This window comes from Streptomyces anulatus, assembly GCF_000721175.1.
Classification (GTDB): domain Bacteria; phylum Actinomycetota; class Actinomycetes; order Streptomycetales; family Streptomycetaceae; genus Streptomyces; species Streptomyces anulatus_C.
On the sequence record NZ_JOEZ01000018.1, the window covers coordinates 1 to 56,657 of the forward strand.

General features: G+C 71.7%; 52 protein-coding genes, 1 pseudogene and 1 riboswitch (1 of these 54 running past the window's edge). Of the genes and pseudogenes, 35 read left to right on the forward strand and 18 right to left on the reverse strand.

Annotated features, from left to right (window positions below; genetic code table 11):
• Positions 1–94: 94 nt before the first annotated feature.
• The 3 genes from IG90_RS0122040 to IG90_RS46030 are packed head-to-tail and all read right to left on the reverse strand — an operon-like array spanning position 95 to position 1,464.
• Complete coding sequence (locus IG90_RS0122040) at positions 95–961, reverse strand: alpha/beta fold hydrolase (protein ID WP_030587103.1); 867 nt, start codon at positions 959–961, stop codon at positions 95–97.
• A 55-nt stretch (positions 962–1,016) separates the two neighbouring features.
• On the reverse strand, positions 1,017–1,313 hold the full coding sequence (locus IG90_RS0122045) for a YciI family protein (RefSeq protein ID WP_030587105.1): 297 nt from the start codon (positions 1,311–1,313) through the stop codon (positions 1,017–1,019).
• Positions 1,314–1,323: 10 nt separating this feature from the next.
• Positions 1,324–1,464: a hypothetical protein gene (locus IG90_RS46030; RefSeq protein ID WP_233436079.1), complete on the reverse strand. Its 141-nt coding sequence runs from the start codon at positions 1,462–1,464 to the stop codon at positions 1,324–1,326.
• Positions 1,465–1,669: 205 nt separating this feature from the next.
• Between IG90_RS46030 and IG90_RS0122055 the strand changes: the two genes are divergently transcribed.
• Positions 1,670–2,362, forward strand: coding sequence for an endonuclease V (locus tag IG90_RS0122055; RefSeq protein WP_030587108.1), 693 nt, complete (start codon positions 1,670–1,672; stop codon positions 2,360–2,362).
• 212 nt (positions 2,363–2,574) lie between these two features.
• Positions 2,575–2,718, forward strand: a complete 144-nt coding sequence (gene mmpA / locus IG90_RS44895) for a morphogenic membrane protein MmpA (RefSeq protein ID WP_164493930.1) — start codon at positions 2,575–2,577, stop codon at positions 2,716–2,718.
• 16 nt (positions 2,719–2,734) lie between these two features.
• On the opposite strand, the gene IG90_RS0122065 is transcribed toward mmpA, so the two are convergent.
• Positions 2,735–3,925: a saccharopine dehydrogenase family protein gene (locus tag IG90_RS0122065; RefSeq protein ID WP_030587109.1), complete on the reverse strand. Its 1,191-nt coding sequence runs from the start codon at positions 3,923–3,925 to the stop codon at positions 2,735–2,737.
• Positions 3,926–4,133: 208 nt separating this feature from the next.
• On the opposite strand from IG90_RS0122065, the gene IG90_RS0122070 reads away from it, so the two are divergent.
• The 4 genes from IG90_RS0122070 to IG90_RS0122085 all read left to right on the forward strand — a co-directional run bounded on the left by IG90_RS0122070 (position 4,134) and on the right by IG90_RS0122085 (position 9,975).
• The gene (locus tag IG90_RS0122070) at positions 4,134–5,282 is read left to right on the forward strand and encodes a CaiB/BaiF CoA transferase family protein (RefSeq protein WP_033894548.1); all 1,149 of its coding nucleotides are present in this window, start codon (positions 4,134–4,136) and stop codon (positions 5,280–5,282) included.
• Between the two features lie 8 nt (positions 5,283–5,290).
• On the forward strand, positions 5,291–6,433 hold the full coding sequence (locus tag IG90_RS0122075; RefSeq protein WP_030587115.1) for an acyl-CoA dehydrogenase family protein: 1,143 nt from the start codon (positions 5,291–5,293) through the stop codon (positions 6,431–6,433).
• 79 nt (positions 6,434–6,512) lie between these two features.
• Complete coding sequence (locus IG90_RS0122080) at positions 6,513–7,727, forward strand: acetyl-CoA C-acetyltransferase (RefSeq protein ID WP_030587117.1); 1,215 nt, start codon at positions 6,513–6,515, stop codon at positions 7,725–7,727.
• A gap of 40 nt (positions 7,728–7,767) precedes the next feature.
• Positions 7,768–9,975, forward strand: a complete 2,208-nt coding sequence (locus IG90_RS0122085; RefSeq protein WP_030587120.1) for a 3-hydroxyacyl-CoA dehydrogenase NAD-binding domain-containing protein — start codon at positions 7,768–7,770, stop codon at positions 9,973–9,975.
• Positions 9,976–10,011: 36 nt separating this feature from the next.
• Here IG90_RS0122085 and IG90_RS0122090 read toward each other — a convergent pair whose 3' ends face one another.
• Positions 10,012–10,743 carry a MerR family transcriptional regulator gene (locus IG90_RS0122090; protein WP_030587122.1) on the reverse strand — a complete coding sequence of 244 codons (732 nt, stop codon included), beginning with the start codon at positions 10,741–10,743 and terminating at the stop codon, positions 10,012–10,014.
• A 323-nt stretch (positions 10,744–11,066) separates the two neighbouring features.
• Here IG90_RS0122090 and IG90_RS0122095 point away from each other — a divergent pair, with 323 nt between their 5' ends.
• Entirely contained in the window at positions 11,067–11,975 is a 909-nt protein-coding gene (locus IG90_RS0122095) for an aminoglycoside phosphotransferase family protein (protein WP_030587125.1), read from the forward strand.
• Positions 11,976–12,055: 80 nt separating this feature from the next.
• Here IG90_RS0122095 and IG90_RS0122100 read toward each other — a convergent pair whose 3' ends face one another.
• From IG90_RS0122100 to IG90_RS46035, 3 genes and pseudogenes are all read right to left on the reverse strand, one after another.
• Positions 12,056–12,685 (reverse strand): class I SAM-dependent methyltransferase, encoded by a 630-nt coding sequence (locus IG90_RS0122100; RefSeq protein WP_030587128.1) that lies wholly within the window; start codon positions 12,683–12,685, stop codon positions 12,056–12,058.
• Between the two features lie 379 nt (positions 12,686–13,064).
• Complete coding sequence (locus IG90_RS0122105) at positions 13,065–14,027, reverse strand: oxygenase MpaB family protein (protein ID WP_078585399.1); 963 nt, start codon at positions 14,025–14,027, stop codon at positions 13,065–13,067.
• Positions 14,028–14,139: 112 nt separating this feature from the next.
• Positions 14,140–14,331 (reverse strand): annotated as a pseudogene (locus IG90_RS46035) (Appr-1-p processing protein); the annotation flags it as partial.
• A 200-nt stretch (positions 14,332–14,531) separates the two neighbouring features.
• Between IG90_RS46035 and IG90_RS0122115 the strand changes: the two are divergent.
• Complete coding sequence (locus IG90_RS0122115; RefSeq protein ID WP_030587138.1) at positions 14,532–15,917, forward strand: M14 family metallopeptidase; 1,386 nt, start codon at positions 14,532–14,534, stop codon at positions 15,915–15,917.
• Between the two features lie 73 nt (positions 15,918–15,990).
• Entirely contained in the window at positions 15,991–17,757 is a 1,767-nt protein-coding gene (locus IG90_RS0122120; protein WP_030587141.1) for a BCCT family transporter, read from the forward strand.
• Positions 17,758–17,882: 125 nt separating this feature from the next.
• On the opposite strand, the gene IG90_RS0122125 is transcribed toward IG90_RS0122120, so the two are convergent.
• Both IG90_RS0122125 and IG90_RS0122130 read right to left on the reverse strand, forming a co-directional pair.
• Positions 17,883–18,806 carry an FAD-dependent oxidoreductase gene (locus tag IG90_RS0122125; RefSeq protein WP_030587144.1) on the reverse strand — a complete coding sequence of 308 codons (924 nt, stop codon included), beginning with the start codon at positions 18,804–18,806 and terminating at the stop codon, positions 17,883–17,885.
• Positions 18,807–18,925: 119 nt separating this feature from the next.
• Positions 18,926–19,510 carry a TetR/AcrR family transcriptional regulator gene (locus IG90_RS0122130; protein WP_030587147.1) on the reverse strand — a complete coding sequence of 195 codons (585 nt, stop codon included), beginning with the start codon at positions 19,508–19,510 and terminating at the stop codon, positions 18,926–18,928.
• An 88-nt stretch (positions 19,511–19,598) separates the two neighbouring features.
• Here IG90_RS0122130 and IG90_RS0122135 point away from each other — a divergent pair, with 88 nt between their 5' ends.
• From IG90_RS0122135 to IG90_RS0122145, 3 genes are read left to right on the forward strand one after another with little or no spacing between them, the layout of a single operon-like run.
• Complete coding sequence (locus IG90_RS0122135) at positions 19,599–20,825, forward strand: FAD-dependent monooxygenase (RefSeq protein WP_030587150.1); 1,227 nt, start codon at positions 19,599–19,601, stop codon at positions 20,823–20,825.
• On the forward strand, positions 20,822–21,325 hold the full coding sequence (locus IG90_RS0122140; protein WP_051860253.1) for an LIC_13387 family protein: 504 nt from the start codon (positions 20,822–20,824) through the stop codon (positions 21,323–21,325). The genes IG90_RS0122135 and IG90_RS0122140 overlap by 4 nt, the downstream gene beginning before the upstream one ends.
• A gap of 13 nt (positions 21,326–21,338) precedes the next feature.
• Positions 21,339–22,976, forward strand: coding sequence for an ABC-F family ATP-binding cassette domain-containing protein (locus tag IG90_RS0122145; RefSeq protein WP_030587157.1), 1,638 nt, complete (start codon positions 21,339–21,341; stop codon positions 22,974–22,976).
• Positions 22,977–23,032: 56 nt separating this feature from the next.
• Here IG90_RS0122145 and IG90_RS0122150 read toward each other — a convergent pair whose 3' ends face one another.
• A complete protein-coding gene (locus IG90_RS0122150) occupies positions 23,033–25,468 on the reverse strand; it encodes a Tex family protein (protein ID WP_030587159.1) in 2,436 nt (811 codons plus the stop codon).
• 191 nt (positions 25,469–25,659) lie between these two features.
• Positions 25,660–26,529, reverse strand: a complete 870-nt coding sequence (locus IG90_RS0122155) for an SCO6745 family protein (RefSeq protein WP_030587161.1) — start codon at positions 26,527–26,529, stop codon at positions 25,660–25,662.
• A gap of 213 nt (positions 26,530–26,742) precedes the next feature.
• Between IG90_RS0122155 and IG90_RS0122160 the strand changes: the two genes are divergently transcribed.
• Positions 26,743–27,726, forward strand: a complete 984-nt coding sequence (locus IG90_RS0122160) for a GlxA family transcriptional regulator (RefSeq protein WP_411572647.1) — start codon at positions 26,743–26,745, stop codon at positions 27,724–27,726.
• Positions 27,727–27,951: 225 nt separating this feature from the next.
• Complete coding sequence (locus tag IG90_RS0122165) at positions 27,952–28,587, forward strand: DJ-1/PfpI family protein (protein WP_030587165.1); 636 nt, start codon at positions 27,952–27,954, stop codon at positions 28,585–28,587.
• Here the strand turns inward: IG90_RS0122165 and IG90_RS0122170 are convergent.
• Positions 28,577–29,374, reverse strand: a complete 798-nt coding sequence (locus IG90_RS0122170) for an enoyl-CoA hydratase/isomerase family protein (protein ID WP_030587167.1) — start codon at positions 29,372–29,374, stop codon at positions 28,577–28,579. The two genes, IG90_RS0122165 and IG90_RS0122170, sit on opposite strands and share 11 nt — an antisense overlap.
• An 80-nt stretch (positions 29,375–29,454) precedes the next feature.
• Here IG90_RS0122170 and IG90_RS0122175 point away from each other — a divergent pair, with 80 nt between their 5' ends.
• Positions 29,455–30,078 (forward strand): HdeD family acid-resistance protein, encoded by a 624-nt coding sequence (locus IG90_RS0122175; RefSeq protein WP_030587169.1) that lies wholly within the window; start codon positions 29,455–29,457, stop codon positions 30,076–30,078.
• Positions 30,079–30,224: 146 nt separating this feature from the next.
• Positions 30,225–30,680, forward strand: coding sequence for an ATP-binding protein (locus tag IG90_RS0122180; RefSeq protein ID WP_030587183.1), 456 nt, complete (start codon positions 30,225–30,227; stop codon positions 30,678–30,680).
• Between the two features lie 27 nt (positions 30,681–30,707).
• Here IG90_RS0122180 and idi read toward each other — a convergent pair whose 3' ends face one another.
• From idi to galE, 4 genes are all read right to left on the reverse strand, one after another.
• Positions 30,708–31,310, reverse strand: a complete 603-nt coding sequence (idi, locus tag IG90_RS0122185; RefSeq protein ID WP_030587186.1) for an isopentenyl-diphosphate Delta-isomerase — start codon at positions 31,308–31,310, stop codon at positions 30,708–30,710.
• 147 nt (positions 31,311–31,457) lie between these two features.
• Positions 31,458–32,726 carry a bifunctional class I SAM-dependent methyltransferase/N-acetyltransferase gene (locus IG90_RS0122190; protein ID WP_030587189.1) on the reverse strand — a complete coding sequence of 423 codons (1,269 nt, stop codon included), beginning with the start codon at positions 32,724–32,726 and terminating at the stop codon, positions 31,458–31,460.
• Positions 32,727–32,964: 238 nt separating this feature from the next.
• Positions 32,965–33,906, reverse strand: coding sequence for a cation diffusion facilitator family transporter (locus tag IG90_RS0122195; protein ID WP_030587192.1), 942 nt, complete (start codon positions 33,904–33,906; stop codon positions 32,965–32,967).
• A 180-nt stretch (positions 33,907–34,086) separates the two neighbouring features.
• The gene (galE, locus tag IG90_RS0122200) at positions 34,087–35,064 is read right to left on the reverse strand and encodes a UDP-glucose 4-epimerase GalE (RefSeq protein WP_030587202.1); all 978 of its coding nucleotides are present in this window, start codon (positions 35,062–35,064) and stop codon (positions 34,087–34,089) included.
• Between the two features lie 317 nt (positions 35,065–35,381).
• Here galE and IG90_RS0122205 point away from each other — a divergent pair, with 317 nt between their 5' ends.
• The 17 genes from IG90_RS0122205 (at position 35,382) to IG90_RS44900 (ending at position 53,475) form a co-directional block, all read left to right on the forward strand.
• On the forward strand, positions 35,382–37,142 hold the full coding sequence (locus tag IG90_RS0122205) for a DUF5941 domain-containing protein (protein ID WP_030587205.1): 1,761 nt from the start codon (positions 35,382–35,384) through the stop codon (positions 37,140–37,142).
• The gene (locus IG90_RS0122210) at positions 37,139–37,876 is read left to right on the forward strand and encodes a phosphocholine cytidylyltransferase family protein (RefSeq protein ID WP_030587208.1); all 738 of its coding nucleotides are present in this window, start codon (positions 37,139–37,141) and stop codon (positions 37,874–37,876) included. Before IG90_RS0122205 ends, IG90_RS0122210 begins: the two co-directional genes overlap by 4 nt.
• Positions 37,864–38,925 carry an iron-containing alcohol dehydrogenase family protein gene (locus tag IG90_RS0122215; RefSeq protein ID WP_030587211.1) on the forward strand — a complete coding sequence of 354 codons (1,062 nt, stop codon included), beginning with the start codon at positions 37,864–37,866 and terminating at the stop codon, positions 38,923–38,925. Before IG90_RS0122210 ends, IG90_RS0122215 begins: the two co-directional genes overlap by 13 nt.
• A complete protein-coding gene (locus IG90_RS0122220; RefSeq protein WP_078585402.1) occupies positions 38,903–39,682 on the forward strand; it encodes a CDP-alcohol phosphatidyltransferase family protein in 780 nt (259 codons plus the stop codon). Before IG90_RS0122215 ends, IG90_RS0122220 begins: the two co-directional genes overlap by 23 nt.
• An 8-nt stretch (positions 39,683–39,690) precedes the next feature.
• Positions 39,691–40,563 carry a glycosyltransferase family 2 protein gene (locus IG90_RS0122225; protein ID WP_030587217.1) on the forward strand — a complete coding sequence of 291 codons (873 nt, stop codon included), beginning with the start codon at positions 39,691–39,693 and terminating at the stop codon, positions 40,561–40,563.
• Positions 40,564–40,664: 101 nt separating this feature from the next.
• Positions 40,665–41,594, forward strand: coding sequence for an ABC transporter permease (locus IG90_RS0122230; protein WP_030587220.1), 930 nt, complete (start codon positions 40,665–40,667; stop codon positions 41,592–41,594).
• Positions 41,587–42,372, forward strand: a complete 786-nt coding sequence (locus tag IG90_RS0122235) for an ABC transporter ATP-binding protein (RefSeq protein WP_030587223.1) — start codon at positions 41,587–41,589, stop codon at positions 42,370–42,372. The genes IG90_RS0122230 and IG90_RS0122235 overlap by 8 nt, the downstream gene beginning before the upstream one ends.
• A gap of 414 nt (positions 42,373–42,786) precedes the next feature.
• Positions 42,787–43,698, forward strand: coding sequence for a squalene synthase HpnC (gene hpnC, locus IG90_RS0122240; protein ID WP_030587237.1), 912 nt, complete (start codon positions 42,787–42,789; stop codon positions 43,696–43,698).
• A 29-nt stretch (positions 43,699–43,727) separates the two neighbouring features.
• The gene (gene hpnD, locus IG90_RS0122245; RefSeq protein ID WP_206433967.1) at positions 43,728–44,648 is read left to right on the forward strand and encodes a presqualene diphosphate synthase HpnD; all 921 of its coding nucleotides are present in this window, start codon (positions 43,728–43,730) and stop codon (positions 44,646–44,648) included.
• A 118-nt stretch (positions 44,649–44,766) separates the two neighbouring features.
• Complete coding sequence (gene hpnE, locus IG90_RS0122250) at positions 44,767–46,152, forward strand: hydroxysqualene dehydroxylase HpnE (RefSeq protein ID WP_030587243.1); 1,386 nt, start codon at positions 44,767–44,769, stop codon at positions 46,150–46,152.
• On the forward strand, positions 46,149–47,252 hold the full coding sequence (locus tag IG90_RS0122255; protein ID WP_030587246.1) for a polyprenyl synthetase family protein: 1,104 nt from the start codon (positions 46,149–46,151) through the stop codon (positions 47,250–47,252). Before hpnE ends, IG90_RS0122255 begins: the two co-directional genes overlap by 4 nt.
• A 107-nt stretch (positions 47,253–47,359) precedes the next feature.
• The gene (gene shc, locus IG90_RS0122260; RefSeq protein ID WP_030587249.1) at positions 47,360–49,357 is read left to right on the forward strand and encodes a squalene--hopene cyclase; all 1,998 of its coding nucleotides are present in this window, start codon (positions 47,360–47,362) and stop codon (positions 49,355–49,357) included.
• Positions 49,357–50,004 carry a phosphorylase family protein gene (locus IG90_RS0122265; protein WP_030587251.1) on the forward strand — a complete coding sequence of 216 codons (648 nt, stop codon included), beginning with the start codon at positions 49,357–49,359 and terminating at the stop codon, positions 50,002–50,004. Before shc ends, IG90_RS0122265 begins: the two co-directional genes overlap by 1 nt.
• A gap of 5 nt (positions 50,005–50,009) precedes the next feature.
• Positions 50,010–51,029: an adenosyl-hopene transferase HpnH gene (gene hpnH, locus IG90_RS0122270; protein WP_030587254.1), complete on the forward strand. Its 1,020-nt coding sequence runs from the start codon at positions 50,010–50,012 to the stop codon at positions 51,027–51,029.
• 120 nt (positions 51,030–51,149) lie between these two features.
• On the forward strand, positions 51,150–52,547 hold the full coding sequence (locus tag IG90_RS0122275; protein WP_030587256.1) for an aspartate aminotransferase family protein: 1,398 nt from the start codon (positions 51,150–51,152) through the stop codon (positions 52,545–52,547).
• Between the two features lie 80 nt (positions 52,548–52,627).
• The gene (locus tag IG90_RS0122280; RefSeq protein WP_030587259.1) at positions 52,628–53,236 is read left to right on the forward strand and encodes a helix-turn-helix domain-containing protein; all 609 of its coding nucleotides are present in this window, start codon (positions 52,628–52,630) and stop codon (positions 53,234–53,236) included.
• 65 nt (positions 53,237–53,301) lie between these two features.
• Positions 53,302–53,475: a DUF6126 family protein gene (locus IG90_RS44900; protein WP_164493931.1), complete on the forward strand. Its 174-nt coding sequence runs from the start codon at positions 53,302–53,304 to the stop codon at positions 53,473–53,475.
• A gap of 33 nt (positions 53,476–53,508) precedes the next feature.
• On the opposite strand, the gene IG90_RS0122290 is transcribed toward IG90_RS44900, so the two are convergent.
• Complete coding sequence (locus IG90_RS0122290; protein WP_030587262.1) at positions 53,509–54,321, reverse strand: tyrosine-protein phosphatase; 813 nt, start codon at positions 54,319–54,321, stop codon at positions 53,509–53,511.
• A gap of 443 nt (positions 54,322–54,764) precedes the next feature.
• A riboswitch (cyclic di-AMP (ydaO/yuaA leader) is annotated at positions 54,765–54,925 on the forward strand.
• A 3-nt stretch (positions 54,926–54,928) separates the two neighbouring features.
• On the opposite strand from IG90_RS0122290, the gene IG90_RS0122295 reads away from it, so the two are divergent.
• Positions 54,929–55,933, forward strand: a complete 1,005-nt coding sequence (locus IG90_RS0122295; protein WP_030587264.1) for a M23 family metallopeptidase — start codon at positions 54,929–54,931, stop codon at positions 55,931–55,933.
• A gap of 160 nt (positions 55,934–56,093) precedes the next feature.
• A protein-coding gene (locus tag IG90_RS0122300) for an SGNH/GDSL hydrolase family protein (RefSeq protein ID WP_030587268.1) crosses the window boundary here: on the forward strand, positions 56,094–56,657 show its 5' portion. Its footprint extends 264 nt past the window's final position; only the first 564 of its 828 coding nucleotides appear in the window; its start codon is at positions 56,094–56,096; its stop codon lies off the right edge, out of view.

A 56,657-nucleotide genomic window follows, 5' to 3' on the forward strand; every position in this document is an offset into this window, starting at 1 on the left:
GATGGCTCCACACCTACAATCACCACCGCGGACACACCGCGCTCAAGGGCCAACCACCCGCCAGCCGCGTCCCCAACCTCACAGGGCAATACACCTAGGGCCTGCCGAGCACCTCCCGCAGCCGGCGCCCGAACTCGTCCGGCTTCCCCGGATAGCCGAACTCCCCGTCGAGGAAGCCGCCGTGATGGCTCGGGAAGACGGTCACCCGCTGCCCGAGCAGCTCGGCGGTCGCTACGGACGTACGCCCGGTCTGCACGCTCCGGGACTCCTCGCCCACGGCGATCACCACCCGGGTGCCGGCCGCGGTGATGGCATCGACGTCCGGCCGGTGGTCGCTGATCGCCCACGACCGGTCGGACAGCAGTGGGTCGTCCCGCGAACCGTCGTCCTCGGTGGGCATGCCGAACGCGGCGGGATCGGGCTCCGGCCGGGCGAAGTACGCGTCGGTGAACTCGCCCTCCCACGAGGTCATGGCCACGAACGCGGCCATCCCGGCGCCCCACCCCCGCTTCTCGTACGCGTCCCGGACCGCGGCCCGCGCCCGGACGGCCGCCGGGCCGTCCGGGGTGAGCGTGATGAGCGGCGGCTCGTGCGCGACGAGGGTGCTCACGTCACCGGGGTGGCGCGCCACGAGGGCGAGCGCGGTGACCGCCCCGCCACTGCTGGCGAACATCTCGACGGGGCCGGCTCCGAGCGCCTTGATGACGGCGTGCACGTCGTCGGCCTGGGTCTCCGGTGTGTGGTCGGTCCGCCCGTCCTTACGGGTGCTGCGGCCGAGCCCCCGCGGGTCGTAGGTGACGACGGTCCGCTCGGGGAAGCGGGCCGCGAGCGCGACGAACCCGGTGGCGTCCATCGGCTGCCCGATCATGAACAACGGCGGTCGGCCGTCGACGGTCGGCAGGGGCCCGCGAACGTCGTGGACGAGGTCGGCGCCGGCTGTGTTGAGTGTGTACGTCTCCATACCCGTTCAGACCGGCCCCGCCGCGGAAACTCATCGGCCGCCGGACACTCGCCTGCTACGGCAACCGCTGCCGGTACGGAGCGAGTCCGGGCGCCGTCTTGGAGGCGATGAACTCGGTGATCCGGTACGCGCACACACCGTGCACGGCGAAGGGGTCGGCCGCCGCGATCTTCTCGACCGCCGCCCGGTCGTCCCCTACGGCCAGGATCACTCCGCCGTCCCGGGGGTTCTTGCGGCCCGAGGCGATGAAGACGCCCGCCGCGTACTGCTCGTCGAGCCAGGCGACGTGCTCCTGCATCAGCGCGTCGACGCGCTCGACCGGAGCCGTGTAGGTCAATTCGAGTACGAACATGATCGTCAGGCTACGGGATCCCGGCCGCCGCGAGGATGTCCTCCCTGGCCGTGAGCGGCAGGGCCGGCCCCTCCGCCGCGGCCCCCAGGCTCTCCGGCTCGTCGAGGAGTCCGAGCAACCGGCCCACCGGCAGCCGGGCGTCCCGGGCCATGACACAGCGGACGCGGGCCGACAGGCTCTCAGGCGCTCGACCAGCTCCGCCGGAGCGTCCGGATCCCGTGCCACCGGCAGCCGGGCGCCGGAATCCTCGCGCCATTAGGAGGAGCCGCGCCCGCTACCGGTACGCCCGGCCTGACCGGGAGCTTCGAAGCGCACCGCGTAACGGGCACGGGTCCGGCACGCATAAGCTTCCTGACATGACGACCTCCCCCACCCCCGCCCATGAGACCCCTGCTGACGAAGCCGAGGGCCGGGCGATCCAGGACCGGCTGCGCGGTCGGGTGATCCTGGACGAGGCGGGGCCGGAGCCCGGAACCGGGCTGGTCACCGGGGTGGACGTGGCCTACGACGACGTGAAGGACGTCGTCGTCGCGGCGGCCGTGGTGATGGACGCCGTGACCCTGGAGACGGTCGACGAGGCCACCGCCGTGGGCCGGATCACCTTCCCGTACGTCCCCGGGCTGCTGGCCTTCCGGGAGATCCCGGCGGCGCTGGAGGCCCTGGAGGGGCTGAGCGTCGATCCGGGCCTCGTCATCTGCGACGGCTACGGTCTGGCGCACCCGCGCCGCTTCGGACTCGCCAGCCATCTGGGCGTGCTCACCGGGCTGCCGGTGATCGGCGTCGGCAAGAACCCGTTCACGTTCACGTACGAGGCCCCCGGGCCCCGGCGCGGCGACTTCTCCCCGCTGCTGGACGGCGAAGAGGTGGTCGGCCGGGCGCTGCGCACCCAGGAGAACACCAACCCGGTGTTCGTCTCGGTGGGTCACCGCATCAGCCTCGACAACGCCTGCGCCCACACCCTCCGCCTCGCCGGCCGCTACCGCCAGCCGGAGAGCACCCGCCGGGCGGACGCCCTGTGCCGGCAGACCCTGCGCGAAGCGACCGCCTGACGCGGGCGGCACGGTTCCGGGCCGCACGGTCGGGGGCCGTACCGCCCCGGGCGGGCCCGCCTCGATGAGCGGGGCCGCACACCAACCCGGACCCCGCGTGGGTACGCGAACAGCTCCCGCCTGCCGCCTGACGGTCCCGGGCGTGGAACAGTCCTGCGACTGAGTACCCCTACGGATGGCGTATATCTGTCTGGCTGGGCAGGCTGAGACGTATGAACGCATCTCGCACAGACGTCCGCACCGCGTCCTTCGACCCTGCTCAGCGCCGCATGGCCCTCGGCATGCTCCTCGGGAGCGCGATCGGGCTCGTCTGGCTGGGCGCGATGCTCTACACGCTGGCCGACTGGATCCTCTAGGCTCCGGGACCGTCCGTCATCGCACCGCCGCCACCCGGAACCGCAGCCCCGCCGCCGTCAGCCGGTCCAGGAGCGCGTCGCCCATGGCCACCGCCGTGGTGACCTGCCCGGAGGTCTCCGGCAGCTCGTCCACGGCCAGGCACACCGCCGACTCGGCGAGGATCTTCGCCGTCTCGCCGTACCCCGGGTCGCCGCCGGACACCTCGGTGAAGACGCGCCGGCCGCCGCCCTCGCCGACGAAGCGGATGGTGAACCGGCTCCGCCCACGGCGCTCCTCGTCCGGCCCCTGCCCGGGCTCGTAACGCCCCATCAGCCACTCCCGTACGCCCTCCACCTGCGCGGCGGCCACCAGCGCACCGATCGCCACCGGGGCGCCGAGGGCCATCGGCAGCGTCCTGACCGAGGCGAAGTGCCGGTAGCGGAAGTCGGGCCCGTACCGCTCCAGGGCCCGTGCGGAGCGGCCCACGATCGTCGGGTCCACCGTCGGCAGCGGCAGCGCCCAGGTGCCGACGGGCCCGCTGAAGTGCGGGGAGCCCGCCGGGGTGCGGACGCGGCGGCCCACCAGGCGCGGCTCGTGCAGCCGGCGCTCGCGGGCGGCGGCCAGCATCTGCGGGCCCCGGCCCATCGCGGTCAGCGCCGAGGCGAACGTCCCGCCGGAGAACACCGCCTCGGTCCGGACGAAGCCGTCGACCGTCAGGGGCACGCCCTCGGGCAGCTGCTTGACGGTGAAGTAGGCCCCCAGGTCGTGCGGGACGGAGTCGAAGCCGCAGGCGTGCACGATACGCGCCCCCGTCTCGCGGGCCCGCGCGTCGTGCTCCAGATACGTCCGGTCGATGAACTCCGCCTCGCCCGTCAGGTCCGCGTAGTCCGTCCCGGCCTCCGCACAGGCGGCGACGAGCTTGTCGCCGTACCGGATGTACGGCCCCACCGTCGTGGCCACCACCCGGGTGGAGGCGGCCAGTTCGGCCAGTGCCTCCGCGTCGTCCGCGTCCGTCTGCAGCAGTGGCAGTTCCGCGCAGCCCGGTGTGATCGCGGTCAGCCGTTCGCGCAGCCGCTCCAGCTTGGTCCGGCTGCGTCCGGCCAGCGCCCAGCGGAGGCCGACGGGGGCGTGGGCCGCCAGGTATTCGGCCGTGAGCGTCCCCACGAAGCCGGTGGCACCGAAGAGGACGACGTCCAAAGGGCGTGTCGCGTCGTTCTGCCTGTTCACGAGTACCTCCGCTGCGAGCCGGATGCCGACGTGGCAGGCAGAGGGTAGCGGAGAGCGACGTGGCGGCGTGCGGCCGGGCGGGCCGGATGCGAGAGGATCGATGCGAAGAACTAAGCGCTTGCTCGGCGCAAGGGGTTGTGCGGAGCCGGGCACCTTCTTAGCATCGTTGATGTTACATCGGTTGTGTCACACCCCTGGGGGCTCACAGATGGCGAAAGGTCCAAGGCCCGGACACGGTCCGCTGACCGGTGTCCGGGTCGTCGAGCTGGCGGGCATCGGCCCCGGCCCGTTCGCCGCGATGCTGCTGGCGGACCTCGGGGCCGACGTCGTACGCGTCGACCGGCCCGGCGGCGCGGGGCTCGGCATCGATCCCGCGTCCGACCTCACCAACCGCAACAAGCGCTCCGTCCTCCTGGACCTCAAGAGCGACGAGGGGCCGGCCCGCGTCCTGGACCTCGTCGAACGCGCCGACATCCTGGTCGAGGGCTACCGCCCCGGCGTCGCCGAACGCCTGGGCGTCGGCCCCGACGCCTGCCTCGCCCGCAACCCGGCCCTCGTCTACGGCCGGATGACCGGCTGGGGCCAGGACGGGCCGCTCGCCGAGCGGGCCGGGCACGACATCGCCTACCTCGCGCTCACCGGCACCTTGTCCATGATCGGCAAGCCGGACGAACCGCCCACCGTCCCCGCCAACCTGGTCGGCGACTACGCGGGCGGCTCGCTCTACCTCGTCGTCGGCGTCCTCGCCGCCCTCCAGCACGCCCGCACCCACGGTGAGGGGCAGGTCGTCGACGCCGCCATCGTGGACGGCGCCGCCCACCTCGCCACGATGATCCACGGCATGCTGGCCGCCGGAAGCTGGCAGGACCGGCGCGGCACGAACCTGCTGGACGGCGGCTGCCCGTTCTACGGCACCTACGCCACGTCCGACGGCGGCCACATGGCGGTCGGCCCGCTGGAGGGGCGGTTCTACGCGGAGTTCATCGGCCTCCTCGACCTCGCGGACGCCTTCCCCGACCGGTGGGACCTCACCCGCTGGGACGAGCTGCGCACCGCCGTCACCGAGCGGTTCCTGACCCGTACGCGCGCCGAGTGGACCGAGGTCTTCGACGGCACCGACGCCTGCGTCGCCCCCGTGCTCTCGCTCACCGAAGCGCCGCACCACCCGCATCTCACCGCCCGCGCCACCTTCGTCGAGCACAGCGGCCTCACCCAGCCCGCCCCCGCCCCGCGCTTCTCGGCCACCCCCGTCTCCGTACGCGGCGGACCCGCGCGGCCCGGCGCCGACACGGCCGCCGTCGCCGCCGACTGGGACGTCCCCGCCCTGCGGCCCGCCGACTCACCCGACACCATCTAGGAGACCCCGTGCAGCGGCAGATCTTCACCGAGGAGCACGACGCGTTCCGCGAGACCGTCCGGGCCTTCCTGGCCAAGGAGGTCCTCCCGCACTACGAGCAGTGGGAGCAGGACGGCATCGTCTCGCGCGAGGCGTGGCTCGCCGCCGGGCGCGCGGGACTGCTGGGCCTCGCCGTCCCGGAGGAGTACGGGGGCGGCGGCAGCGACGACTTCCGCTACAGCGCCGTCCTCGCCGAGGAGTTCACCCGGGCCGGGGCCCCCGGGCTCGCGATCGGCCTGCACAACGACATCATCGGCCCCTACCTCACCGGCCTGGCCACCGACGAGCAGAAGCGGCGCTGGCTCCCCGGCTTCTGCTCCGGCGAGACCATCACCGCGATCGCGATGACCGAGCCGGGCGCGGGCTCCGACCTCCAGGGCATCCGCACCACCGCCGAGGACAAGGGCGACCACTGGCTGCTCAACGGCTCCAAGACCTTCATCTCCAACGGGATCCTCGCCGACCTGGTCGTCGTCGTCGCGAAGACCACCCCGGAGGGCGGGGCCAAGGGCCTCTCGCTGATCGTCGTCGAACGCGGCGCGGAGGGCTTCGAACGCGGCCGCAACCTCGACAAGATCGGTCAGAAGTCCCAGGACACCGCCGAGTTGTTCTTCGACGACGTCCGCGTCCCCAAGGAGAACCTCCTCGGCGAGCTCGACGGCGCGTTCATCCACCTGATGACCAACCTGGCCCAGGAGCGCATGGGCATAGCGGTCGCCGGGATCGCCGCCGCCGAACACCTGCTGGAGATCACCACCCGGTACGTCAAGGAGCGCGAGGCCTTCGGACGCCCGCTCTCCAAGCTCCAGCACATCCGCTTCGAGATCGCCGAGATGGCCACCGAGTGCGCCGTCACCCGGGCCTTCCTCGACCGGTGCATCGTCGACCACTCCGACGGCGTCCTGGACGCCGTCCACGCCTCCATGGCCAAGTGGTGGGCCACCGAACTGCAGAAGCGCGTCGCCGACCGCTGCCTCCAACTCCACGGAGGCTACGGCTACATGAGTGAGTACAAGGTCGCCAAGGCTTTCACCGACGGCCGCATCCAGACCATCTACGGCGGCACGACCGAGATCATGAAGGAGATCATCGGCCGCTCGCTGCTCGCCTGAGCCGCCCCTCTCCGGGCCGATCCCCTCTCCGGGCCGAGCCCCTCACCGGGCCGACAACCACCCTCGAAAGGCAGCTGTCTTGAGTACCGAAGCATTCGTCTACGACGCGATCCGCACACCGCGCGGCCGCGGCAAGGCCAACGGCGCCCTGCACGGGACCAAGCCGATCGACCTCGTCGTCGGCCTCATCCACGAGATCCGGGGCCGCTTCCCGGACCTCGACCCTGCGGCCATCGACGACATCGTCCTCGGTGTCGTCAGCCCACTCGGCGACCAGGGCTCCGACATCGCCCGCATCGCCGCCATCGCGGCGGGCCTGCCCGACTCCGTCGCCGGGGTCCAGGAGAACCGCTTCTGCGCCTCGGGCCTGGAAGCGGTCAACCTGGCCGCCGCCAAGGTCCGCTCGGGCTGGGAGGACCTCGTCCTGGCCGGCGGCGTCGAGTCGATGTCCCGGGTGCCGATGGGCTCCGACGGCGGGGCCTGGGCGATGGACCCGATGACCAGCTTCGAGACCGGCTTCGCCCCGCAGGGCATCGGCGCCGACCTCATCGCCACCATCGAGGGCTTCAGCCGCCGCGACGTCGACGAGTACGCCGCACTCTCCCAGGAACGCGCCGCAGCCGCCTGGAAGGACGGCCGTTTCGCCCGCTCCGTCGTCCCGGTCAAGGACCGCAACGGCCTCGTCGTCCTCGACCACGACGAGCACCTGCGCCCCGGCACCACCGCCGACTCCCTCGCCGGGCTCAAGCCGTCCTTCGCGGGCATCGGCGAAATGGGCGGCTTCGACGCGGTGGCGCTGCAGAAGTACCACTGGGTCGAGAAGATCGACCACGTCCACCACGCGGGCAACTCCTCCGGCATCGTGGACGGCGCGGCCCTCGTCGCCATCGGCTCGAAGGAGGTCGGCGAGCGCTACGGACTGACCCCCCGCGCCCGGATCGTCTCCGCCGCCGTCTCCGGATCCGAGCCCACCATCATGCTCACCGGCCCCGCCCCCGCCACCCGCAAGGCGCTCGCCAAGGCCGGGCTGACCATCGACGACATCGACCTCGTCGAGATCAACGAGGCCTTCGCCGGGGTCGTCCTGCGCTTCGTCAAGGACATGGGCCTCTCCCTGGACAAGGTCAACGTCAACGGCGGCGCCATCGCGCTCGGCCACCCCCTCGGCGCGACGGGCGCGATGATCCTCGGCACCGTCATCGACGAACTGGAGCGCCGCGACCAGCGGTTCGGCCTGGTCACCCTCTGCGTCGGCGGCGGCATGGGTGTCGCCACCGTCGTCGAACGCATCTGACCTGTCCCCGGCCCCACCTGCTTACGGAGAAGACACCGACATGACCGAGAGCACGACCATCCGCTGGGAACAGGACGAGACCGGCGTCGTCACCCTCGTCCTCGACGACCCCGACCAGTCGGCCAACACGATGAACCAGGCCTTCAAGGACTCCATCGCGGCCGTCGCGGAGCGCGCCGAGGCCGAGAAGGACTCCATCCGCGGCATCATCTACACCTCCGCCAAGAAGACCTTCTTCGCCGGCGGCGACCTCAAGGACATGATCAAGGTCGGCCCGGAGAACGCCCAGGCCGCCTTCGACGCCGGCACCGCGATCAAGAACTCGCTCCGCCGCATCGAGACCCTCGGCAAGCCCGTCGTCGCCGCCATCAACGGGGCGGCCCTCGGCGGCGGTTACGAGATCGCGCTCGCCTCCCACCACCGCGTCGCCCTCGACGCGCCCGGCTCCCGCATCGGCTTGCCCGAGGTCACCCTCGGTCTGCTCCCGGCCGGTGGCGGCGTCACCCGGACCGTACGCCTCATGGGCATCGCCGACGCGCTCCTCAAGGTGCTCCTCCAGGGCACCCAGTACACCCCGCGGCGCGCCCTGGAGAACGGCCTCGTCCACGAAGTCGCCGCCACCCGCGAGGAGATGATCGAGAAGGCCCGCGCCTTCATCGACGCCAACCCCGAGTCCCGGCAGCCCTGGGACGTCAAGGGCTACAAGATCCCCGGCGGCACTCCGTCCAACCCGCGCTTCGCCGCCAACCTGCCCGCCTTCCCCGCCAACCTGAAGAAGCAGCTCGCGGGCGCGCCCATGCCCGCGCCGCGCAACATCCTGGCGGCGGCCGTCGAGGGCTCGCAGGTCGACTTCGAGACCGCCCTGACCATCGAGGCCCGGTACTTCACCGAGCTGGTCACCGGCCAGGTCGCCAAGAACATGATCCAGGCGTTCTTCTTCGACCTCCAGGCCGTCAACTCCGGCGCCAACCGCCCCAGGAACATCCCCGAGCGCCCCGTCCGCAAGGTCGCCGTGCTCGGCGCCGGGATGATGGGCGCGGGCATCGCCTACTCCTGTGCCAAGGCCGGGATCGACGTCGTCCTCAAGGACGTCTCCACCGAGGCGGCCGCCAAGGGCAAGGCGTACAGCGAGAAGCTGCTCGCCAAGGCACTCTCCCGGGGCCGTACGACCGAGGCCGAGCGCGACGAACTGCTGGCCCGGATCACCCCCACCGGCGACGTGGCCGGCCTCGCGGGCTGCGACGCGGTGATCGAGGCCGTCTTCGAGGACACCGCCCTCAAGCACAAGGTGTTCCAGGAGATCCAGGACGTCATCGAGCCCGACGCACTGCTCTGTTCCAACACCTCCACCCTCCCGATCACGGTTCTCGCCGAAGGCGTCTCGCGCCCGGTCGACTTCATCGGGCTGCACTTCTTCTCACCGGTCGACAAGATGCCCCTCGTCGAGATCATCAAGGGCGAACGGACCGGCGACGAAGCGCTCGCCCGCGCCTTCGACCTCGTACGACGCATCAAGAAGACACCGATCGTCGTCAACGACTCGCGCGGCTTCTTCACCTCGCGCGTCATCGGCCAGTTCATCAACGAGGGCGTCGCCATGGTGGGCGAGGGCGTCGAGCCCGCGTCGGTCGAGCAGGCCGCCGCCCAGTCCGGCTACCCGGCCAAGGTCCTCTCGCTGATGGACGAGCTGACCCTGACCCTGCCGCGCAAGATCCGCAACGAGACCAAGCGCGCGGTGGAGGAGGCGGGCGGCACCTGGCCCGGACACCCCTCGGACGCGGTCATCGACCGCATGGTCGACGAGTTCGGCCGCCCGGGACGCAGCGGCGGCGCGGGCTTCTACGACTACGACGAGAACGGCAAGCGCGTCGGCCTCTGGCCCGGACTGCGCGAGCACTTCGGGGGTTCGGGGGGTCGTCCCCCGGGCAAGCACGGCACCAAGCCCGACGCGGACGTGCCCTTCGAGGACATGAAGGAGCGGATGCTCTTCTCCGAGGCCCTGGACAGCGTCCGCTGCCTGGAGGAGAACGTCCTGATCTCCGTCGCCGACGCCAACATCGGCTCCATCATGGGCATCGGCTTCCCGCCGTGGACCGGCGGCGTGCTCCAGTACATCAACGGGTACGAGGGCGGCCTGCCCGGCTTCGTGGCCCGCGCCCGGGAACTCGCCGAGCGCTACGGCGACCGGTTCCTGCCGCCCGCTCTGCTGGTGGAGAAGGCGGAGAAGGGCGAGACCTTCCACGACTGATCCGTCAACAGGGCCTGCTGTGGGCCGCGTTCACCGTCACTCGGCCGTGAACGCGGCCCGCAGCTCCTCCTTCAGTGACCGCTGGAACGCCGTCACCAGCGCCTGCAGCACGATGGGTTGCATATCGGCGGACAGCGACTTCATCGCCGCCACATGCTCCGGGTCGCCCTCGCGCTCCCGGTAGGGGTTCCACACCTCGTCCCGGAACAGCCGGGTCATCTCCCGGGCGGCCGAGCGGGTGTGCTCCAGCAGCACCGTCCGCGCCGCCAGGATCGTCTCGTGCGCGATCGGCACGTCCAGCAGCTCCACCCCGAGGCGCAGCAGCCCCAGATCCACCCGGTACGCCTCGCCCTCCTCCTGCGGCCGGACCAGCACCCCCATCGCCGCCAGCCGCTCCACATCCGCCTCCGACAGCGCCCGCCCGGCCCGCCGGTCCAGCTCGGCCCGGGAGAAGTCCTCGGTCCTGTCCGGCGCCCAGGACGCGACGAGCGCCCGGTGGATCGCCAGATCGTGGGCGCTCAGACCGGGCGGCAACTGCTCCAGATACCGTTCGATCGCGGCCAGCGTCATGCCCTGCTGCTGGAGCTCCTCGATCAGCGCGAGCCGCGAGAGATGGTCCGGCCCGTAGTGCCCGACCCTGCGGGGCCCGATGGCCGGGGGCGGCAGCAGGCCCCGGGTGCTGTAGAACCGCACGGTGCGCACGGTGACGCCGGCGCGCGCCGCCAGCTCGTCCACCGTGAGCGTCGGCTCGTCGGTCCCCGTCGCCATCTCTGCTCCCCGCAGTCGAACCCTCGTGTGTCGGACAGTGCTGGTGTCTCACCACTGCTGTGAAAGTGTCCGCCACCGGGGCCGTGCCGTCCACCCCGGCTGTTGTGACCGTTCGCGATAGTTGGCGGATGTTCGCAATAGTTGGCGAGCCGACGTCAGAGAGCGATCAACCTACGCAGAGTTACTGTCCGGTCGAGCTGAAGCTGGCAGAGTCTCACTCGGTCTCACCTGGCCTGGCAGATCCTCAAGGGATCGAGGTACGTACAGCGGTCGCCTCGGGAAAATGACTGGCGGCGGCGAAGCCCGGGCAGAAGGCTCTCACCGTGACACTTCATGAGAACGAGATCCGTGTGAATGAGACGGTCGTCCGGTCACTGCTGCGGGAACAGCGACCGGAGTGGGCCGACCTCCCCATCTCGCCGGCCGGTGCGGGCACGGACAACACGATGTACCGGCTCGGCGACCAACTGCTCCTGCGGCTACCGCGCACCCCGGACAACGCGAAGGCCGTACGGAAAGAGCAGACCTGGCTGCCACGGCTGGCGCCAGATCTTCCCTGTCGCATCCCGGAGCCGGTGCACAACGGCACGCCGAGTTCCGCATTCCCGCTCGCCTGGTCGGTGTACCGCTGGATCGATGGCGAGGAAGCCGGTCCGGGATCGGTCAGAGACTGGGCCGCCTTCGGAGGTGACCTGGCGACGATCGTGCAGAGCCTGCATTCCATCCCCCTCATGGGAGCCACTCGCCAGGGCGGGCTCAGCTGGTACCGCGGAGGTGGCCTGCACGCTTGTGACCGGTGGATCAGCGGGTGCTTCGACAACTGCCGAACGATCCAGGGCCTCGACCTCGACATCGCGCATCTGCAACACCTGTGGCAGAGCGCGCTCACCCTGCCCGAGCCTTCTGCCCGCCATGTGTGGCTCCACGGAGACCTCAAACCCACCAACCTTCTGGTCCAGCAGGGGAAGCTGCACGCCGTCATCGACTTCGGAGGCCTCTCAGTCGGCTTTCCCGACGCCGAGCACTCGCCTCTGTGGGATTTTCCACCCGGGGCCCGACAGGCGTACTGGGACGCCACAAGCCTCGACGACGTGACATGGCTGCGTGCCCGGGCGTGGGCCATCGCTGTCGGAGTCAGCGGGGTGTCGTACTACTGGGGCACCTATCCCCTTTTCGTCAGCGAATGCTTGTCGCGTCTCCGCGCGATCCTGGAGGCTATCGGCGAGCAGTGAACCAGTCCCGCACGTGGCGCTTCAGACGAACTTCATCCACGCGGATCTACACCACTCCGTCCCAGGCCACGGGGCACGCTCTAGGGGCGGCGGGCCAACAAATGGGCGTCGAGGAAGCCCCGCTCGGAGGCCGGGTCGTGGAGCAACCGAGCAACCGTGACGAGCCCGGCCCCGGCCAGCAACTCGGCAAACCGCTCGGCCGGCCAGCTATAGGCGGGCGTCACTTTGTGATCGAAGCGGACCGGCTCCGGTCCTTCGGTCCCGAAGAACGACACCAGGAGCAGGCCCCCTGGTGCCAGGACACGCACCTGCTCGGCGAGCAGTGCGGGCAGTTCCCCAGGCGGGGTATGGATCATCGAGTAGTGAGCCAGCACTCCGCCGAGCGCGCCGTCCTCGACCGGCAGGGCCTCCATTCGCGCTTCGTCGAACCGCAGCGCCGGATGGGCCCGCCGGGCGTGGTCGACCATGGCCGGGGAGAGGTCGAGCCCGAAGGCGTCCAGCCCCAAGTCGTGCAGCATGGCCGTCAGATGTCCGGGCCCGCACCCGACGTCGGCTGTCCGCAGGTTCCCCGTCCCACGCACGAGCTCGGCGAAGGTGCCGATCATGTTCCGCGCGAACGGCTGCGTCTCCAACCGATTAGCGAACATCGACGCATACAGCTCGACAACCCCGTCGTAGGCCGTCCTGGTCTCGCCCTGGTGTTCCAACACGGGAAGGAAACTAACACCCGTGCCGTTCGCAGCCGTTGCCCGGCCCCATACCTACCCTTCCCCTCGGGACTGATCGTTCCGTCACCTGATCACGAGACACCCTCGATTCTCGTCGCTGTGTGCTCGGGGCAGCGGCTGGAGGCTGTGGGCCACACTTCACAGCTGTCGTACCGGCCAGGACCTCCGGGGACGTCCTGGCCGGGTTCGAAGGAGAGGCGGGCGGTGGCAGGTGGCGGAGCAGCCGCCGGCCGCGGTGCAGGAGGAGACGAGGGCATTGGCCGAGCGGCTCGGCGGCCACTTCCTCGACCACTTCACCGACGCGGGGCGGGCGACTGCGGCCGGCCGTGGTGGATCCGGAGAGCTCCGCCTGTTCGGGTGTTCAGCCGTTCCGACGCGCCTCGGCGTCGCGTCCCGCCGTACGCGACGCGGCGCGGGCCGCCCGTGCCCGGGGCAGATAGCGCAGCCGCTCCGGAAGGACCGGGACGACGATCCGCAGGACCGCGCACATCCGGCGCAGCCGCCTCTCCTGGTCGGCGCTCCACGGCAGCCCGACGGCCGCGCGGGCGTCGGGCGGCATGAGGCCGATGGTGACGAACCGCCGGAAGCGGGCCAGCGGCGGCAGCAGCACCGGCCACAGCGCCCGCAGCAGCAGCCGGAGCGGCCATGGCCCCCGGTCCGGTGGCGGTACGGGCTGATCGACGTCGATCAGTTCACGCACCACGGTGGTCGCCTCGATCTCCTCGGCGAGCATCTTTTCCCAGTACGGCCAGAACTCCTCGACGGTCTGGGGCATGTCCCGGTCGTGGATGCCGAGGATCCGGCCGACCTGTAGCCACTCCGCGTACAGGGCACGCTCCTGGGCGGGGCTCATGGGCCGGATGAGACGGCGGGCCGCGTGCTGGTAGACGGGGAAGCCGGTGGCGTGCACCCAGGCGTAGTTGGCGGGCGTCAGGGCGTGGTAGCGGCGGCCCCGGGTGTCGGTGCCCTGGATGGTGCGGTGGAGCCTGCGCAGCCTGCGGCCCTCCTCGGCGGCCTCCGCGCCGCCGTAGACCCAGAGCTGGAGCGAGCGCAGCGAGCGTTCGCCGCGCCCCCACGGGTCCGTGCGGAAGACGGAGTGCTCGTCGACTCCGGCGCCGACGGCCGGGTGGGCGACCTGGAGGGTGAGGGCGGCGGGCAGCATCAACAGGGAGCGGATGTCGCCGGACAGGCTCCAGAGCACCCCGCCGGGCGGGGGCGGCTCAACGTCGCGACGCCGGTCCGGTGCCGGCTCACCGGCACCGTCCGGCGCGGGCTGCCGTGCACCGCCCGCAGGGCGCGCTTCCGTGCCGTCCACGCTGCTCATCCGGTGCTCCCGCGGTCCCGGCGGGCCTGCCGTGCGCTGCCCGTCCCCTCCATGATCCCTCGTGTGCGGGAGAACCGTGGGGCGGGGTCCGGGACCGGCGGCGCCCCGGTCTGTCGTGGTCGTACACCGGCACCGGTATGCCGGCGGACATCAGGCGCAGCTCGGTCAGCGGCTCGATCCCGGACCACTTGCCGCCCGCGAGCCCGCAGCCGATCCGGGACATACGGACCGACGCCCCGAGCTCGCCCGCCCGGACGGCCACCGCGCCGAGCGCGGCGTCGACGGCCTCGTACCGCACGGCCACAGGGGTCGCCGATACCCCGGGCGCCCACCCGTGTCGCACGACCGCCGTTCCGCCGTCGCGGACGGCAGCGCGGACGGCAGTACGAGCGGAAGTGATCGCCCCCTGTTGCACAGGAGTTGACCGGGGTAACGTCCGCACATCGCCGACAGGTCGACGGACATCACGGTGTCCGCCCCACAGGCCCCGGGAGGCAGCCGCTGATGACCCCTCGCGTCGCTCGCGCACTCCGCATGCTCAGCCCGCACCCGTGGCTCGCACCGGTCGCCGGCCCGGCCCGGCCGGCGACCGCGCCCCCGCGCCGGGGTACGAGGGCGATGCGCCGGACGGCCGTGGCGGCGACGCTCGCCTCGCTGGCCCTCCCGTTCGCCATCGCTCCCGCCGAGGCCGCGCACCGCCCGCCGCGCACCGGGTTCGAGACGAGCGAGGGGGTCCGTTGGACCGGCGAGGCGGAGGAGCGGTCCTTCCTCGCCGCGGTGGACCGGGGGAGCGACCGGGTCTCCGTGGACCGCGTCGGCGCGACCGGGCAGGGCCGCCCCCTCCGGCTCGTACGCGTCGGCCAGGAGCGCACCGGGAACACCACGGTGCTGCTGATCTGCAGCCAGCACGGGGACGAGCCCGCCGGGCGCGAGGCCTGTCTGACCACGATCCGCGACCTGGCGTTCGCCCAGGACCGTGCGACCCGCGCCTTCCTGTCCCGTACGACGCTGCTGGTGATGCCCACGGCCAACCCCGACGGACGCGCCGCCGACACCCGCGGCAACGCCGACGGGGTCGACGTCAACCGTGACCACATCGCCCTGGAGACCGCCGAGGCACGGGCGATCGCCGCCGTCGTACGCGACGAACGGCCGCAGGTGATCTACGACTTGCACGAGTACGGTGCGACCCCGCCGTACTACGACAAGGACCTGTTCGCGCTGTGGCCGCGGAACCTCAACGTCGACGACCGGGTGCACGACGTCTCGCGGACCCTCTCCGAGCGCTATGTCCGTCCCGCCGCGACGGCGGGCGGCTACAGCAGCGGCCACTACGGCATCTGGACCGACCCGGCCACCGGGGAGCCCGTCAAGCAGGTCGCCGGCGACGGCCAGGAACGCATCCTGCGCAACACCTCCGGACTCAAGCACGCCGTCGGCCTGCTCATCGAGTCCCGGGTCGACGCGCTGAGCGACGCGGAGAAGGCGGATCCGGCGCTCAACCACCGGCGCAGGGTCCACTCCCAGCGGACCGCGCTCGGCGGCCTCTTCGACTTCACCGACGAGCAGCGCGCCCGGCTCATGACGGCCACCGCCCTCGCGCGCCTGACCGGCCTCGCCGACCGGGGGCCCGTGTACATCGGCGGCGCCGACAACGACCCGGCCGAGCCCGCGGAGATCATCGCCGATCCACCGTGCGGCTACCGGCTGGACCCGGCCCGGTACGCGGCGGTGAAGGACCGGCTGGCCCTGCACGGCATCCGGTCCCGGCCGGACGGGGATGGCGCATATGTGCCCTTGCGTCAGCCCGCTCGGAACCTGATCCCCCTCCTTCTCGATCAACGAGCGGCATTTCCCGTCACAAGCGGTCAAGCTGATACGGCTTGTTGATCCTTCGAGATCCTGGGCAGGTGTGGTACTGCCTACAGAGAGCGTTCTTCAGACTCGGTGAAAGGTGCCATTCGTGTCCCAGGGCGACCAGACGACGGACGGGCGGGAGGGGCTGTCGGTCACGGCAGACCTTCCCCCCGAGCCGGTCAGTACCAGGACTCCGACCACCGACCGGGTGGTGTTCGGCGTCACGGCGGTCCTCACCCTCGCCTTCGTCGTCTGGGGTGCGACGGCCACCGACTCCCTGGAGAGCGTGTCCGGCAAGCTGCTCACGGGGCTGATCCACAACGGTGGCTGGGCCTTCATACTGGCCGCTTCGGCCTTCGTCATCTTCGCCCTGTGGCTGGCCGTCAGCCGGTACGGCAAGATCTGCCTCGGCCAGGAGGGGGAGGAGCCGGAGTTCCGGACCATCTCCTGGATCGCGATGATGTTCAGCGCCGGCATGGGTATCGGGCTGATGTTCTGGGGCGTGGCCGAACCCCTCGCCCATTTCCGTACCCCGCCGCCGGGCACCGATCCCGCCGACTCGGCCGGGGCCATGCAGACGGCGATGGCCACCACGCTCTTCCACTGGACGCTGCACCCCTGGGCCATCTACGCGGTGGTCGGGCTCGCCATCGCCTACAGCGCCTACCGGATGCGCAGGCGGCAGACGATCAGCGCGGTCTTCGAGCCGCTGATCGGCAAGCGGCGCGCGGACGGCGGCGTCGGCCGCGTCATCGACATCCTGGCCATCTTCGCCACCCTGTTCGGCTCGGCTGCCTCCCTGGGCCTCGGCGCGCTCCAGATCGGCAGCGGCATCCAGGAACTGGACTGGATGGAGAAGGCCGGCACCGGACTTCTGGTCGCCGTCATCGCCGTGCTGACCGTGGGCTTCGTGGCCTCGGCGGTCTCCGGGGTCGAGAAGGGCATCCAGTGGCTGTCCAACATCAACATGGTGCTGGCCCTGTTGCTCATCCTGTTCGTCTTCGTCGCCGGTCCCACGATCTTCGTGCTCGACCTGGTGCCCACGTCGCTCGGCGCGTACATCACCGACCTGGGGCAGCTCGCCGGACGCACCGAGGCGACCGGGGGCGGTGACGTGGCGGACTGGCTCGGCAGCTGGACGGTCTTCTACTGGGCCTGGTGGATCTCCTGGACGCCCTTCGTCGGCATGTTCATCGCCAGGATCAGCCGCGGCCGGACGATCCGTCAGTTCGTCGGCGGCGTCATCCTGGTGCCCAGCACGGTCAGCCTGATCTGGTTCGCCGTCTTCGGCGGCTCGGCCATGAAGCTGGACGAGGCCGGGAAGCTCACCGGTGCCGACACCCCGGAGGCGCAGCTGTTCGGCGTCCTCCATGAGTTCCCGATCGCCACCCTGACGAGCCTCCTGGTGATGATCCTGGTCGGCATCTTCTTCGTCTCCGGCGCGGACGCCGCCTCGATCGTCATGGCCACCCTCTCGCAGAAGGGCGTACTCGAACCGAACAAGTGGGTCGTCATCTTCTGGGGTGTCGTGACCGGGGCCGTGGCCGCGATCATGCTGCTCATCGGCGACGGCAAGGAGAACGCGCTCGAAGGGCTCCAGAACCTCACCATTCTGGTCGCCGCCCCGTTCACCATCGTCATGATCGGCATGTGCGTGGCCCTGATGAGGGACCTGCGCAAGGACCCGCAGATCGTCCGGCAGGAGTTCGGTGTGGAGGCGGTCGAGTCCGCGGTGATCGAGGGGCACGCCAAGTACGACGGCGACTTCGAGATCCGCATCGGCCCCGGGACCACGACGATCACGGACGAACGCCACAGGCCCGAAGCCACCGGATCGGGCTCCTCGGCCACGGAGAAGCGCCCCTCCGGCTGAGCGTGGAACCGTAGTACCGCGCAACCCCTCCCGGAGCCCGTGACCGTCGACCGGTCGCGGGCTCCGGTGCCGCGGGCCCGGGCTCCGGTGCCGCGGGCCGCTGTGTGCCGCCGGCCGGCCCCGGGTCAGCCCACCAGCGCCGCCGCCGCCCGAGCACACCCCCAGGCCACGGTGACGCCCGCGCCGCCGTGCCCGTAGTTGTGCACCAGCAGCCCGCCGCCCGGCAGCGGCGCCGTCCCGATCCGCACCCCGGCCTCCCGCGCGGGCCGCAGCCCCACCCGGTGCCCGAGCACCCGGGCGCCCGCGATCTCCGGCCGGATCCGCGCGCACCGCGCCACGATCTCCCGCGCCGTCCTCGGATCGGGGGCCCGGCGCTCGTCGTCCGCCTCGGCCGTACCGCCCAGCACCAGACCATCCGGCTGCGGGAAGAAGTACGTCGTCGTGGCGGAGGCCGGATCCGCCCGGGCGAACCACTCCTCGATCCCCGGGTTCTCCACGACGACCAGCTGCCCCCGGACCGGCCGCATCCCCGCGTCGGGCACCAGCTCGCGGGCCGCCAGCCCCGTGCAGTTCACCACCACCGGGCTCTGCGCGGCCGCCTCCTCGAACCCGGCCGCCGCCCGCAGCTCCACCGCACCCCCGGCCGCCACCAGCCGCCGCTCCAGCCACGCCAGGTGGACCGGCATGTCCAGCAGCGGCAGTGTCACCCGCAGCCCCTCGGCCACCTCCACCGCACCCTTCAGCTCCGCCGCCCAGGCCCCCAGCGCCGCGAACCGCCCGCCGCCGTGCACCCCCGCCACCAGCCGTACGCCGGTCGCCCCGGGCCCGGCAGCCAGCTGCTCGTACACCGCCAGCGTCTCCAGCGACCAGGCGCCGACCCGCTCGGCCGGTTCGATCCGGTACGGCCACCACAATGCCCCCGCCACCGCCGAGGTCGTCGCCCCGACGGGGTCGCGGGACCAGACCCGCACCCGCAGCCCGCGCTCCGCCAGCGTCACAGCGGTGGTGAGGCCGATGACTCCGCCGCCCACCACGATCGCATCCGTCATCACGGTCACTCCTGTCACCTCGGTACGCGCCCGCCGCCGTACGGACACCAGCCAGTCTCCCCGGCACCCCGGGGAAACCCCGGTGTGGCAGGAGACCGGTGAACAGGAGCGGGCGCCGGTCAGGTGGACAGTACGGCGGTGAGCATCCGGCGGACGACCGGGGTCAGTTCGCTCACGTCGGGCACCGGGCGGGTCGCGGCCGTCGCGCCGGCGAGCCTGTCGTACAACAGGCCGTCGGTCCAGGCGACGAGCAGGTCCGCGGCCGATTCCGGACGGGGCGCGCCGAGCGCCGCCAGCAGGGCGGCGGCCCTGGACCGTGCGGCGAGGCCGGCGGCCGCCAGGTCGGCACGCAGCTCCGGGCGACGGGTCGCCTCAAGGCTGAGTTCGAAGCGGGCGAGCTGGCGGTCCCGCTCCGCCGTCAGCCAGTGGTGCAGCAGTGCGGCCAGCGCCTCCGCGGCGGAGTCCGGGTCGGGGCGCCCGTGGTCCGCTTCCCACCGGTCCACGTCGGCGACCGACAGTTCGGCAAGGCGGAGGTAGCAGGCACTGATCAGAGCGCTGCGCGTGCGGAAGTAGTACGACGTGCTGCCGGCCGGCAGTTCCGCGGCGGCGTCGACCGCGCGATGGGTCAGGCCGCGCAGCCCGGCCGTCGCCACGGTGCTGATGGCGGCGTCGGCGATCAGGTCTCGGCGATCAGGGAGGGACACACCTCCACTCTACAGGTGTAGAGTGCGGAGCATCGGCCTCTACACCTGTAGAGGTTGTCGCGTGGGTGAGTGGTGGGAGGCAGCCGACATGTATGTCCGTCATGCCGTGGTGACCGGAGGCGGCATCGGGGGGCTGACCGCGGCGGTGGCCCTGAGCCGCCGCGGATGGCGCGTGACCGTCTGCGAGAGGGCCCCCGTCCTCACGGGAGTGGGCGCCGGCATCGTGCTCGCCCCCAACGCTCTGCGTGCCCTGGACTCGATCGGCCTGGGCCCCGAGGCGTGGGCGGGTGACACCCTGCCCGGTCCCGTCGGGCTGCGCACACCCGACGGCAGGTGGCTGAGCCGGTCCGACAGCGCTGCCGTGCCCACCCGCCACGGGCCCGCCACGCGCGCCGTGCACCGCGGCTTCCTGATCGACGCCCTCGCCGGCGCCCTGCCGCCCGGCGTCGTACGCCTCGGCGTGTCGGTGACCGGTGTGGACGACACCGGGGGAGTCGTGGTCGTGCGTACGTCGGCGGGCGACCTGCGCGCCGACGCCGTGGTGGCGGCCGACGGCATGCGCAGCGTGCTCCGCGGACAGCTCTTCCCCCGGCACCCCGGGCTGCGTCACGCCGGTGAGGCCGGATGGCGAGCGGTGCTGCCCCGCTCCGGCCCGCCTCCCCGGCAGGCGGCCGAAACCTGGGGCCGGGGTGAGCGGTTCGGCGTCGTCCCTCTCGTCGACGGCCGGATCTACGTCTACGCCACCGCCGTCACCGGCCCTGGCGGCCGGCCGGCCGACCACCACGCGGAACTGACCCGGCGCTTCGGCGCGTGGCACGATCCGATACCCGCGCTGCTGGACCGGCTGAACCAGCACGCCCCCGACCCGGTCGGCATACTCCACCACGACTTCTACGAACTGGCCCCGCCCCTGCCCCGGTTCCACGCGGGCCGGGTGGCCCTGCTCGGTGACGCCGCCCACGCGATGACGCCCAACATGGGTCAGGGCGGCTGCCAGGCCATCGAGGACGCGGTCGTCGTGGCGCACCTCCTCGCACACCACACCGACGTACCGGCCGCGCTCGCCGCGTACACGAAGGCCCGGCACCGTCGAACCACTCGCATCGGCCGCCGCTCCCGACGCGTCGGTGAACTCGCCCGGCTCTCCCACCCCCTCGCCGCGTCCATCCGGAACCTCGCCGTCCGAGCCACGCCGCGGGCGGCCACGTCGAGGGCCCTGGACACGGTCATCGGCTGGCAACCCCCTCCCGCCCCCGCCCCGGCGCACACCCCCGGCGAAGTCCACGCCACGACCGATGTCAAGGAGCAGCCATGACCACCGCGGTCACCTCCCGTCCCCGCTCCCGGGGGGACTCCGTCCGGCCCTTCACGGTCGGCGCCCTCGGCTTCGTCCTCCTGGGCACCGGCCACCTCATCCTCTCCGTCGTCGCGGCGTCGGCCACACCGACGCAGGAGCAGCGTGACGCCGACACGGCCATGCGGGAGTCCACGTTCGCCCTGATGGGTCTGGAACGCACGGTCCTCGACGTCTTCAACGGCATGAGCATCGCCATGGCGCTCCTCAGCGTCACCTGCGGCCTGCTGATCCTCGCCGCCCTCCGGCACGCCCCCGCCCTCGTCCGGCGCCGTACCGCCTTCGGCTGGACCGCACTCGCGGCCTCCCTGACCGCCCTGGCGGTGTCCGTCCTCCTGCTGCCCCCTCCGCCGGTCGTCGTGCTCACCGTCACCAGCTGCGCCTTCGCCCTGTCGTTGCGCAGGGCGACCACCCCCTCGCTGGGCGGCACACCAGGGCAGAGCCCGCCGGGAGGGCCCTAGAATCGGCACCCTGATGACTGCCACCCTCGTAGCCAAGGACCTCGCCGCCGGACACGGCGACCGCACGCTCTTCGCCGGGCTCGACCTCGTCGTCGCCCCCGGTGACGTGATCGGTCTCGTCGGAGTCAACGGCGCGGGCAAATCCTCCCTGCTCCGCCTCCTCGCCGGGCTCGACCGCCCGGAGGAGGGGGAGCTACGGCTCTCCCCGCCCACCGCCACCGTCGGCCACCTCCCGCAGGAGCCCGAGCGCCGCGACGGCGAGACGGTGGCCGCGTTCCTGGCCCGCCGCACCGGCGTCGCCGACGCCCAGCGCACCATGGACGAGGCCACCGAGGCCCTGGTCGCGGGCGCCCCCGGCGCGGACGACGCGTACTCCGAGTCCCTGGAGCGCTGGCTCGCCCTCGGCGGCGCGGACCTGGAGGAGCGGGCCGAGCAGGTCGCCGCCGAGCTGGGGCTGACCGTGGGCCTCGACCGGCCCATGACCGCGCTCTCCGGCGGACAGGCGGCCCGCGCCGGCCTCGCCTCGCTGCTCCTCTCCCGCTACGACGTCTTCCTGCTCGACGAGCCCACCAACGACCTCGACCTCGACGGCCTGGAACGCCTGGAGCGCTTCGTTTCCGGTCTGCGCGCGGGCACCGTCGTCATCAGCCACGACCGCGAGTTCCTCATGCGCACGGTCACCAAGGTGCTGGAACTGGACCTCGCCCAGCAGCAGATCAACCTGTACGGCGGCGGCTACGCGGCCTATCTGGAGGAGCGGGAGACCGCCCGCCGGCATGCCCGGGAGGGCTTCGAGGAGTACGCCGACAAGAAGGCGTCCCTCGAAGCGCGCGGCCATATGCAGCGCTCCTGGATGGACAAGGGCGTCAAGAACGCCCGCCGCAAGGCCACCGACGGCGACAAGCTCGGTCGTAACGCCCGCAGCGAGGCCAGCGAGAAGCAGGCCGCGAAGGCGCGTCAGACGCAGCGCATGATCGAGCGTCTCGACGTCGTCGAGGAGCCTCGCAAGGAGTGGGAGCTGCGGATGGAGATCGCCTCCGCCCCGCGCTCCGGATCCGTCGTCGCGACCCTGCGCGAGGCCCGTGTGGTGCGCGGTGACTTCTCCTTCGGCCCCGCCTCGCTCCAGATCGACTGGGCGGACCGGGTCGCCATCACCGGGGCCAACGGCGCGGGCAAGTCCACCTTGCTGGCCGCCCTGTTGGAGCGGCTGCCGCTGGACTCCGGGAACGCCACGCTCGGTTCGGGCGTCGTCGTCGGCGAGGTGGACCAGGCCCGCAGACTGTTCCTCGGCGCGCAGTCGCTGCTGGACGCGTTCTGCGCGGCCGTGCCCGACACGGAACCGGCCGAGGTCCGTACCCTGCTCGCCAAGTTCGGTCTCCGCGCCGACCATGTCATGCGCCCCGCAACCAGCCTGTCCCCGGGCGAACGCACCCGTGCGGCCCTCGCCCTGCTCCAGGGCCGCGGCGTCAACCTCCTGGTGCTCGACGAGCCGACGAACCATCTCGACCTGCCCGCCATCGAGCAGCTCGAAGCGGCCCTGGAGACGTACACGGGCACCCTGCTGCTGGTCACGCACGACCGTCGGATGCTGGAGGCGGTCAGGACGACCCGCCGCATCGAGGTGGCCGACGGCCAGGTCAAGGAAGTCTGAGCGGAGTTGCGGGAGTGGGGCGGGCCGCACGCGGCGACCCGCCCCACCCGCTTCGTTCAGCGCCCCCGGCCACCGCCCTGCTTCGGGTCGGTCAGCCCGGCCCGCCGCAGTGCGTCCGCCATCGCGCTGTTCGCCGGAGCCGGGGCCCCCTGGCCCTGCCGGGACGCACCGCCACCGCCACGCCGGTCCCGGCCGCCGCCCTGACCTCCACCGGACGGCCGGCCCTGACCCTGCCCCTGGCGCTGCTTCGGGGGACGGCCGCCCCGCTCGCCGCGGCCCTGCTGCCCGCCGCCGGAACCGCCGGCCGCACCGGGCTCGTCGTCCAGCCGCAGCGTCAACGAGATCCGCTTGCGCGGTACATCGACGTCCATGACCTTGACCTTCACGATGTCGCCGGGCTTCACGACGTCCCGCGGGTCCTTCACGAACGTCTTCGACAGCGCCGAGACGTGCACCAGGCCGTCCTGGTGCACGCCGATGTCGACGAAAGCGCCGAACGCGGCCACGTTCGTCACGACGCCCTCCAGCACCATGCCGGGCTCCAGGTCGCCGAGCTTCTCGACGCCCTCCTTGAAGGTCGCGGTGCGGAACGCCGGTCGCGGGTCGCGCCCCGGCTTCTCCAGCTCCTTGAGGATGTCCGTCACCGTCGGCAGCCCGAACATGTCGTCCACGAAGTCCGCCGCGCGCAGCGACCGCAGCGCCTCCGCGTTACCGATCAGCGAGGCCACCTCGCCGCCGGCCGTCTTCCCCATCCGCCGCACCACCGGGTAGGCCTCGGGGTGCACGCTGGAGCCGTCCAGCGGGTCGTCGCCGCCCCGGATCCGCAGGAAGCCCGCGCACTGCTCGTACGCCTTCGGGCCGAGCCGCGCCACGTCCTTGAGGGCCTTGCGGGACCGGAAGGGGCCGTTGGTGTCCCGGTGCGCCACGATGTTCTCGGCGAGCCCCGAGCTGATCCCCGAGACGCGTGAAAGCAGCGGTGCGGAGGCGGTGTTGACGTCCACGCCGACGCCGTTCACACAGTCCTCGACGACCGCGTCCAGCGAACGGGACAGCTTCACCTCGGACAGGTCGTGCTGGTACTGGCCGACGCCGATCGACTTCGGGTCGATCTTCACCAGCTCGGCCAGCGGGTCCTGGAGCCGCCGCGCGATGGAGACGGCACCGCGCAACGACACGTCCATGTCGGGCAGTTCCTGCGAGGCGAACGCGGAGGCGGAGTACACCGAAGCGCCCGCCTCCGAGACCATCACCTTGGTGAGCTGCAACTCCGGGTGCTTGTCGATCAGTTCACCGGCCAGCTTGTCCGTCTCGCGGGACGCGGTGCCGTTGCCGATCGCGATCAGGTCGACCGCGTGCTCCTTCGCGAGGTGCGCGAGCTTCGCCAGCGCCTGGTCCCACTTGTTCGCGGGCACGTGCGGGTGGATCACATCGGTGGCCACCACCTTGCCGGTCGCGTCGACGACCGCGACCTTCACCCCCGTACGGAAACCGGGGTCCAGGCCCAGCGTGGCGCGCGTGCCGGCCGGGGCGGCGAGCAGCAGATCGCGCAGGTTCGAGGCGAAGACCCGCACCGCCTCGTCCTCCGCCGCCGTGCGCAGCCGCAGCCGCAGATCGATGCCCAGGTGCACCTGGATCCGGGTCCGCCACGCCCAACGCACGGTGTCGCCGAGCCACTTGTCGCCCGGGCGGCCCCGGTCGGCGATCCCGAAGCGGCGGGCGATCATGTTCTCGTAAACGGACGGGCCCGGCCGCTCGGCGGCCTCCGGCTCCTCCGGCTCCAGGACCAGGTCGAGGACGTTCTCCTTCTCACCGCGCAGCATCGCGAGCACCCGGTGCGAGGGCAGCGCGGTGAACGGCTCCGCGAAGTCGAAGTAGTCGGCGAACTTCGCGCCCGCCTCCTCCTGGCCCTCCCGCACCTTCGCCGCCAGCCGGCCGCGCGTCCACATGCGTTCGCGCAGCTCGCCGGTGAGGTCGGCGTCCTCGGAGAACCGCTCGGTGAGGATCGACCGGGCGCCGTCCAGCGCGGCGGCCGCGTCCGCGACACCCTTGTCACCGTCCACGAACGCGGCGGCCGCTGCGAGCGGATCGGCCGACGGGTCGCCGAGCAGGCCGTCCGCCAGCGGTTCGAGACCCGCCTCCCGGGCGATCTGCGCCTTCGTCCGCCGCTTCGGCTTGAACGGCAGGTAGATGTCCTCCAAGCGCGCCTTGGTCTCGGCGGCCCGGATGCTCGCCTCCAACGCCGCGTCGAGCTTGCCCTGTTCCGTCACGGATTCGAGGATCGACGTGCGCCGCTCCTCCAGCTCCCGCAGGTAGCGCAGCCGTTCCTCCAGCGTGCGCAACTGCGCATCGTCGAGGGATTCGGTCGCCTCCTTGCGGTAGCGCGCGATGAACGGCACGGTCGATCCGCCGTCGAGCAGCTCGACGGCGGCCCTGACCTGTCGCTCACGTACGCCGAGCTCCTCGGCGATCCTGCCTTCGATGGACGTCGTCACGGTTTTCCCGACTCGCCTTCTCGTACTGGCTGTGCTGGCCGTGCTCGTGTCGCGATGAGCACGTTCTTGCTTGCCGGGGGGCATCCCCCCTGGCCTGCATTGTGCCGCGTGGCCCGGGGCCGTGTCGCGTGACCTCGACGAACACGCCCGGAGCCCCGGCACCGCGTGCGAGGGCTCCGGGCGGTTCGGCGTCAGTCCCGGCCGGTCGCCGAGGCGGGGAACGCGCCTGCGGCGGCGGCCGTGAAGAGGAAGCCGCGCCCCAGTTCGGTGAGCCGCTCCACGCCCTCCGCGCCCAGGTGTTCGTACGGGGCGGTGTCCATGCGGTCCGTCGCCTCCTCGACCTCCGCGCGCAGCGCCGTGCCGGCTTCGGTCAGCGCCAACTCCTCGCCGCCGTCCAGCAGCCCGCGCTTCCGCAGCCGGTCGCACGCCGCCTCCCATTCGGTGCGGCGCCAGCCACGGGAGGACAGGATCCAGCGGATCGCCATGCCCTTGCCGGTCGCGGTGTGGCTGACGAGGGACTCCAGCGGGTCCAGACCGGCGGCGAGCAGGGCGGCGAGATGTGCGTCGCCCCGGTGTTCGCGCAACAGGGTCGCCGCGTGCCAGAACGCCAGGTGCGGCTCCTCGGGCACCGGCAGATCCGCGTGCGCGGCGTACAGCGGGCGGGCGTGCGGGGTGCAGGCCTCGGTGGCGCGCAGCGCGAGCCGGGCCGCCTCCGCCATCGCGTCGGAGGCGATGATCTCCTCGCCGAGCAGCCGTCGCAGCGTCGCGTCCGCCGCCCGCAGCCGGGCCCCGAGGACCACGTCGGGCGAGGCGGTCTCCCAGACGGCGGGCACATGGCGGGCCACCAGCACGGGGTTGAAGTTGTAGAAGGTGGCGCCGACGGTCCCCGCCCCCACCGCGCCGAGCGCGGCGGCCCGGGTCGCGAAGTAGGCGGCGCTCTGGTCCTCGATGCCGATCTTCGCCATCTCCGCACCCAGGTCGGGGGAGAAGAAGACACACGAGTGCAGCGGGTTGACGGCGTTGTGGCAGCGGCGCTCCGCGCGGGCCGGGAGAGTACTCATACAGTCACGTTACCGACTGGTCGGTACGGCAGGGAACCCCCCGGGAGAAGGGCGCACCTCCAGAGCGGACCCAGGCCGGACCCAGGCGGGGTCCAGGCTGGGTCCAGGCGGGGTCCAGGAGGGGTCCAGGCCGGATCCGCAGCAGACCGATGGCAGGAAAGGTGGGGTACCCGTCATTGCGGCCATCGCCGTACACCGCCCAGGATGGCGGACGTGAAGCAGCGAACCGTGCTCGTCGTCCTCTTCGACGGCGTCCAGAGCCTCGACGTGAGCGGCCCGATGGAGGTCTTCGCGGGCGCCTCCCGGGCGCCCGGGGTCTCCTACGACCTGCGGACCGCCTCGCTCGACGGCGCCCCCGTCCGGTCCACCTGCGGCCTGACCCTGGTGCCTGACAGCAGCCTGGCCGACGCACCCGTACCGCACACGCTGCTGGTGCCCGGCGGGCAGGGCACCCGGGGCTCGCACCCGGAGCTCACCGGCTGGCTGCGGGAGCACGCGCCGCGGGCGGAGCGGCTGGTCTCCGTGTGCACCGGGGCGCTGCTGCTCGCCGAGGCGGGTCTGCTGGACGGACACCGGGTCACCACCCACTGGAACTACTGCGAGCGGCTGGCCCGCGACCACCCGGCTGTCCGCGTCGACCCCGAACCGATCTTCGTACGGGACGGCAGGCTGGCCACCTCGGCGGGCGTCACCGCGGGCATCGACCTGGCCCTCGCGCTTGTCGAGGAGGACCACGGGCGGGACCTCGCGCTGAACATCGCCCGGCACCTCGTGGTGTTCCTGCGCCGCCCCGGCAACCAGGCCCAGTTCAGCGCCCAGCTCAGCGCCCAGACCGCACAGCGCGAACCGCTGCGCGAGGTCCAGCACTGGATCACCCAGCATCCCGACGCCGACCTCGGGGTCGACGCCCTCGCGGCCCGCGCCCGGCTCTCGCCCCGGCACTTCGCCCGCGCGTTCCGTGCCGAGACCGGAACGACCCCGGGGCGCTACGTCGAGCGCATCCGCCTGGAGCACGCCCGCCGGCTCCTGGAGGACACCGCCGACGGCGTCGAGCGGATCGCCCGCGCCAGTGGCTACGGCACCCCGGAGGCCATGCGCCGCGCCTTCGTGAAGAGCCTCGCGACGGCGCCGGCCGAATACCGCCGCCGCTTCCGCACCCCCGCGGCCGGTACTGGAACCGCACCCCCGCGGCCGTGACCTGAGCCGCACCCCTGCGGCCGTGACCTGAGCCGCACCCCCGCGGCCGTGACCTGAGCCGCACCCCCGCGGCCGTGACCTGAGCCGCACCCCCGCGGCCGTGACCTGAGCCGCACCCCTGCGGCCGTGACCTGAGCCGCACCCCTGCGGCCGTGACCTGAGCCGCACCCCCACGCCGGTACCTGAACCGCATCACCCGACCGACCGAACCGAGAGGCAGCTCCCGTGCAGATCGCCATCCTGCTCTTCGACCGTTTCACCGCCCTGGACGCGGTGGGCCCCTACGAGATCCTCAGCCGCGCGCCCGGCGCCGAGACCGTCTTCGTCGCGACACGGACCGGACCCGTCCGCAACGACAGCGGGAGCCTCGCGCTCGTCGCGGAGAAGACGCTCGCCGACGTGCCGTCGCCCGATCTGGTGATCGTGCCGGGCGGCCCCGGCCAGAGCGACCAGATGGAGAACGAGACCCTGCTCGGCTGGCTCCGCTCCGTCGACGCCACCAGCACCTGGACGACCTCGGTCTGCACCGGTTCGCTGCTGCTGGCGGCGGCCGGACTCCTGAAGGGCAGGCGGGCCACCTCGCACTGGCTGGCGCTGCAGGTGCTGAAGGAGTTCGGTGTCGAGCCCACCGGGGAGCGCGTCGTGTTCGACGGCAAGTACGTCACCGCCGCCGGGGTGTCCTCCGGCATCGACATGGGGCTGACCCTGCTCGGCCGGATCGCGGGCGACGACGTGGCACGCTCGGTGCAGCTGCTCACGGAGTACGACCCGCAGCCGCCCTACGACTGCGGCTCACCGGAGAAGGCCCCGGCGGCCCTGGTCGAGGAGTGGCGGGCCAGGAGCCGTCACATCACCCGGTAGGGCTGTGGTTCCCCACATCACCCGCCCCGGTAGGCCCGGTGGTGTAGGTGAACCGGGGCGCGCGCCGCTCCAGGAAGGCGGCGACGCCCTCCGCCGTGTCACCGCAGCCTCGTGCCTCACCGGCCCAGTGGGTGTCCCGGTCCGTCCGGCCCGCGGCGAACTCCTTCGCCGCGGCCTGCGTGAGCAGGGACCGGGACGCCAGGACCCGTACGTACTCCTCGACCCGCTTGTCCAGGCCGCCCGCGGGCAGCACCTCGTCGGCCAGGCCGGTGCGCAGCGCCCGTTCCGTGTCGATCAGCTCGCCGGAGAACAGCAGGTGCTTGGCCGTGCCCGGCCCCACGAGGGCGACCAGCCGCCGCGTCGAGGAGGCGGGGTAGACGATGCCGAGCTTGGCCGGGGTGACCCCGAAGGAGGCCCCCTCCTCCGCGAACCGCAGATCGCAGGCGGCCGCCAGCTGACTGCCGCCGCCCACGCAGTAGCCGCGCACCGCGGCCAGCGTCGGCCGGGGGAACGCGGCGAGCGCCTCCTCGGCCGCCACCGCCAGGCCCTGGGCGGTGTCCGCGCCCTCCCGCAGCGTGGAGATGTCGGCCCCGGCGCAGAAGGTGTCCCCGGCTCCGGTCAGCACCAGGACGCGGACCGCCGGGTCGGCCGCCAGCCGCTCCAGCAGCTCCGGCAGGCTCCGCCACATCGCGGCGGTCATCGCGTTGCGCTTGGCGGGGTTCGTGATCACGACGGTGGCGACGCCGCGCTCGACGGAAGGGATCAGGCGTGGTTCCGTACGGTCCATGGGCGGGATGCTATCCGGGTGGTTCGAACCTATGATCAAGAAGGGGTCGCGAAGCGGGCACGCACCGTAAGGAGCTGTCGATGAACGGACCCACCGCCGAGGGCAGGAAGCTCAGCCGGAGTTTCGGCTGGCTCGCGCTGCTCGGCACGCTGTTGGTGATCGCGGGCGTCATCGGCCTCGTCTACACCGGCGTCGCCACCCTCACCTCGATGCTGCTCTTCGGCTGGCTGCTGCTCGTCGGTGGTCTGGTCGGGCTGCTGCACGCGATCGAGTCGCGCGGCACGAACTACTTCTGGCTGGGCGTGGTGGTCGCGGCCCTCAACCTCGCCGCGGGTGTCGTCGTCATCAAACACCCCGAGGGCACGGCCGAGGCGCTGACCATGTTCGCCGCCCTGCTCTTCCTGACCGGCGGGGTCTTCCGGCTGGTCGGCAGCGTCGTGGTGCGTGGACCGCAGATGGGCTGGACCCTGCTCCAGGGAGCCTTCGGCCTGCTGCTGGGACTGCTGGTGCTGTTCGACTGGCCGCACAGCAGTCTGTATGTTCTGGGCTTCTTCTTCTCGTTGGCCCTGCTGTTCGACGGGCTCGGCCTGATCGCCATCGGCGTCGGCGGCCGACGCATCGTCAGCATGGTCTCGGAGCGGCTCGATGAAACTGCCCCGGCCTCGGACGAGCCGATCACGTCACCAGAAGAAGAGCAGAAGTAGTCCCTGGACCTGCAAAGGCGTGCGTGTGTGGTCGAATAGCGCCGATACCTGGCTACTTCCGGTCACTGGCACGGTCCGGACCAAGCCGCTCCCAACACTCTTTACTCGACGGTCAGTGCAGTGCGAGTGAGAGCTGGTGCCGGACGATGGAGAGCCTCGGGAGTGCCCCCGCCGACCCCGTGTCGTACGAGGGGGTGTGGCGTTTCACCGCCCCCGCCGTGGACGCGTCCGTGCCCAGTGCCCGGCACGCCGTGCGCGATCTCCTCGGCCGGCAGGGCGTGCCGGTCGAGGACGACATCCTCCAGGGGCTCCTGCTGATCGTCTCGGAACTGGTCACCAACGCCGTCAAGCACGCGGCGCTGCTCTCGCCCGAGCTGGCCGTCGAGGTGGCCATCGCCGCCGACCGGGTCAGAGTCTCGGTCGAGGACAACCACCCCTACCGCCCCACCGCCCTGGAGACGGACTACGCGCAGACCGGCGGCCGGGGCCTGCTGCTGGTCAAGGTGGTCACCGCGGAGGCGGGCGGCACCTGCGACGTCGAGCACACCGCGAGCGGCGGGAAGGTCATCTGGGCGGCGCTGCCGTTGAAGACGCAGCTCTGACCGCCCCGTACCCGACCGGGCGGAGGGTCACCAGCCCGCCGAGGGACCCGTCAGCTCACGGATCGCCGGCCGCGCCGCGTCCAGCACCGTCATGAACCACGCCGAGAACGGCGCCAGCGCGTGCCGCTCCGCCAGCTCCGCCAGCTCCGCCGCCGTCACGAAGGCCGTCTCCCCGACCTCCTCGGCATCCGGCTTCAGCGCCTCCTGCGCCATTCCCACGAACAGGTGGTTGAACTCCTGCTCCACCAGACCCGACGCGGGGTCCGGGTGGTTGTAGCGGACCGTGCCCGCCTCGGCCAGCAACGAGGGCGAGAGCCCCAGCTCCTCGTACGTACGCCGGGCAGCGGCCGCGAACGGGGCCTCGCCGGGATACGGGTGTCCGCAGCAGGTGTTCGACCAGACACCGGGGGAGTGGTACTTGCCGAGTGCCCGGCGCTGGAGCAGGAGCCGCCCCTGCTCGTCGAAGAGGAACACGGAGAAAGCGCGGTGCAGCTGCCCGGGGGCCTGGTGGGCCGCCAGCTTCTCCGCGGTGCCGATGGTGGTGCCGTTCTCGTCGACCAGTTCGAGCATGATCGCTTCTGCGGTGCCGTTCGACGAGCTGTGCGTCGCGGTGGCTGGTGTGGTCGGCATACCCATCCTTCGCTTTGGTCCCCGGCCTCGTGCGCCGGGCCCCTGGAGTCCGGTCAAGTCTGCCGTACAAAAGCCGCTTGTCCGCACTTCGGGTCCGGGCATGTCCGTCCCGCCGCGCCCTGGGAACGCGGCGGGACGGACGGGTCCTCAGACCCCGAAGGCCGCCGGATAACGGATCATGCCCGCCGGAACCGGGACGGAATCGTCCAGTACCAGGGCCATCATCGCCTCGTCCGGCACCTCGAAACCTGGCCGGATCCCGTAGCGCGAGGCCGGTACGCAACCGAAGCGCGGGTAGTACTCGGGATGACCGAGCACCAGCACCAGCGCCTCACCGCGCACCCGGGCGGCGTCCAGCACCGCCCGCACCACGGCCTGCCCCGCACCCTGCCGCTGGTACGCGGGAGCGGTGGCCACCGGGGCCAGCGCGAGGGCCGGGGCGTCGCCGACCCGGCAGCGGGTCAGCAGCGCGTACGCCGCGAGTGACCCGTCCGGGGCCTCGGCGACGTAGCCGAGCTCCGGCAGCCAGGCCTCGGCATCGGCCCGCAGGGCGTCCACGAGGTCCGCCTCGTCCCGGGTCGGGAACGCGGCGGCGTTGACCGCGTGCACGGCCGCACGGTCCGCCGGTGTCTCCGGTCGGGTGGTCCACCGGGGGTCGGCCGGGCGCAGCACATACGCGGCGTAGCCGTACTCCGTGCCGTGCTCCCGCCGTACGGCCAGCTCCTCGCGGGTGGCCGCGAGTGCCCACTCCATACCGGGTGCGCCCGGGTCGGTGCTCCCGACCCGCTCGGCGAGCGGCACGTAGTACTCGTCCCAGTCGCTCTCGGGCTGGACCAGCACGGCGCCGACCGTGCAGCCCGCGGCGAGGGCCGCCGCGGTGGTCTCCGGCAGGGTGCGCAGGGAGCCGTTGCGGTCCCAGAAGTCGCGCGCCCCGGCGGACGGCGCGTCCGTGGTCCAGACGCACTCGGAGATCATCATCGCGCCGCCCGGTGCCAGCAGCCGCTGCCAGTCGCGGACGGCGGTGTCGAACCCGATGCAGTACGCCGACCCCTCGGCCCAGATCAGGTCGAAGGAACCCTCGGGGAACGCGGGGCCGGTGAGGTCGCCCATGTCGGCCCGGACCGTGACGACGCGGTCGTCGAGGTCACGGGCCCCGGCCGCCTCGCGCAGCTCGTCCAGGAACGGCTGGTGGAGGTCGACCGCGGTCACCTCGGCGCCCGCCTCGGCGGCGAGCAGCAGCGCGGCACGGCCCGGACCGCAGCCCAGGTCGAGGACGCGCGGACGGTCGGGAAGCGGACCGGCCAGAGCGAGCAGCCGGCGCGTGGTCGCGTCGGAGCCGGGGCTCTGCCGGGGAAGACGGTGGTGCAGGGTGAAGAACGCCTCGGTGCGCGAGGCGTCGTCGATGTGGTCGGTCAACGTGGGAACCCTTGGGTGTGAGGGCTCCGACCTGATCCGGGAAGAGGTGGACCTAGCCGGAAACCCGGGAGATGAGGAAGGACCGATTGCTGCGCCGGGAAGGCGTCGTCGCGACCGTCATCAACCTCAGCTCCTCTCGAAAGGGTCCCGGTGACACCGGGCTCCGCTCCACCGCGAGACTGATACGTCTCGGCGAACCCACATTAGCACCGCCTCGGCCGGTGTTCAGGGGCGCGCGTCAGTGGCAGAGACGCGCCTCGTGCTCCGCGTGACCGCTCGGTTCCAGCTGGAAGGTGCAGTGCTCCACGTCGAAGTGGTCCCCGAGGCAGCCCTGCAGTTCGTGCAGCACCTTCTCGTACCCTGTCGAGTCGAGTATCTCCTGGCGCACCACCACATGTGCGGAGAGGACCGGCATCCCCGAGGTGATCGTCCAGGCGTGCAGGTCGTGGACGTCCAGGACCCCGGGCAGCTCCGTGATGTGGGCCCGCACCTCCGCCATGTCCACACCCCTGGGCGCCGCCTCCAGGAGCACGTTCAGGGTCTCCCGCAGCAGCTTCACCGTCCGGGGGACGATCATCAGGCCGATCACCAGGGAGGCGATCGGGTCGGCGGGCTGCCAGCCGGTCGCCATGATGACGCCCGCCGAGATGATCACGGCGAGCGAACCGAGGGTGTCGGCCAGCACCTCCAGATAGGCGCCCCGCACATTGAGGCTCTCCTGCTGTCCGCGCGTCAGCAGGGAGAGGGAGACGACGTTGGCCACCAGACCGACGGCCGCGAACGCGATGGCCAGACCGCCCTTCGTCTCGGCCGGGGTGATGAACCGCTCGACCGCCTCGAAGACCAGATAGCCGCCGACCCCCAGAAGCAGCAGACAGTTCGCGAGCGCCGCCAGGATCTCCGCACGGGCGAAGCCGAAGGTGCGGTTCGGGCCGGCCGGACGGTTGGCGAAGTGGATGGCGAGCAACGCCATCCCGAGCCCCAGGGCGTCGGTGGCCATATGGGCGGCGTCCGCGATCAGGGCCAGCGAGTCGGAGAGCACCCCGCCGACGATCTCCATGACCATCACGCTCAGCGTGATCGCCAGGGCCACCCGGAGCCTGCCCCGGTACGCGGCGGCCGCCGTGCCGGTCGGAGGCGGCCCGCCGTGCGTATGCCCGTGATCGTGGCCAGCCCCCATGCGAAACGCCTCCAGGTCCGTGCGACGGCGCCGGTGCGATACCGCCCGACGCGGCCAGTGAACTACGGGTGGGGGGTATGAGGCAACACGGCACTGAACACCGTTGTCATCTGCCCTGACCTGCGGAAACGGTCTGCAGGTCAGGGCGCTGACATGATCACCGACGCCACCCGCGACCGATCACGAACGGGCCTCGGGATGGCGCAGGCACCAGCCCTCCCAGGCCGACTCCACCATCTCGCGCACGCTGCGCCGCGCCGTCCAGCCCAGCTCCTCGGTGATCCGCGCGGCCGACGCCACCGCCTTCGGCGCGTCACCGGCCCGGCGCTGCTCGACCACCGGCTTCGGGCCGCGGCCCGTCACCTCGCCGATCACCTCGGCCAGCTCCCGCACCGAGACGCCCTCGCCCCGGCCGACGTTCAGCGTCAGGTCGCCGGCGCCCCCCTCGTCCAGCCGCCGCGCCACGGCGAGATGCGCCTCCGCCAGGTCGGCGACATGGATGTAGTCACGGATGCAGGTGCCGTCCGGCGTCGGGTAGTCGTCGCCGAAGATCCTCGGGGCCTCGCCGCGCGTCAGGCGCTCGAACATCATCGGGACGATGTTGAAGACCCCGGTGTCCGCGAGCTCCGGCGCGGCGGCGCCCGCCACGTTGAAGTACCGCAGGCAGGCGGTCGAGATCCCGTGGGCGCTCCCGGTGGCCCGCACCAGCCACTCCCCGGCGAGTTTGGTCTCGCCGTACGGGTTGATCGGCAGGCAGGGCGTCTCCTCGGTGATCAGCTCGACGTCCGGTACCCCGTAGACGGCCGCCGATGACGAGAAGAGGAAGCGCCGCACCCCGGCCGCGACCACGGCCTCCAGCAGCACGCCCAGCCCGGAGACGTTCTCCCGGTAGTACAGCAGCGGCTTCTCCACGGACTCGCCGACCTGCTTCTTGGCCGCGAGATGCACCACACCGCTCACCGCGTGGTCGGCCAGCACCCGGTCCAGCAGTTCCCGGTCGGAGGCCGAGCCCTCCACCAGCGTGACGGCGTCCGGCAGCCGGTCCACGATGCCGCTGGAGCGGTCGTCGAGCACCACGACCCGCTCGCCCGCCGCCACCATGGCCCGCGCCACGTGTGCCCCGATGTATCCCGCTCCGCCTGTGATCAGCCATGTCATGACCGTCAGCCTATTCGTCATGCTCACCGGGCCCGGCCCGCGGTTTGTGGGCCGGGCCCCCGATCGATGATGATGATCGCGAACGGCGGCCGCGCTCGCAGGTCCACCCGAACAGCGCGCAAACGGGTGGTGAACTCGGCCTTCCGTTCATCGGATAGCCTCAGCCGACACGCCGCCGGCCCGTCTCGTGGCCGTACGGGCGTGTGTCGTCCCCCGTCAGTGCCAAGGAGTGAGTTCGTCTGTCGACCGCCATCCTCACCGGTACGCCGGTACCCGGGTCGTCGCTCGCGGACGATCTGCGGTCCCTGGGCTTCGATGTGCAGACCGCCGTCGACGCCGGTGACGCCGCAGCCCTCCTCGCCGCCGTCCCGGCCGGCCGCCGGGTCGCCCTCGTCGACCCGCGTTTCGTGGGCCACGTCCACGCGTTGCGGCTCGGACTGACCGACCCGCGATTCCCAGCCGCCACCGTCCCCGGTGCGCTCACCGCCCGGCCCGAGGCACGCGGCGCCCTGCTGCGCGCGCTGGACCGCACCACCGCCGCGGTCGGCGCGGGCGCCCCGGTCGCCGATCCGGAGGCCGACCCCGCGCCCGAGGACCGGACGGTCCCCGGGCGCATCGCCGTCGCGCTGGAGGCCGAGGGCACCGCCGTCAAGCGCCCCGAACTCGGATCGCTCACCGCCGCCGTCCCCACCGACGCCGGACAGCGGGCGGCCGCCGAGACGGCCCGCGACGAGGTGGACGACGAGGCGGTACGGCTGCGCAGCGCGGTGAAGGCCCACGACGGCTTCTTCACCACCTTCTGCATCAGCCCCTACTCCCGCTACATCGCCCGCTGGTGCGCCCGCCGGGGCCTCACCCCGAACCAGGTCACCACCGCCTCGCTGATCACCGCGCTCATCGCGGCGGGCAGCGCGGCCACCGGGACCAGGGGCGGTTACGTCGCCGCAGGGATCCTGCTCCTGGTCTCCTTCGTGCTGGACTGCACCGACGGGCAGCTCGCCCGCTACTCACTGCAGTACTCCACGATGGGCGCCTGGCTGGACGCCACCTTCGACCGGGCCAAGGAGTACGCGTACTACGCGGGCCTCGCCATCGGCGCCGTACGCGGCGGTGACAGCGACGATGTGTGGGCCCTCGCGCTCGGCGCGATGGTCCTCCAGGCCTGCCGCCATGTCGTGGACTTCTCGTTCAACGAGGCCAACCACGACGCGGTCGCCAACACCAGCCCCACCGCCGCCCTCTCCGACAAGCTCGACAACGTCGGCTGGACGGTCTGGGTGCGCCGGATGATCGTGCTGCCGATCGGCGAACGCTGGGCCATGATCGCGGTGCTCACCGCACTCACCACCCCGCGCATCGTCTTCTACGCCCTGCTCGTCGGCTGCTCCCTGGCCGCCTGCTACACCACGGCGGGCCGCCTGCTGCGCTCGCTGACCCGCAGGGCCAGCCGCACCGACCGGGCCGCGCGGGCCCTCGCGGACCTCGCCGACTCCGGCCCCCTCGCCCAGGGCGTCGCGGCGGTCGTCCCCGGGCTCCGGGGCGCTTTCACGGCCCCGGCCGTCGCCCTGCTCGCGACGCTCGTCATGGTCGGCGGGGCCCTCTTCCTCCCGTACGGCAGTCGGCTCACCGTCGCCGCGGCGGCCGTGTACGTCCTGCTCTCCGGGCTCGCCGTCGCCCGCCCGCTCAAGGGTGCGCTCGACTGGCTGGTGCCGCCGTTCTTCCGGGCCGCGGAGTACGTCACGATCCTCGTGCTGGCGGTCCGCAGCGACGTGCCGCACGCCGTTCCGGCGGCCTTCGGGCTCGTTTCGGCCGTCGCCTACCATCACTACGACACGGTGTACCGCATCCGCGGCGGCACCGGCGCGCCGCCCCAGTGGCTGGTGCGGACGATCGGTGGACACGAGGGCCGTACCGCGCTGGTGGCCGTCCTCGCCGCCGTACTCACCCACACCTCAGGTTTCACCACGGCCCTGACCGCGCTCGCGGTCGCCGTGGCTCTGGTGGTGCTCCTGGAGTCCATCCGCTTCTGGGTGTCCTCCTCGGCGCCCGCCGTACACGACGAAGGAGAACTGGCATGATCGGCCTCGTACTGGCAGCCGGTGCAGGACGACGTCTGCGCCCCTACACGGACACGCTGCCCAAGGCGCTCGTCCCTGTCGACGGCGACAAGACGGTCCTCGACCTCACGCTCGCCAACTTCGCGGAGGTCGGACTCACCGAGGTCGCGATCGTCGTCGGCTACCGCAAGGAGGCCGTCTACGCCCGCAAGGCCGAGCTGGAGGCGACCTACGGCCTCACCCTCACGCTCATCGACAACGACAAGGCCGAGGAGTGGAACAACGCCTACTCCCTGTGGTGCGCCCGTGACGTCATCAAGCGCGGGGTGATCCTCGCCAACGGCGACACCGTGCACCCGGTCTCCGTCGAGAAGACCCTCCTGGACGCCCGCGGCCGGGGCCAGAAGATCATCCTCGCCCTGGACACCGAGAAGAACCTCGCCGACGAGGAGATGAAGGTCATCACCGCGGAGGGCAAGGGCGTCCAGCACATCACCAAGCTGATGGACCCGGCCACCGCGACCGGTGAGTACATCGGCGTCACCCTCATCGAGCCCGAGGCCGCCGAGGAGCTGGCGGACGCGCTGAAGACCACCTTCGAGCGCGACCCCGACCTCTACTACGAGGACGGCTACCAGGAGCTCGTGAACCGCGGCTTCACCGTCGACGTGGCCCCCATCGGCACAGTGACCTGGGTCGAGATCGACAACCACGACGACCTCAAGAAGGGCCGTGAGATCGCGTGCCAGTACTGACCCGGCTCATTCCGTCCCCGGTCGTCGTCGACATCCGGCGCGGCGCCATGGACGATCTGGCGGGTCTCCTGGCCGATCAGCGGATCTCCTCCTCGGGCAAGCTCGCCATCGCGATCAGCGACGGCTCCGGGCGCGCCCTGCGGGAGAGGCTCGCCCCGGTCCTGCCGGGTGCCGACTGGTATCCGGTCTCCGACGGCACGATCGACTCCGCGGTGAAGCTCGCCGACGGCATCAAGGGCAATCGGTACGACGCCGTCGTCGGCCTCGGCGGCGGCAAGATCATCGACGTGACGAAGTACGCCGCGGCGCGGGTCGGACTGCCCATGGTCGCCGTCGCGACGAACCTCTCGCACGACGGCCTGTGCTCGCCGGTCGCCACGCTCGACAACGACAACGGGCGCGGCTCCTACGGGGTCCCCACTCCGATCGCCGTGGTCATCGACCTCGACGTGATCCGTGAGGCGCCCGCCCGTTACGTCCGTTCCGGCATCGGCGACGCGATCTCGAACATCTCCTGCGTCGCCGACTGGGAGCTGGCCCACGAGGTCAACGGCGAGGAGATCGACGGTCTGGCGGCCGCGATGGCCCGCCAGGCGGGCGAGGCCGTGCTGCGCCACCCCGGCGGGGTCGGCGACGACGCCTTCCTGAAGGTGCTGGCCGAGGGGCTCGTGCTCACCGGCATCTCGATGTCGGTCGCGGGCGACTCGCGTCCGGCGTCCGGCGCCTGCCACGAGATCAACCACGCCTTCGACCTGCTCTACCCCCAGCGCGCGGCCAGCCACGGCGAGCAGGTCGGCCTCGGCGCCTGCTTCGCCATGCATCTGCGCGGTGCCCGCCAGGAGTCCCTCCTGATGGCATCGATACTGCGCCGCCACGGTCTGCCGGTCCTGCCGGAGGAGATCGGGTTCACCGTCGACGAGTTCGTGAAAGCCGTCGACTACGCGCCGCAGACGCGCCCGGGACGCTTCACGGTCCTGGAGCACCTCAACCTGTCCACCGACCAGATCAGGGACGCGTACGCCGACTATGCGACGACCATCAGTAGCTGAACTCCGTCCGGTCGTCCACCCCCCGGGCGTGAAGGACCGGCGCAGCGGCGAGCACTGGGCCGGGCGCATGTACATGCGTGAGGTCTCGCTGCGCGTGGACCGCTACCTGGTCAACACCCGGGTGACGCCGAACCAGGTCACGTACGTGATGACGCTGGCCGGTGCCCTCGCGGCCCCGGCGCTGCTGGTGCCGGGCATCTGGGGCGCCGTGCTCGGTGTGCTGATGGTCCAGCTCTACCTGCTGTTCGACTGCGTGGACGGCGAGCTGGCCCGCTGGAAGAAGCAGTACTCGCTCAGCGGGGTCTACCTGGACCGGGTCGCGGCCTACCTGTGCGACGCGGCGGTGCTCGTCGGCCTCGGCCTGCGCGCCGCCGACATCTGGGGCGAGGGCCGGATCGACTGGCTCTGGGCCTTCCTCGGCACCCTCGCCGCGCTCGGCGCGATCCTCATCAAGGCCGAGACGGACCTGGTGGGCGTGGCCCGCCACCAGGGCGGGCTGCCGCCGGTCAAGGAGGCGGCGTCCGAGCCGCGCTCCTCCGGCATGGCGCTGGCCCGCCGGGCGGCCGGAGCGCTCAGGTTCCACCGGCTGATCCTCGGCATCGAGGCCTCGCTGGTGATCCTCGTGGTGGCCGTCGTCGACGCGATCGGGGGCGACCTCTTCTACACCCGCCTGACCGTGGCGGTCATGGCCGGCATCGCGCTGCTGCAGACCCTGCTGCACCTGGTGTCCGTCCTGGCGTCCAGCAGGCTGAAGTGACCCCTCCCATGAAACTGGGCGCGGTGATCATCACCATGGGCAACCGCCCGGACGAGCTCCGCGCCCTCCTCGATTCGGTCACCGCCCAGCACGGTGACCGGATCGAGGTCGTGGTGGTCGGCAACGGCGCCCCGGTCCCCGACGTGCCCGCCGGGGTGCGGACGGTGGAACTGCCCGAGAACCTGGGCATCCCCGGCGGCCGCAACGCCGGCATCGAGGCGTTCGGCCCCTGCGGGGCGGACGTGGACGCCCTGCTCTTCCTGGACGACGACGGGCTGCTGCCGAACCGGGACACCGCCGAGCTGTGCCGGCGGGCGTTCACGGCGGACCCGAAGCTCGGGATCGTCACCTTCCGGATCGCCGACCCGGACACCGGCGCCACCCAGCGGCGGCACGTGCCCCGGCTGCGGGCCGCGGACCCGATGCGCTCCTCGCGCGTGACGACGTTCCTCGGCGGCGCCAACGCCGTACGCACCCGGGTCATCGCCGAGGTGGGCCCGCTGCCGGGGGACTTCTTCTACGCCCACGAGGAGACGGACCTGGCCTGGCGGGCGCTGGACGCGGGGTGGATGATCGACTACCGCGCGGACATGGTGCTGAACCACCCCACCACCGCCCCGTCCCGGCACGCTGTCTACCACCGCATGGTCGCCCGCAACCGGGTCTGGCTCGCCCGCCGTAACCTGCCCGCCCCGCTGGTCCCCCTCTACCTGGGGGTCTGGCTGCTGCTGACCCTGGTCAGGCGCCCGTCCGCGCCCGCGCTGAAGGCATGGTTCGGCGGATTCCGGGAAGGATGGGCGACCCCCTGCGGACCTCGTCGCCCGATGAAGTGGCGTACGGTGTGGCGGCTGACGAGGCTGGGCCGACCTCCGGTCATCTGAGAGGCTTTCCTCTGAGAGCATGAGGCGTATTTTCTTTCCGGGACCTGTCCGCCTGAGCCGCGCCCGCGACTGGCTGCGCGTGAAGACGAGAGTTTCAACTTGTGAGTGACACGACCCACGACGGTGGGGTAGCCCTCGGGACCCCGCCGTCCGCCGACGAGGGCCTCGGCGCGGCCCAGCTGGCCGCTAAGTACGGCCTGACCGTGAGCGGCGCCCGGCCGGGGCTGTTCGCGTACATGCGACAGCTCTGGGGCCGACGCCACTTCATCCTGGCCTTCTCCCGGGCGAAGCTGACCGCGCAGTACAGCCAGGCCAAACTGGGCCAGCTGTGGCAAGTGGTCACGCCCCTGCTGAACGCCGCGGTCTATTACCTGATCTTCGGGCTGATCCTGGGGACCAGGGAGGGGATTCCCCACGACGTCTTCGTGCCGTTCCTGGTCACCGGCGTCTTCGTCTTCACCTTCACCCAGAGCTCGGTGATGGCGGGCGTCCGCGCGATCTCCGGCAACCTCGGACTGGTCCGGGCCCTCCACTTCCCCCGGGCCTCGCTGCCCATCTCGTTCTCGCTCCAGCAGCTCCAGCAGCTGTTGTTCTCGATGATCGTGCTGGTCGCGGTCGCCGTCATCTTCGGCAGCTACCCCTCGCTGTCGTGGCTCCTGGTGATCCCCGCCCTGATCCTCCAGTTCTTCTTCAACACGGGCCTGGCCCTCGTCATGGCGCGGCTCGGCTCCAAGACCCCCGACCTCGCGCAGCTGATGCCGTTCGTCATGCGGACCTGGATGTACGCCTCGGGCGTCATGTTCTCCATCCCGGTGATGCTCAAGGACAAGCCGGCCTGGATCGCCGACGTGCTCCAGTACAACCCGGCGGCGGTCTACATGGACCTGGTCCGCTTCGCCCTGATCGACGGATACGGCTCCGAGAACCTGCCGGACCACGTCTGGGCCGTCGGCCTGGGCTGGGCCGTGCTGCTGGGCGTCGTGGGATTCGTGTACTTCTGGAAGGCAGAGGAACGGTACGGCCGTGGCTGAGGGCAACGCACAGGGGCGCATCCCCACGGTGATCGCCGACGACGTGCACATCGTGTACCGGGTCAACGGCACGGGCGGCGGCAGGGGCAGTGCCACCGCCGCGCTGAGCCGCATGATGCGGCGGGGCAAGGGCGAGCCGCGCGGCGTCCGGAAGGTGCACGCCGTCCGCGGTGTCTCCTTCACCGCCTACCGCGGCGAGGCCATCGGCCTGATCGGTACCAACGGCTCCGGCAAGTCGACGCTGCTGCGGGCCATCGCGGGTCTGCTGCCGACCGAATCCGGCCATGTGTACACGGACGGTCAGCCCTCGCTGCTCGGTGTGAACGCGGCGCTGATGAGCGATCTGACCGGCGAGCGCAACGTCGTGCTCGGCGGTCTGGCGATGGGCATGAGCCGGGACGAGATCCGCGAGCGCTACCAGGAGATCGTGGAGTTCTCCGGGATCAACGAGAAGGGCGACTTCATCACCCTGCCGATGCGGACGTACTCCTCCGGCATGGCGGCGCGGCTGCGCTTCTCGATCGCCGCAGCCAAGAACCACGACGTCCTCATGATCGACGAGGCGCTGGCCACCGGTGACCGCAAGTTCCGGGTCCGCTCCGAGGAGCGGATCCGTGAGCTGCGCAAGGAGGCGGGCACCGTCTTCCTGGTCAGCCACAACAACAAGTCGATCAGGGACACCTGCGACCGTGCGCTCTGGCTGGAGAAGGGCGAGCTCCTGATGGACGGCCCCACCGAGGAAGTCCTCAAGGCGTACGAGCGCGAAACGGGCAAGTAGCCCGAGCGTTCGACGCGGCCCCCGCCGGACCGGTCCGGCGGGGGCCGTCCGGTGCCCGCCGCCGGGCAGGCCCTCCGCAGTAGGGCCCGGGGTCGATCTCCTCCCGGCGGATGACGTCAATTCCGTCGTGCGCGGGGAAGGTTGACGGGCACGGCCGGGAAGCGGCGGCGGGCGCTCCACCCGGCCGGTCCCCCTGTGAGCTGTACAACGTAAGCTGTAGCGGTGCCGATTCATGGCAAGTAGGGCGATACGCCCCGGCACCGCCCGCTCTGCCGCAGTGCACTCGGAAGGTCGAGCGGCGTGTCCGAAAAGGGTTGTTTTGGATCAGCAGTGTAGAACGGGAGATGTGACGGCAATGACGGAAGATCTCCAGCTCCGACGTGGTTTCGCCGTCCCCGCGCCGGGCGGTCGGCAGTGACGCCGACCCCCGAGGCGCGCATCGGTGACGCCACTCTCGGCAAGGCCGCGGACGAGAACTTCCCCGTGGCGCCCTTCTTCCTGCCCCGCGCCTGGCGTGACGACCTGATGGCGGTCTACGGCTTCGCCCGGCTCGTCGACGACATCGGCGACGGCGACCTCGCGCCCGGCGGCGCGGACGCCCGCCACCTCGGTCTGGAGCCGGAGCGGAGCGACGACCGCCTCGCCATGCTCGACGCCTTCGAGACCGACCTCCACCGGGTCTTCGCCACCACCGGCGAGGAGCCGCACCACCCGCTGCTGCGCAACCTGTGCCCCACCGTGCGGCGCCGCGCGCTCACCCCCGAACCCTTCCTCGGCCTGATCGAGGCCAACCGCCAGGACCAGAAGATCCGCCGCTACGGCACCTACGCCGAGCTCGCCGCCTACTGCGAGCTCTCGGCGAACCCGGTCGGCCGCCTGGTCCTCGCCCTCACCGGCACCGCGAGCCCGGAACGCATCCGCCGCTCCGACGCGGTCTGCACCGCGCTCCAGATCGTCGAGCACCTGCAGGACGTGGCCGAGGACCTGGCACGCGACCGGATCTATCTGCCCGCCGAGGACATGGAACGCTTCCGGGTCACCGAGACCGACCTGGCCGCGCCGTCCGCCGGGGCCTCCGTGCGCGCCCTGATCGCGTACGAGGCCCAGCGCGCGAGCGAGCTGCTGAACGAGGGCCCCCCGCTGGTGGGCAGCGTCGACGGCAGGCTCAAGCTGCTCCTCGCCGGATTCGTCGGGGGCGGGCGCAGCGCGCTCACGGCGATCTCGGCCGCCGGGTTCGACGTACTGCCCGGACCGCCCAAGCCCACCAAGCCCAGCCTGCTGCGCGAAGTGGGAATCGTCTTGCGAAGAGCGCGTGGAGAGAGGTGAGCCGGACCGTGGAGGGACAGACGACGTACATGTCGCCGCCGGTGCAGGCCGCATACAGTTACTGCGAGGCCGTCACCGGACAGCAGGCCCGTAACTTCGCCTACGGCATCCGACTGCTGCCGTACGAGAAGCGGCAGGCCATGTCGGCGCTGTACGCCTTCTCCCGTCGGGTCGACGACATCGGCGACGGGGAACTGGACCCGGAGACCAAGCGGGCCCGGCTGGAGAACACCCGCGAGCTGCTCGACCGGGTCCGGAAGGACGCGGTCGACGAGGACGACACCGACCCGGTGGCCGTCGCGCTCTCGGACGCCTCCCACCGCTTCCCGCTCCCGCTCGGCGGGCTCGACGAGCTGATCGACGGCGTCCTGATGGACGTCCGGGGCGCGACCTACGAGACCTGGGACGACCTCAAGTCCTACTGCCGGTGCGTCGCCGGAGCCATCGGACGCCTCAGCCTCGGCGTCTTCGGAACCGCGCCGGGCGCCCGGGGGGCCGAGCGCGCCGCGGAGTACGCCGACACCCTCGGCCTCGCCCTCCAGCTCACCAACATCCTGCGCGACGTCCGCGAGGACGCCGGCAACGGGCGTACCTACCTGCCGGCCGACGACCTGGCCAAATTCGGCTGCTCGGCCGGCTTCCACCGGACCACCCCGCCCCCCGGCTCCGACTTCGCGGGCCTCATCCACTTCGAGGTGCGCCGGGCCCGCGCCCTGTTCGCCGAGGGCTACCGACTGCTGCCGATGCTCGACCGCCGCAGCGGCGCCTGCGTCGCGGCGATGGCCGGAATCTATCGCCGCCTTCTCGACCGGATCGAGCGCGACCCCGAGGCCGTCCTGCGCGGGCGGGTCTCGCTGCCCGGCCACGAGAAGGCCTACGTCGCGGTGCGCGGCCTGTCCGGACTGGACGCCCGCCACATCTCGCGGCTCACCGCCAGGGGGCGAGCCTGATGCGTCCTCGCACCTCCGGCCCCCGGGCAACCCTCCGGTGGCCCGATGCGTCACTGACTGCGACGATCTCCAGGATGAGGACCCGGCAGACGGCCACGACCCGGCGGGAGGGGCACGCATGAGCGACGAGACCCCGCGCCCCGTCGCCGTCGTCGTCGGCGGCGGTCTCGCCGGCGTCACGGCGGCGCTCCGCCTCGCCGACGCCGGACTCGACGTGACCCTCCTGGAAGGACGGCCCCGCCTCGGCGGCCTCGCCTTCTCCTTCCAGCGCGGCGACCTCACCGTCGACAACGGCCAGCACGTCTACCTGCGCTGCTGCACCGCCTACCGCTGGCTCCTCGACCGGATCGACGCCGCCCACCTGGCCCCGCTCCAGGACCGCCTCGACGTGCCCGTGCTGGACGTCGGCCGGGCCGCCGGACCGCGCCTGGGACGGCTGCGCCGCACCGGCCTGCCCGTACCGCTGCACCTCGCCGGCGGCCTCGCCGCCTATCCGCACCTCTCCCTCGCCGAGAAGGCGGGCGTGGGCCGCGCCGCCCTCGCGCTCGGCCGCCTCGACCCCGCCGACCCGGAGCTCGACCGCGTCGACTTCGCCACCTGGCTTCTCCGGCACGGTCAGTCGGAGCGCACCATCGAGGCGCTCTGGGACCTCGTCGGCGTCGCCACGCTGAACGCCACCGCACCGAACGCCTCCATGGCGCTCGCGGCGAAGGTCTTCAAGACCGGCCTGCTCTCCGAGCCCGGCGCCGCCGACATCGGCTGGGCCACCGTGCCGCTCGGCGAGCTCCACGACACCCTCGCCCGCAAGGCCCTGGACACCGCGGGCGTCCGCACCGAACTGCGCGCCAAGGCCGGCACCCTCACCCGCACCGAGGACGGCCGCTGGAACGTCGAGACGGTGGGGGAGCGGATCACCGCCGACGCCGTCGTACTGGCCGTGCCGCAGACCGAGACCCACGGCCTGCTGCCCGCGGGCGCGCTGGACGAACCGGACCTGCTGCTCGACATCGCATGCGCGCCCATCCTGAACGTGCACGTCGTCTACGACCGAAAGGTGCTGCGCCGGCCGTTCTTCGCGGCGATCGGCTCCCCGGTCCAGTGGGTCTTCGACCGGACCCACTCCTCGGGGCTGAGGGGCCCCGGGCAGTACCTGGCCGTCTCGCAGTCGGCCGCCCAGGACGAGATCGACCTCCCCGTCGCCGAACTGCGGGAGCGCTACCTGCCCGAGCTGGAACGGCTGCTCCCCGCCGCGCGCGGCGCCGGCATCCGCGACTTCTTCGTCACCCGGGAGCGCACCGCCACCTTCGCACCCGCCCCGGGCGTCGGACGGCTGCGCCCCGGCCCCCGCACCCGGCTGCCCGGTCTCCAGCTGGCGGGGGCCTGGACCGCCACCGGCTGGCCCGCGACGATGGAGGGTGCCGTGCGCAGCGGCGCCGGCGCCGCCGACGCGGCGCTCCACGACCTCGGCCGCCCCCCAGGACATCCGCTGCAGGAGGCGGCATGAGCAGTACCACCGGAACAAGAGGAGAGTCTGTGACCCCGGCGAATCCGGCTTTCGACACCGTGGCGGACACCGCGGACGTCACCGCGCTTCTGGAGCGCGGACGAGCCCTGTCAGCGCCGGTCCTGCGGGCTGCCGTGGGCCGGCTCGCGCCGCCCATGGACACCGTCGCCGCCTACCACTTCGGCTGGATCGACGCCGAGGGGCGGCCCTCGGACGGCGACGGCGGCAAGGCCGTGCGCCCCGCGCTCGCCCTGCTGTCCGCCGAGGCCGCGGGCGCCCCCGCCGAGGCCGGCATCCCCGGCGCGGTGGCCGTCGAACTCGTGCACAACTTCTCGCTGCTGCACGACGACCTGATGGACGGCGACGAGCAGCGCCGCCACCGCGACACCGTCTGGAAGGTGCACGGCCCCGCCCAGGCCATCCTGGTCGGCGACGCGCTCTTCGCGCTCGCCTACGACCTGCTGCTGGAGCTCGGCACGGTCGAGTCGGGCCGCGCGGCCCGCCGGCTGACCACCGCCACCCGCAAGCTCATCGACGGGCAGGCCCAGGACATCTCCTACGAGCACCGCGAGCGGGTCACCGTGGAGGAGTGCCTGGAGATGGAGGGCAACAAGACCGGCGCCCTGCTGGCCTGCGCCGTCTCCATCGGCGCGGTGCTCGGCGGCGCCGACGACCGCACCGCCGACACCCTGGAGGCGTACGGCTACCACCTCGGCCTCGCCTTCCAGGCCGTCGACGACCTCCTCGGCATCTGGGGCGACCCGGAGTCCACCGGCAAGCAGACCTGGAGCGACCTGCGCCAGCGCAAGAAGTCCCTGCCGGTCGTCGCGGCGCTCGCCGCGGGCGGCGAGGCGTCCGAACGGCTGGGCGAACTGCTCGCCGCCGACGCCAAGAGCAACGACTTCGACAGCTTCTCCGAAGAGGAGTTCGCCGCCCGCGCGGCACTCATCGAGGAGGCGGGCGGCCGTGAGTGGACCGCCCAGGAAGCCCGTCGTCAGCATGCGATCGCCATCGAGGCGCTGCACGCCGTCGACATGCCCCACCGGGTGCGGGAGCAGCTCACCGAGCTCGCCGACTTCGTGGTGGTACGGAAGAGATGACCACTCCTCGCATATGACTCGCAGTCGCCGGCCGGCGCCCCTCACCCGGGCGCCGGCCGACGGAGACCCCAGCACAGCAGAGAACCGACTGCACGAAGGGGAAGCTCATGACAGCGACGACCGACGGATCGACCGGGGCCGCGGACCTCGCCGAGGCTCCGGCCGACGATCCGACCGACACGAGAACCGCCGCGGACGACGTGACCGGCGCCGCGCGGCGGGCCGCGGAACGCTCGGTGGAGCACCTCCTCGGCAGACAGGACGAGCAGGGCTGGTGGAAGGGCGACCTCGCCACCAACGTCACGATGGACGCCGAGGACCTGCTCCTGCGTCAGTTCCTCGGCATCCAGGACCCCGAGACCACCCGGGCGGCCGCCCTCTTCATCCGCGGCGAACAGCTCGGCGACGGCACCTGGAACACCTTCTACGGCGGACCCGGCGACCTCTCCGCCACGATCGAGGCGTACGTCGCCCTGCGGCTGGCCGGGGACCGCCCCGACGAACCGCACATGGCACGCGCCTCCGGCTGGATCAGGGAGCAGGGCGGCATCGCGGCCGCCCGCGTCTTCACCCGCATCTGGCTGGCCCTGTTCGGCTGGTGGAAATGGGACGACCTCCCCGAACTGCCGCCCGAGCTGATGTTCTTCCCCAAGTGGGTCCCGCTCAACATCTACGACTTCGGCTGCTGGGCCCGGCAGACCATCGTGCCGCTCACCGTCGTCTCCGCGAAGCGCCCGGTGCGCCCCGCGCCCTTCGCCCTGGACGAGCTGCACACCGACCCCGACCACCCCAGCCCGGCCAGGAAGCTCGCCCCGCCCACCAGTTGGGACGGACTCTTCCAGCGCCTCGACAAAGGGCTGCACCTCTACCACAAGGTCGCCCCGCGCCCGCTGCGCCGCGTCGCGATGAACCTCGCCGCCCGGTGGATCATCGAGCGCCAGGAAAACGACGGCTGCTGGGGCGGGATCCAGCCGCCCGCCGTCTACTCCATCATCGCGTTGCACCTGCTCGGCTACGACCTCGACCACCCGGTGATGAAGGCCGGCCTGGCATCGCTCGACCGGTTCGCCGTCCGGCGCGAGGACGGCGCCCGCATGGTCGAGGCCTGCCAGTCGCCCGTCTGGGACACCTGCCTGGCCACCATCGCCCTGGCCGACGCCGGACTCGGACCCGACCACCCCGCCCTGGTGAAGGCCGCCGACTGGATGCTGGCCGAGGAGATCACCCGCCCCGGCGACTGGTCGGTGCGCAAGCCCGAACTGGCCCCCGGGGGCTGGGCGTTCGAGTTCCACAACGACAACTACCCGGACATCGACGACACCGCCGAAGTCGTCCTGGCGCTGCGCCGGGTGCGCCACCCCGACCCCGCCCGCCTGGAAGCCGCCATCGCGCGCGGGGTCCGCTGGAACCTCGGGATGCAGTCCCGTAACGGGGCCTGGGGCGCGTTCGACGCCGACAACACCAGCCCCTTCCCCAACCGCCTTCCCTTCTGCGACTTCGGCGAGGTCATCGACCCGCCGTCGGCCGACGTCACCGGCCATGTCGTGGAGATGCTCGCCGTCGAGGGCCTCGCGAACCACCCCCGTACCCGCGCGGGCATCGAGTGGCTGCTCGCCGAACAGGAGGCGTGCGGCGCCTGGTTCGGCCGCTGGGGCGTCAACTACGTCTACGGCACCGGGTCCGTGGTGCCCGCCCTGATCGTCGCCGGTCTGCCCGCCGGACACCCCGCGATCCGCCGGGCCGTCGGATGGCTGGAGTCCGTCCAGAACGACGACGGCGGCTGGGGCGAGGACCTGCGCTCCTACCAGGAGGAGAAGTGGATCGGGCACGGTGAGTCCACCGCCTCCCAGACCGCCTGGGCGCTGCTCGCCCTCCTCGCCGCGGGCCGCCGCGACACCCGTTCGGTCGCCCGCGGCGTCACCTGGCTGACCGAGGCGCAGCAGGCCGACGGCTCCTGGGACGAGCCGTATTTCACCGGCACCGGCTTCCCCTGGGACTTCTCCATCAACTACCACCTCTACCGCCAGGTCTTCCCTCTCACCGCGCTCGGGCGTTATGTGCACGGCGACCCGTTCGCCGACCGCGCGGACGCCGAGGGGGCCTGATGGGCGGTCCGCGAGGGCCCGGGAGCCCCGTGCCGCCGCTGCTGGTCGCCTGCGCCCTCGGCATCGAGCAGGTGGCCCTGCGCAGCGGCAGGGGCGCCCCGGGCCCGGTCCGGGTGCTGCGGACCGGGATGGGCCCCCGGGCGGCGGAGGCGGCCGTGTCGCGGCTCCTGGGTCCCGACGGTGTTCCCGACGCCGCCGTGATCGCCTCCGGCTTCTGCGCCGGCCTCGCCCCCGGGATGCACCCCGGGGACCTGGTCGTCGCCGAGGAGACCCGGGACGTCGACGGCACCACCCCCTGCACGGGCACCGGCATCCTGGTCGCCGCGCTCGCCAGGGCCGTCCCGGGCGGCACCGTCCACACCGGCCCGCTGACCGGTTCCGACCACGTCGTACGGGGCTCCGAGCGGGCCGCGCTGCGGGCGGACGGAGCCATCGCGGTGGACATGGAGTCCGCCGCGACACTGCGTACCGCCCTGTGTCACGGCCCGCGCCCGGTTGCGGCCGTCCGGGTGGTCGTGGACGCTCCAGAGCATGAGCTCGTCCGCATCGGCACGGTCCGCGGTGGAATATCAGCCTTCCGCGTTCTTCGTGCGGTCCTTCCGGCTTTCTACGAATGGCACCGATCCTTATTGCTCCCCAGGAGGTGAGCCAGATGGCCATGCCGCTCCGTCAGTCCATCAAGGTCGCGACGTATCTCTTCGAACAGAAGCTCCGCAAGCGTGAGAAGTTCCCCCTGATCGTCGAGCTGGAGCCGTTGTTCGCCTGCAATCTCGCCTGTGAGGGCTGCGGGAAGATCCAGCACCCGGCCGGTGTCCTGAAGCAGCGCATGCCGGTCGCCCAGGCGGTCGGAGCGGTCCTCGAATCCGGTGCCCCCATGGTGTCCATCGCCGGTGGCGAACCCCTGATGCATCCGCAGATCGACGAGATCGTGCGTCAGCTCGTCGCGAAGAAGAAGTACGTCTTCCTCTGCACCAACGCGATGCTGATGCGGAAGAAGCTCGAGAAGTTCACCCCGTCCCCGTACTTCGCCTTCGCCGTGCACATCGACGGACTGCGCGAGCGGCACGACGAGTCGGTGGCCAAGGAGGGCGTCTTCGACGAGGCCGTCGCCGCGATGAAGGAGGCCAAGCGGCGCGGCTTCCGCGTCACCACCAACTCCACCTTCTTCAACACCGACACTCCGCAGACCATCATCGAGGTCCTCAACTACCTCAACGACGACCTCAAGGTCGACGAGATGATGATCTCGCCCGCCTACGCCTACGAGAAGGCGCCCGACCAGGAACACTTCCTGGGCGTCGAGCAGACCCGCGAGCTCTTCAAGAAGGCCTTCGCGGGCGGCAACCGGGGCCGCTGGCGGCTCAACCACTCGCCGCTCTTCCTGGACTTCCTGGAGGGCAAGGCGGACTTCCCGTGCACCGCGTGGGCGATTCCGAACTACTCGCTCTTCGGCTGGCAGCGCCCCTGCTACCTGATGAGCGACGGCTACGTACCGACGTACCGCCAGCTCATCGAGGAGACCGACTGGGACAAGTACGGCCGCGGCAAGGATCCGCGCTGCGCCAACTGCATGGCGCACTGCGGTTACGAGCCCACGGCGGTGCTCGCCACCATGGGGTCGCTGAAGGAATCCCTGCGCGCGGCACGGGAGACGGTCAGCGGCAACCGCTGAGGCGGTGACCGACGAGGGTCTGTTCCGCACGACAGGCCCTGGGTACGGCCGGCCGCCACGGGTCTCCCGCGGCGGCCGGCCGCATGGTGCGGCACACACCCCGAAGGAGAAGAGCGGGCGATGACGGACGGCGGATCCCACGGCTTCGACCTGGCGCGGCTCCTCGCCGAGCGCGGGGCCGAGCGGTACGACCTGCATGCGCGCCACCTCAACCACCAGCTGCCGCGCATGCTGCACACCATCGGCTTCGACAAGGTCTACGAGCGGGCCGAGGGCGCCCATTTCTGGGACGCCGAGGGCAACGACTACCTCGACATGCTCGCCGGGTTCGGGGTCATGGGCCTCGGCCGTCACCACCCCGTCGTCCGCCAGGCCCTGCACGACGTCCTGGACGCCCAGCTCGCCGACCTCACCCGCTTCGACTGCCAGCCACTGCCCGGACTGCTCGCCGAGAAGCTGCTGACCCACAGCCCGCACCTGGACCGCGTCTTCTTCGGGAACAGCGGCACGGAAGCGGTCGAGACGGCGCTGAAATTCGCCCGTTACGCCACCGGGAAGCCCCGGATCCTCTACTGCGACCACGCCTTCCACGGACTCACCACGGGGTCCCTGTCGGTCAACGGGGAGAGCGGATTCCGCGACGGGTTCGCCCCGCTGCTGCCCGACACGGCCATTCCGCTCGGCGACCTGGACGCGCTGCGCCGCGAGCTGAAGCGGGGCGATGTCGCGGCCCTGGTCGTCGAGCCGATCCAGGGCAAGGGCGTGCACGCCGCGCCGCCCGGCCATCTGCGCCAGGCCCAGGAGCTGCTGCACCGGCACAAGGCGCTCCTGATCGCCGACGAGGTGCAGACCGGCCTCGGCCGGACCGGGGACTTCTACGCCTACCAGCACGAGGAGGGAGTCGAGCCCGATCTGGTGTGCGTGGCCAAGGCGCTGTCCGGTGGCTATGTGCCCGTCGGCGCGACCCTCGGCAAGGACTGGATCTTCCGCAAGGTCTACTCCTCGATGGACCGGGTCCTCGTGCACTCCGCGAGCTTCGGTTCCAACGCCCAGGCGATGGCGGCCGGGCTCGCCGTCCTGACGGTGATGGAGGACGAGGAGACCGTCGCGAACGCCCGGCGCACCGGCGACCTGCTGCGCGAGCGGCTGGCGGCCCTGGTGGACCGCTACGAACTGCTGCACGAGGTCCGCGGGCGCGGGCTGATGATCGGCATCGAGTTCGGCAGGCCGTCGTCGCTGAAGCTCCGCAGCCGCTGGACCATGCTCCAGGCGGCCCGCAAGGGTCTCTTCGCCCAGATGGTCGTGGTGCCGCTGCTCCAGAAGCACCACATCCTCACCCAGGTCTCCGGCGACCACCTGGAAGTGATCAAGCTGATCCCGCCGCTGGTCATCGGGGACGCGGAGGTGGACCGCTTCGTGGCGGCGTTCACGACCGTCATGGATGACGCGCACAGCGGCGGAGGACTGATGTGGGACTTCGGCCGGACGCTGGTCAAGCAGGCCGTGGCCAACCGCTGACCGGCCCCGGGGCGCGTTCTTGGTCTTGCCTCTGAGGCAAGATACTTGCCTCGGAGGAAAGATCCTGGCCCAATGGAGTCATGAACCCTCCGGACGAGGGGGTGCCGGACGAGCTCCCCGGAGTCGCACCCCGACTGCGCGACCTGCGCCGAGGCCGTGGCCTCACCCTGGAGACCGCTGCCCGGCGGGCGGGGCTCTCCCCGGCCCATCTCTCCCGACTGGAGACCGGCCACCGACAGCCTTCGCTGCCCATGCTGCTGGGGCTGGCCCGTATCTACGGTACGACGGTCTCCGGGCTCCTCGGCGAGCAGCTGCCCGAACGGGACGCGATCGTCCGCGGCGGCGGCTTCGAGGGGGCGGAGGCGGACGGCTGGATGTACCGGCAGGCCGGCGGCTCCGGCCGCGCGATGCAGGCGCTGCGGGTGCGCGTTCCGTACGGCGCCCAGGGCGACCTGGTCCGGGTCCATCCCGGCGAGGAGTGGCTGTACGTCCTCGAGGGGCGGCTGCGGGTCGGGCTCGGCGACACCGTCCACGACCTCGAACCCGGCGACAGCGCCCACTACGACTCGCTCACCCCGCACCGGATCGCGGCCGTCGACCGCTGCGGCGCGGAGCTGCTCTTCGTCCACACCCTGTTGCAGAGTCCCGCCGCCGAGCTCTGCCTCGGCAACGCCCTCCACGCCCGCTGACCGGCCGTTCCCGGCCGGCGGCATCCTTCGCTCCACCGGCCGCGAGGCCGACAGAGAGGACCGTCATGTCCGATTCCGAGAACTACGACCCGCTGGGCCCCGGACGTCGCGAGAACGAGGACCCGCAGGAGAAGAGGATGCCGCGCGGCGTGGTGATCCGTCTCTTCGCCTACCTGGTGGCGGGCCACGTCATCGCGGGCTTCCTCTACCTGCTCTTCGAGGTGGCCGGGAGCAAGTGAGACCTTCCCGCGGACGGGTCGCCGCCGGCCGGGTCAGCTCTGGTCGAGCAGCCGCTCGCGCAGCCGCTCCCGGGTCCCGGGGGAGACCTTCAACCCCTCGGTCAGGTAGCGGTCCGTCGTTCCCCAGGTCTCCTCGATGGCAGTGAACGCCGCCGCGAGGTAGGCGGGCTGCGCCCCGAAGAGCGGATTCAGCAGCTCCACCACCTCGGGAGACATGCCGGACTCGGACATATCGGCGCGCTGCACCTTGTAACGGCGGTGGAGCTCGTTGGACTTGAGGTAGTCCTCCTCGATCGCCTCCTGCTCGACGCCGACCGCCAGCAGGGCGACCGCGATCGAGAGGCCGGCCCGGTCCTTGCCCGCGGCGCAGTGCATGAGGGCCGGGACGCTCTCCTCGGCCAGGGAGTGCAGCACGCGGCTGTGCTCGGCGGTGCGGTCCACGATCGTCGAGCGGTACATCCGGAGCATGCGCTCGGTGCCCTTGTCGTCCGAGAGGATGGAGCGCAGCTGTTCGATGTTCCCGTCGCGCACCAGGCGCCAGAACTCCGCGCCGTCGGCCGGGTCCGAGAGCGGAATGTTGACATTTCGGACACCGGTCAGCTCGATGTCGTACCCGTCGAGCCGGTGGTCGGCGGAGTTGCGGAAGTCGAAGACCGTGTGCAGCCCGAGCCCGCCGAGGATGAGCGCGTCCTGGGCGGTGGCGTGCGCCAGGTGGCCGCTGCGGTAGAGCCGGCCGAAGGCGGTGCGCCGCCCGTCCGTGGTGGGAAGTCCGCCCACGTCACGGAAGTTGCGGACTCCGGTCAGCGCGGTCTCTGTCGGCGGGACCTGCGGCACCTGCTGCGTCACGGCGTCTCCTGGGATCTCTGGCGTCGGCGCGGCTCGCCGACGAGGGCGCTCCCGTGACGATACGACATCGATTCGACAGAAAATCATCATGGCTGTGCACCCGGAGCGGGCTGCCGTGGAGGCCTGGCCGACCCGGCGTCAGGGGGGGTGCCCACGGCATGTCCGTATTGGTGCATTTCGCAGAACATGCCCCGCTAATGGGGGAGATGGGGTTCCGGAGGTGAGCGGGATCATATCCGTGACGGACCGTGGTGAGCGCGCCCCCGGGTATTCCCGTTGTCCGTACGGAAATCCAAGATCCGTAATCCACGGAGTGTGACGGGAAATCCGCAGCGATATCGAATCGATGATTCCGGTGCGCAACCGATGGCTTGTTCCGCTCGTCCTGACTCGTTTACGGTCGCCGCAATCCGGACGGACCGCCTAATCCTGCCGCCGCCCGGAATTCGCACCCACCCACTCACGCGTGGCAGGAGCGGGGGAACCAGGTAAGCCGCCGATCCGGAGCGATCCGGACCGGCTCGGGGTGAAGTCGCCGCAACGCGACCGGGCATCTCCAGCCCGAACCCGACAGCTCACCTCGCAGGCGCCGGAGAGGAACTTCCCCATGCCCGCAAAGGGTAAGCACCGTCGTCCGAAGTCCGGCCCGATCTCCCGCGGCGTCCTCGTCGCAGGGACCGGCGGCGCCGCACTCGCCCTCCCGTTCATCGGCGTCAACGTCGCGAACGCCGCGGACCGGGCCGCTCCGGCCGCGAAGCCCGCCGCCGCCTCGGTCGCCGCCGCGCACACCGCCCCGTCGGCCGCCCCCGCCGCGTCGAAGGCCGCCCCGAAGACGTACTCCGTCGTCTCCGGCGACTACCTGTCGAAGATCGCGGCCGAGCACAAGCTCAAGGGCGGGTGGGAGAAGCTGTACCAGGACAACCGCTCCACCGTCGGCGAGAACCCCAGCCTGATCCACCCGGGCATGAAGCTGACCCTCGGCGCCAAGGGCTCCGCCCCGGCCGAGAGGTCCGCGGCTCCCAAGTCGGCCCCGAAGAAGGCCGAACCGGCCCCGAAGGCCGCGCCGAAGGAGGCCCCGAAGGAGGCCCCGAAGGAGGCCCCGAAGGAGGCCCCGAAGGAGGCCCCGAAGGCGGACACCGTCTCCGCCGACGACTCCGAGGGCTCCGGCAGCTCCGCACAGACCGGCTCCTCCGAGGCCACCGGCTCCGGCTGGTCCGCCCCGCTGGCCAACGCCAACGTCACCACCCAGTACCGCGCTTCCGGCGCCAGCTGGTCCAGCGGCTACCACACCGGCTCGGACTTCCAGGCCGCCTCCGGAACTCCCATCCTCGCCATCGGACCGGGCACCGTGGTCTCGGCCGGCTACAGCGGCTCGTACGGCAACGAGGTCGTCATCCAGCACGAGGACGGCATGTACTCCCAGTACGCCCACCAGTCCTCGCTGAACGTCTCCGTCGGCCAGACCGTCTCCGGCGGCCAGCAGATCGGCCTCTCCGGCTCCACCGGCAACTCCACCGGCCCGCACCTGCACTTCGAGGTCCGCACCGGCCCGGGCTACGGCTCGGACATCGACCCGATCGCGTACCTGCGTCAGCACGGCGTCTCCGTCTGACCGAGCGCGGCGAGAAGTATCCGAGGGGCGGTGCGCGGCGGCGCACCGCCCCTCTCTTTATTCCGGCTTTACCAAAACTGACCGGGTGGTCTATCTCACCACCCGTCAACCCTGTATTACGGTCGCGTAGGTCACATCGAACGATGCAAAATCAGTGCTTGTGGCAGACGATTCGAGAAACAACCAGCAGCACGTCATCGGGTCGTACGCGGCGATCGGCGACAGTTTCACCGAGGGCGTCGGCGACCCCGGCCCCGACGGCACCTTCGTCGGCTGGGCGGACCGCTTCGCGGTCCTCCTCGCCGACCGGCTCCCGGCCCCCGACACGGCGGCCGGCCCCGAGGACTCCCCACACGGGGACTTCCGCTACGCCAATCTCGCCGTACGAGGACGTCTCCTCGACCAGATCGTCGAGGAGCAGATCCCGCGCGCCAAGGAACTGGCCCCCGACCTGGTCAGCTTCTGCGCGGGCGGCAACGACATCATCCGGCCCGGCACCGACCCCGACGACCTCGCCGAGCGCTTCGAACGCGCGGTCGCCGACCTGAGCAACGCCGTCGGCACGGTCATGGTCACCACCGGCTTCGACACCCGGGGCGTTCCGGTCCTGCGCCACATGCGCGGCAAGATCGCCACGTACAACGTGCATCTCCGGGCCATCGCGGACCGCTACCACTGCCCCGTGCTGGACCTGTGGTCGCTCCGCTCCGTACAGGACCGGCGG

What these genes read in the sequence shown, in the direction of transcription:
- IG90_RS0122040 (WP_030587103.1), bottom strand. Translation starts at nt 961, where the DNA reads ATGGAGACGTACACACTCAACACAGCCGGCGCCGACCTCGTCCACGAC.
- IG90_RS0122045 (WP_030587105.1), bottom strand. Translation starts at nt 1,313, where the DNA reads ATGTTCGTACTCGAATTGACCTACACGGCTCCGGTCGAGCGCGTCGAC.
- IG90_RS46030 (WP_233436079.1), bottom strand. Translation starts at nt 1,464, where the DNA reads ATGGCCCGGGACGCCCGGCTGCCGGTGGGCCGGTTGCTCGGACTCCTC.
- IG90_RS0122055 (WP_030587108.1), top strand. Translation starts at nt 1,670, where the DNA reads ATGACGACCTCCCCCACCCCCGCCCATGAGACCCCTGCTGACGAAGCC.
- mmpA (WP_164493930.1), top strand. Translation starts at nt 2,575, where the DNA reads ATGAACGCATCTCGCACAGACGTCCGCACCGCGTCCTTCGACCCTGCT.
- IG90_RS0122070 (WP_033894548.1), top strand. Translation starts at nt 4,134, where the DNA reads ATGGCGAAAGGTCCAAGGCCCGGACACGGTCCGCTGACCGGTGTCCGG.
- IG90_RS0122085 (WP_030587120.1), top strand. Translation starts at nt 7,768, where the DNA reads ATGACCGAGAGCACGACCATCCGCTGGGAACAGGACGAGACCGGCGTC.
- IG90_RS0122090 (WP_030587122.1), bottom strand. Translation starts at nt 10,743, where the DNA reads ATGGCGACGGGGACCGACGAGCCGACGCTCACGGTGGACGAGCTGGCG.
- IG90_RS0122105 (WP_078585399.1), bottom strand. Translation starts at nt 14,027, where the DNA reads ATGAGCAGCGTGGACGGCACGGAAGCGCGCCCTGCGGGCGGTGCACGG.
- IG90_RS0122115 (WP_030587138.1), top strand. Translation starts at nt 14,532, where the DNA reads ATGACCCCTCGCGTCGCTCGCGCACTCCGCATGCTCAGCCCGCACCCG.
- IG90_RS0122125 (WP_030587144.1), bottom strand. Translation starts at nt 18,806, where the DNA reads ATGACGGATGCGATCGTGGTGGGCGGCGGAGTCATCGGCCTCACCACC.
- IG90_RS0122135 (WP_030587150.1), top strand. Translation starts at nt 19,599, where the DNA reads ATGTATGTCCGTCATGCCGTGGTGACCGGAGGCGGCATCGGGGGGCTG.
- IG90_RS0122140 (WP_051860253.1), top strand. Translation starts at nt 20,822, where the DNA reads ATGACCACCGCGGTCACCTCCCGTCCCCGCTCCCGGGGGGACTCCGTC.
- IG90_RS0122145 (WP_030587157.1), top strand. Translation starts at nt 21,339, where the DNA reads ATGACTGCCACCCTCGTAGCCAAGGACCTCGCCGCCGGACACGGCGAC.
- IG90_RS0122155 (WP_030587161.1), bottom strand. Translation starts at nt 26,529, where the DNA reads ATGAGTACTCTCCCGGCCCGCGCGGAGCGCCGCTGCCACAACGCCGTC.
- IG90_RS0122170 (WP_030587167.1), bottom strand. Translation starts at nt 29,374, where the DNA reads ATGGACCGTACGGAACCACGCCTGATCCCTTCCGTCGAGCGCGGCGTC.
- IG90_RS0122175 (WP_030587169.1), top strand. Translation starts at nt 29,455, where the DNA reads ATGAACGGACCCACCGCCGAGGGCAGGAAGCTCAGCCGGAGTTTCGGC.
- IG90_RS0122180 (WP_030587183.1), top strand. Translation starts at nt 30,225, where the DNA reads ATGGAGAGCCTCGGGAGTGCCCCCGCCGACCCCGTGTCGTACGAGGGG.
- idi (WP_030587186.1), bottom strand. Translation starts at nt 31,310, where the DNA reads ATGCCGACCACACCAGCCACCGCGACGCACAGCTCGTCGAACGGCACC.
- IG90_RS0122195 (WP_030587192.1), bottom strand. Translation starts at nt 33,906, where the DNA reads ATGGGGGCTGGCCACGATCACGGGCATACGCACGGCGGGCCGCCTCCG.
- galE (WP_030587202.1), bottom strand. Translation starts at nt 35,064, where the DNA reads ATGACATGGCTGATCACAGGCGGAGCGGGATACATCGGGGCACACGTG.
- IG90_RS0122210 (WP_030587208.1), top strand. Translation starts at nt 37,139, where the DNA reads ATGATCGGCCTCGTACTGGCAGCCGGTGCAGGACGACGTCTGCGCCCC.
- IG90_RS0122220 (WP_078585402.1), top strand. Translation starts at nt 38,903, where the DNA reads ATGCGACGACCATCAGTAGCTGAACTCCGTCCGGTCGTCCACCCCCCG.
- IG90_RS0122225 (WP_030587217.1), top strand. Translation starts at nt 39,691, where the DNA reads ATGAAACTGGGCGCGGTGATCATCACCATGGGCAACCGCCCGGACGAG.
- hpnD (WP_206433967.1), top strand. Translation starts at nt 43,728, where the DNA reads ATGTCGCCGCCGGTGCAGGCCGCATACAGTTACTGCGAGGCCGTCACC.
- hpnE (WP_030587243.1), top strand. Translation starts at nt 44,767, where the DNA reads ATGAGCGACGAGACCCCGCGCCCCGTCGCCGTCGTCGTCGGCGGCGGT.
- IG90_RS0122255 (WP_030587246.1), top strand. Translation starts at nt 46,149, where the DNA reads ATGAGCAGTACCACCGGAACAAGAGGAGAGTCTGTGACCCCGGCGAAT.
- shc (WP_030587249.1), top strand. Translation starts at nt 47,360, where the DNA reads ATGACAGCGACGACCGACGGATCGACCGGGGCCGCGGACCTCGCCGAG.
- IG90_RS0122265 (WP_030587251.1), top strand. Translation starts at nt 49,357, where the DNA reads ATGGGCGGTCCGCGAGGGCCCGGGAGCCCCGTGCCGCCGCTGCTGGTC.
- hpnH (WP_030587254.1), top strand. Translation starts at nt 50,010, where the DNA reads ATGGCCATGCCGCTCCGTCAGTCCATCAAGGTCGCGACGTATCTCTTC.
- IG90_RS0122275 (WP_030587256.1), top strand. Translation starts at nt 51,150, where the DNA reads ATGACGGACGGCGGATCCCACGGCTTCGACCTGGCGCGGCTCCTCGCC.
- IG90_RS0122280 (WP_030587259.1), top strand. Translation starts at nt 52,628, where the DNA reads ATGAACCCTCCGGACGAGGGGGTGCCGGACGAGCTCCCCGGAGTCGCA.
- IG90_RS44900 (WP_164493931.1), top strand. Translation starts at nt 53,302, where the DNA reads ATGTCCGATTCCGAGAACTACGACCCGCTGGGCCCCGGACGTCGCGAG.
- IG90_RS0122295 (WP_030587264.1), top strand. Translation starts at nt 54,929, where the DNA reads ATGCCCGCAAAGGGTAAGCACCGTCGTCCGAAGTCCGGCCCGATCTCC.